Source organism: Blautia schinkii (assembly GCF_013304825.1).
In the GTDB taxonomy this organism is placed as follows: Bacteria; Bacillota; Clostridia; order Lachnospirales; family Lachnospiraceae; genus Blautia_A; species Blautia_A schinkii_B.
Window position 1 is genome coordinate 57,672 of the sequence record NZ_JAAWUO010000016.1, and the last position, 50,253, is coordinate 107,924.

43 protein-coding genes and 6 tRNA genes (1 of these 49 cut by a window edge) are annotated in these 50,253 nt (G+C 43.5%); 12 read left to right on the top strand and 37 right to left on the bottom strand.

Translation table 11 applies throughout. From position 1 onward, the window contains the following. The 4 genes from HFM85_RS12570 to HFM85_RS12585 all read right to left on the bottom strand — a co-directional run. Positions 1 to 276, bottom strand: the start of a protein-coding gene (locus tag HFM85_RS12570; RefSeq protein ID WP_173738507.1) for a PolC-type DNA polymerase III. 4,215 nt of this gene lie to the left of the window's left edge; only the first 276 of its 4,491 coding nucleotides appear in the window; it begins with the start codon at positions 274 to 276; the stop codon falls past the left edge of the window. Continuing rightward, positions 276 to 1,340: a flavodoxin-dependent (E)-4-hydroxy-3-methylbut-2-enyl-diphosphate synthase gene (gene ispG, locus HFM85_RS12575; protein ID WP_173738508.1), complete on the bottom strand. Its 1,065-nt coding sequence runs from the start codon at positions 1,338 to 1,340 to the stop codon at positions 276 to 278. The genes HFM85_RS12570 and ispG overlap by 1 nt, the downstream gene beginning before the upstream one ends. Before the next feature lie 85 nt (positions 1,341 to 1,425). Further along, entirely contained in the window at positions 1,426 to 2,574 is a 1,149-nt protein-coding gene (locus HFM85_RS12580; protein WP_173738509.1) for a toxic anion resistance protein, read from the bottom strand. Positions 2,575 to 2,686: 112 nt separating this feature from the next. Next, the gene (locus tag HFM85_RS12585) at positions 2,687 to 3,922 is read right to left on the bottom strand and encodes a 5-bromo-4-chloroindolyl phosphate hydrolysis family protein (RefSeq protein ID WP_173738510.1); all 1,236 of its coding nucleotides are present in this window, start codon (positions 3,920 to 3,922) and stop codon (positions 2,687 to 2,689) included. Positions 3,923 to 4,078: 156 nt separating this feature from the next. Between HFM85_RS12585 and HFM85_RS12590 the strand changes: the two genes are divergently transcribed. Then, the gene (locus HFM85_RS12590; protein ID WP_330594900.1) at positions 4,079 to 5,110 is read left to right on the top strand and encodes a branched-chain amino acid aminotransferase; all 1,032 of its coding nucleotides are present in this window, start codon (positions 4,079 to 4,081) and stop codon (positions 5,108 to 5,110) included. Positions 5,111 to 5,340: 230 nt separating this feature from the next. Here HFM85_RS12590 and HFM85_RS12595 read toward each other — a convergent pair whose 3' ends face one another. Both HFM85_RS12595 and thyA read right to left on the bottom strand, forming a co-directional pair. Continuing rightward, on the bottom strand, positions 5,341 to 5,835 hold the full coding sequence (locus HFM85_RS12595; protein WP_173738512.1) for a dihydrofolate reductase: 495 nt from the start codon (positions 5,833 to 5,835) through the stop codon (positions 5,341 to 5,343). A 35-nt stretch (positions 5,836 to 5,870) separates the two neighbouring features. Further along, positions 5,871 to 6,719, bottom strand: a complete 849-nt coding sequence (thyA, locus tag HFM85_RS12600) for a thymidylate synthase (RefSeq protein WP_119239555.1) — start codon at positions 6,717 to 6,719, stop codon at positions 5,871 to 5,873. Between the two features lie 181 nt (positions 6,720 to 6,900). Between thyA and HFM85_RS12605 the strand changes: the two genes are divergently transcribed. Continuing rightward, the gene (locus HFM85_RS12605; RefSeq protein WP_330596717.1) at positions 6,901 to 7,452 is read left to right on the top strand and encodes a VanZ family protein; all 552 of its coding nucleotides are present in this window, start codon (positions 6,901 to 6,903) and stop codon (positions 7,450 to 7,452) included. 161 nt (positions 7,453 to 7,613) lie between these two features. Here HFM85_RS12605 and HFM85_RS12610 read toward each other — a convergent pair whose 3' ends face one another. The 3 genes from HFM85_RS12610 to HFM85_RS12620 form a co-directional block, all read right to left on the bottom strand. Next, a complete protein-coding gene (locus tag HFM85_RS12610) occupies positions 7,614 to 8,036 on the bottom strand; it encodes a hypothetical protein (protein ID WP_173738513.1) in 423 nt (140 codons plus the stop codon). A 37-nt stretch (positions 8,037 to 8,073) separates the two neighbouring features. After that, a complete protein-coding gene (gene malQ / locus HFM85_RS12615) occupies positions 8,074 to 9,612 on the bottom strand; it encodes a 4-alpha-glucanotransferase (protein ID WP_173738514.1) in 1,539 nt (512 codons plus the stop codon). Between the two features lie 97 nt (positions 9,613 to 9,709). Beyond that, positions 9,710 to 10,648 (bottom strand): alpha/beta fold hydrolase, encoded by a 939-nt coding sequence (locus HFM85_RS12620; RefSeq protein ID WP_173738515.1) that lies wholly within the window; start codon positions 10,646 to 10,648, stop codon positions 9,710 to 9,712. A gap of 158 nt (positions 10,649 to 10,806) precedes the next feature. On the opposite strand from HFM85_RS12620, the gene HFM85_RS12625 reads away from it, so the two are divergent. Together HFM85_RS12625 and HFM85_RS12630 are read left to right on the top strand one after the other, a co-directional pair. Continuing rightward, a complete protein-coding gene (locus tag HFM85_RS12625) occupies positions 10,807 to 11,970 on the top strand; it encodes a DUF5067 domain-containing protein (protein ID WP_243873888.1) in 1,164 nt (387 codons plus the stop codon). Positions 11,971 to 12,152: 182 nt separating this feature from the next. After that, a complete protein-coding gene (locus tag HFM85_RS12630) occupies positions 12,153 to 12,368 on the top strand; it encodes a DUF378 domain-containing protein (RefSeq protein WP_173738516.1) in 216 nt (71 codons plus the stop codon). 156 nt (positions 12,369 to 12,524) lie between these two features. Here the strand turns inward: HFM85_RS12630 and HFM85_RS12635 are convergent. From HFM85_RS12635 to epsC, 5 genes are all read right to left on the bottom strand, one after another. Then, positions 12,525 to 12,597: transfer RNA gene (locus HFM85_RS12635), tRNA-Gly, on the bottom strand. A 3-nt stretch (positions 12,598 to 12,600) separates the two neighbouring features. Beyond that, positions 12,601 to 12,671: transfer RNA gene (locus HFM85_RS12640), tRNA-Gly, on the bottom strand. 35 nt (positions 12,672 to 12,706) lie between these two features. Next, positions 12,707 to 12,779: transfer RNA gene (locus HFM85_RS12645), tRNA-Gly, on the bottom strand. A gap of 3 nt (positions 12,780 to 12,782) precedes the next feature. Beyond that, positions 12,783 to 12,853, bottom strand: a tRNA-Gly gene (locus HFM85_RS12650). Positions 12,854 to 12,978: 125 nt separating this feature from the next. Next, positions 12,979 to 13,899, bottom strand: coding sequence for a serine O-acetyltransferase EpsC (epsC, locus tag HFM85_RS12655; RefSeq protein ID WP_173738517.1), 921 nt, complete (start codon positions 13,897 to 13,899; stop codon positions 12,979 to 12,981). A 184-nt stretch (positions 13,900 to 14,083) separates the two neighbouring features. On the opposite strand from epsC, the gene HFM85_RS12660 reads away from it, so the two are divergent. Further along, positions 14,084 to 14,171, top strand: a tRNA-Ser gene (locus HFM85_RS12660). A gap of 131 nt (positions 14,172 to 14,302) precedes the next feature. After that, positions 14,303 to 14,373: transfer RNA gene (locus HFM85_RS12665), tRNA-Trp, on the top strand. Positions 14,374 to 14,589: 216 nt separating this feature from the next. Here the strand turns inward: HFM85_RS12665 and HFM85_RS12670 are convergent. The 4 genes from HFM85_RS12670 to HFM85_RS12685 are packed head-to-tail and all read right to left on the bottom strand — an operon-like array spanning position 14,590 to position 18,587. Beyond that, positions 14,590 to 15,009: a cytidine deaminase gene (locus HFM85_RS12670; protein WP_173738518.1), complete on the bottom strand. Its 420-nt coding sequence runs from the start codon at positions 15,007 to 15,009 to the stop codon at positions 14,590 to 14,592. A gap of 36 nt (positions 15,010 to 15,045) precedes the next feature. Further along, positions 15,046 to 15,837 carry a uridine phosphorylase gene (gene udp / locus HFM85_RS12675; protein WP_119239586.1) on the bottom strand — a complete coding sequence of 264 codons (792 nt, stop codon included), beginning with the start codon at positions 15,835 to 15,837 and terminating at the stop codon, positions 15,046 to 15,048. A gap of 33 nt (positions 15,838 to 15,870) precedes the next feature. Continuing rightward, a complete protein-coding gene (locus HFM85_RS12680; protein ID WP_173738519.1) occupies positions 15,871 to 16,161 on the bottom strand; it encodes a PF20097 family protein in 291 nt (96 codons plus the stop codon). Positions 16,162 to 16,175: 14 nt separating this feature from the next. Further along, a complete protein-coding gene (locus tag HFM85_RS12685; protein ID WP_173738520.1) occupies positions 16,176 to 18,587 on the bottom strand; it encodes a response regulator in 2,412 nt (803 codons plus the stop codon). 354 nt (positions 18,588 to 18,941) lie between these two features. Between HFM85_RS12685 and HFM85_RS12690 the strand changes: the two genes are divergently transcribed. Beyond that, entirely contained in the window at positions 18,942 to 20,126 is a 1,185-nt protein-coding gene (locus tag HFM85_RS12690; RefSeq protein WP_173738521.1) for an SAM-dependent methyltransferase, read from the top strand. Between the two features lie 117 nt (positions 20,127 to 20,243). Here the strand turns inward: HFM85_RS12690 and HFM85_RS12695 are convergent, their stop codons facing one another. The 5 genes from HFM85_RS12695 to HFM85_RS12715 form a co-directional block, all read right to left on the bottom strand. Further along, the gene (locus HFM85_RS12695; RefSeq protein ID WP_173738522.1) at positions 20,244 to 20,825 is read right to left on the bottom strand and encodes an NUDIX hydrolase; all 582 of its coding nucleotides are present in this window, start codon (positions 20,823 to 20,825) and stop codon (positions 20,244 to 20,246) included. 101 nt (positions 20,826 to 20,926) lie between these two features. Then, positions 20,927 to 21,898: a D-2-hydroxyacid dehydrogenase gene (locus HFM85_RS12700; RefSeq protein ID WP_173738523.1), complete on the bottom strand. Its 972-nt coding sequence runs from the start codon at positions 21,896 to 21,898 to the stop codon at positions 20,927 to 20,929. 72 nt (positions 21,899 to 21,970) lie between these two features. Further along, the gene (locus tag HFM85_RS12705; RefSeq protein ID WP_173738524.1) at positions 21,971 to 23,116 is read right to left on the bottom strand and encodes an ABC transporter permease; all 1,146 of its coding nucleotides are present in this window, start codon (positions 23,114 to 23,116) and stop codon (positions 21,971 to 21,973) included. Continuing rightward, a complete protein-coding gene (locus tag HFM85_RS12710) occupies positions 23,103 to 24,227 on the bottom strand; it encodes an ABC transporter permease (protein ID WP_173738525.1) in 1,125 nt (374 codons plus the stop codon). The genes HFM85_RS12705 and HFM85_RS12710 overlap by 14 nt, the downstream gene beginning before the upstream one ends. 12 nt (positions 24,228 to 24,239) lie before the next feature. Beyond that, entirely contained in the window at positions 24,240 to 25,169 is a 930-nt protein-coding gene (locus HFM85_RS12715; protein ID WP_173738543.1) for an ABC transporter ATP-binding protein, read from the bottom strand. 264 nt (positions 25,170 to 25,433) lie between these two features. Between HFM85_RS12715 and HFM85_RS12720 the strand changes: the two genes are divergently transcribed. The 3 genes from HFM85_RS12720 (at position 25,434) to HFM85_RS12730 (ending at position 28,429) form a co-directional block, all read left to right on the top strand. Continuing rightward, the gene (locus HFM85_RS12720; RefSeq protein ID WP_173738526.1) at positions 25,434 to 26,615 is read left to right on the top strand and encodes a histidine kinase; all 1,182 of its coding nucleotides are present in this window, start codon (positions 25,434 to 25,436) and stop codon (positions 26,613 to 26,615) included. Between the two features lie 63 nt (positions 26,616 to 26,678). Then, the gene (locus HFM85_RS12725; RefSeq protein WP_173738527.1) at positions 26,679 to 27,299 is read left to right on the top strand and encodes a response regulator; all 621 of its coding nucleotides are present in this window, start codon (positions 26,679 to 26,681) and stop codon (positions 27,297 to 27,299) included. Positions 27,300 to 27,310: 11 nt separating this feature from the next. Next, complete coding sequence (locus tag HFM85_RS12730; RefSeq protein WP_173738528.1) at positions 27,311 to 28,429, top strand: RluA family pseudouridine synthase; 1,119 nt, start codon at positions 27,311 to 27,313, stop codon at positions 28,427 to 28,429. Here HFM85_RS12730 and HFM85_RS12735 read toward each other — a convergent pair. From HFM85_RS12735 to HFM85_RS12750, 4 genes are all read right to left on the bottom strand, one after another. Then, positions 28,411 to 29,817 carry an MATE family efflux transporter gene (locus HFM85_RS12735; protein WP_173738529.1) on the bottom strand — a complete coding sequence of 469 codons (1,407 nt, stop codon included), beginning with the start codon at positions 29,815 to 29,817 and terminating at the stop codon, positions 28,411 to 28,413. The genes HFM85_RS12730 and HFM85_RS12735 overlap by 19 nt on opposite strands. A gap of 174 nt (positions 29,818 to 29,991) precedes the next feature. Beyond that, the gene (locus tag HFM85_RS12740; protein ID WP_173738530.1) at positions 29,992 to 31,638 is read right to left on the bottom strand and encodes a glycoside hydrolase family 43 protein; all 1,647 of its coding nucleotides are present in this window, start codon (positions 31,636 to 31,638) and stop codon (positions 29,992 to 29,994) included. Position 31,639: 1 nt separating this feature from the next. Then, on the bottom strand, positions 31,640 to 32,818 hold the full coding sequence (locus HFM85_RS12745) for a glycoside hydrolase family 5 protein (RefSeq protein WP_173738531.1): 1,179 nt from the start codon (positions 32,816 to 32,818) through the stop codon (positions 31,640 to 31,642). Positions 32,819 to 32,836: 18 nt separating this feature from the next. After that, complete coding sequence (locus HFM85_RS12750; RefSeq protein ID WP_118064654.1) at positions 32,837 to 34,207, bottom strand: MFS transporter; 1,371 nt, start codon at positions 34,205 to 34,207, stop codon at positions 32,837 to 32,839. 148 nt (positions 34,208 to 34,355) lie between these two features. On the opposite strand from HFM85_RS12750, the gene HFM85_RS12755 reads away from it, so the two are divergent. Then, positions 34,356 to 35,204, top strand: coding sequence for an AraC family transcriptional regulator (locus HFM85_RS12755; protein ID WP_173738532.1), 849 nt, complete (start codon positions 34,356 to 34,358; stop codon positions 35,202 to 35,204). Between the two features lie 60 nt (positions 35,205 to 35,264). Here the strand turns inward: HFM85_RS12755 and HFM85_RS12760 are convergent, their stop codons facing one another. The 6 genes from HFM85_RS12760 to HFM85_RS12785 form a co-directional block, all read right to left on the bottom strand. After that, complete coding sequence (locus HFM85_RS12760; RefSeq protein WP_118071937.1) at positions 35,265 to 36,665, bottom strand: glycoside hydrolase family 1 protein; 1,401 nt, start codon at positions 36,663 to 36,665, stop codon at positions 35,265 to 35,267. A 46-nt stretch (positions 36,666 to 36,711) separates the two neighbouring features. Next, entirely contained in the window at positions 36,712 to 38,658 is a 1,947-nt protein-coding gene (locus HFM85_RS12765) for an oxidoreductase (protein ID WP_173738533.1), read from the bottom strand. Positions 38,659 to 38,670: 12 nt separating this feature from the next. Next, a complete protein-coding gene (locus HFM85_RS12770) occupies positions 38,671 to 39,660 on the bottom strand; it encodes an ROK family protein (RefSeq protein ID WP_118170769.1) in 990 nt (329 codons plus the stop codon). After that, on the bottom strand, positions 39,657 to 40,526 hold the full coding sequence (locus HFM85_RS12775) for an MBL fold metallo-hydrolase (RefSeq protein ID WP_118071934.1): 870 nt from the start codon (positions 40,524 to 40,526) through the stop codon (positions 39,657 to 39,659). Before HFM85_RS12775 ends, HFM85_RS12770 begins: the two co-directional genes overlap by 4 nt. A gap of 1 nt (position 40,527) precedes the next feature. Further along, positions 40,528 to 43,326 (bottom strand): alpha-L-rhamnosidase, encoded by a 2,799-nt coding sequence (locus HFM85_RS12780; protein WP_173738534.1) that lies wholly within the window; start codon positions 43,324 to 43,326, stop codon positions 40,528 to 40,530. Positions 43,327 to 43,457: 131 nt separating this feature from the next. Continuing rightward, the gene (locus tag HFM85_RS12785; RefSeq protein ID WP_173738535.1) at positions 43,458 to 44,879 is read right to left on the bottom strand and encodes an MFS transporter; all 1,422 of its coding nucleotides are present in this window, start codon (positions 44,877 to 44,879) and stop codon (positions 43,458 to 43,460) included. A 281-nt stretch (positions 44,880 to 45,160) separates the two neighbouring features. On the opposite strand from HFM85_RS12785, the gene HFM85_RS12790 reads away from it, so the two are divergent. Then, complete coding sequence (locus HFM85_RS12790; protein ID WP_173738536.1) at positions 45,161 to 46,222, top strand: AraC family transcriptional regulator; 1,062 nt, start codon at positions 45,161 to 45,163, stop codon at positions 46,220 to 46,222. On the opposite strand, the gene HFM85_RS12795 is transcribed toward HFM85_RS12790, so the two are convergent. The 4 genes from HFM85_RS12795 to HFM85_RS12810 all read right to left on the bottom strand — a co-directional run bounded on the left by HFM85_RS12795 (position 46,197) and on the right by HFM85_RS12810 (position 49,793). Then, a complete protein-coding gene (locus HFM85_RS12795; protein WP_118170771.1) occupies positions 46,197 to 47,093 on the bottom strand; it encodes a DMT family transporter in 897 nt (298 codons plus the stop codon). The two genes, HFM85_RS12790 and HFM85_RS12795, sit on opposite strands and share 26 nt — an antisense overlap. Positions 47,094 to 47,112: 19 nt before the next feature. After that, positions 47,113 to 48,396, bottom strand: a complete 1,284-nt coding sequence (locus HFM85_RS12800) for a cytidylate kinase family protein (protein ID WP_173738537.1) — start codon at positions 48,394 to 48,396, stop codon at positions 47,113 to 47,115. 93 nt (positions 48,397 to 48,489) lie between these two features. Beyond that, the gene (locus HFM85_RS12805; RefSeq protein WP_118170774.1) at positions 48,490 to 48,912 is read right to left on the bottom strand and encodes a MarR family winged helix-turn-helix transcriptional regulator; all 423 of its coding nucleotides are present in this window, start codon (positions 48,910 to 48,912) and stop codon (positions 48,490 to 48,492) included. Between the two features lie 269 nt (positions 48,913 to 49,181). Next, positions 49,182 to 49,793 carry an ECF transporter S component gene (locus tag HFM85_RS12810; protein WP_173738538.1) on the bottom strand — a complete coding sequence of 204 codons (612 nt, stop codon included), beginning with the start codon at positions 49,791 to 49,793 and terminating at the stop codon, positions 49,182 to 49,184. Positions 49,794 to 50,253 lie beyond the last annotated feature (460 nt).

The window sequence follows — 50,253 nt, forward strand, 5'->3', positions numbered from 1 at the left end:
CTCCAGGAAATTCTCTGGCGTATACTGCTCGGAAAGATGAAATTTTTCCACAACTGTAACAGTCATTGGGATTCCCGGAAAACACTGTCTCTCGATTTCATCCTCCAGGGCAAAAATATTCTTCTTATGGATCCATCTGCTGCTCTCAATATAAACCCTCAGATGTGTCCTTCCCGGATTCATGGAAACTTTTGTCACAAACACCATGTCCAGAAGTTCTTCCAGTTCTTTCTTTACTTTCAGATGAGGAAATACATCAAAAAAATCCTTCTCCATTATGACTCCTGTTCATTCCAGGAAAGAAGCTCTTCCCGAAGTGTGTTCAGAAGTTCACTCTCCGGCACTTTCTTTACTACTTCTCCATGTTTGATCAGCAGGCCGACTCCATCACCTCCTGCGATTCCGAGATCAGCTTCTTTCGCCTCTCCCGGGCCATTTACCACACAGCCCATAACTGCAACTTTGATATCAAGAGGAATATCCTGCACCATAGTCTCAACCTGATTTGCAAGGCCGATCAGATCGATCTTGGTTCTTCCGCAGGTCGGACAGGAAACAACCTCCACGCCGCCTTTACGAAGTCCCAGTGTCTTAAGGATACGTCTGGCAGATTTTACTTCTTCCAACGGCGCACCTGTCAGGGAAACGCGGATGGTATCACCGATTCCCTGATACAGGATAATCCCAAGTCCAATGGCTGATTTAATATTCCCGGAATACAGAGTTCCTGCCTCTGTGATTCCTACATGAAGAGGATACTGTGTCTGTTTTGCGATCAGTTCGTGAGCTTTCGCACACATAAGGACATCGGAAGACTTGATGCTGATCACAAGATTGTCATATCCCATCTCTTCGATGATGTGTACCTTGTCAAGGGCACTCTCCACAAGTCCTTCTGCTGTAACACCGTGATATTTCTCCACCAGTTCTTTCTCAAGAGAACCACTGTTTACTCCTACACGGATAGGAATATTTCGCTCTTTTGCAGTATCCACCACTGCCTTGATCCGTTCTTTTGAACCGATGTTTCCCGGATTGATACGGATCTTGTCTGCGCCGTTTTCCATGGCTGCAATCGCAAGTCTGTAATCAAAATGAATATCTGCAACAAGCGGAATATGGATCTGTTTCTTGATCTGAGATAAAGCCTTCGCAGCTTCCATAGTAGGAACTGCACAGCGGATAATATCACAGCCTGCTTTTTCCAGGGAAAGTATCTGCGCAACGGTTGCCTCCACATCTTCAGTTTTTGTATTGGTCATGGACTGGATCAGAACCGGGTTGCCTCCTCCAATGACACGATTTCCGATTTTTATTACTTTTGTATGATCTCTGTACATAAAAAATCTCCTCTATTAATCTTGAAAGGCAGGTGTTTCTGAACGCCCTGCCTTTCTTTTCCATATAATTATCAGCAATATTTTTTCAGTGCCGGATCTCCAGCAGTTTTGATTTCAGTTCATTCTCCATCCGTCTCATATCTGCCTCTGCAGCCTGGCGTTTCACCCTGCCTTCCTGTTGGATTTTCATCACATCATCCAGAGTCTGGATCAGCTGCTGATTGGTCTGCCTGAGAGTCTCAATATCCACGATTCCTCTCTCTGCTTCTCTGGCTGTTTCCACAGATGCAAGATGAAGAGTTTCCGCATTCTTCTTTAAGAGTTCATTGGTAAGGTCTGTAACCTGACGCTGTGCCTGAGCTGCTTCTGTGGAATGGGCAATTCCAAGTGCCAGAACCATCTGGCTCTTCCAGAGCGGAATGGTGTTCACGATGGTTGTCTGGATCTTCTCGATCATTGTTGTATCATTATTCTGGATCATACGGATCTGCGGTGCAGTCTGCATGGAAATCGTTCTGGTAAGTTCCAGATCATGAAGCTTTTTTTCAAATCTGCCGCATTTATTCTCCAGATCACTGGCAGCCTGTGCATCCTCCGGAAGACCGCTTGTGGCTGCTTTCTGCTGAAGCTCACGAAGCTGTGCGTCGCGGACTGCCTGAAGTTTCTTTTTGCCCGCAAGGATATACATAGAAAGCTCTTTAAAGTATGCCAGGTTCTGGTCATACATCTTATCCAGAACTGCCGAATCCTTCATCAGACGCATCTGATGCTGTTCCAGTGTCTCCGTGATCTTCGCCACATTTCCTTCTGCCTTGGTATAACGGTTCTTCAGTGTATCCACCCTGGCTGTCTGCTTCTTAAAAAAGCCAAACAAACCTTTCTCCTCGGCAGCATCAAAATCCTTCAGTTCCCCTACAACATTTGCCAGAAGATCTCCCACTTCCCCAAGATCCTGTGTCCGTACATTCTCAAGTGCAGCATCCGAAAAATCTGCCATCTTCTTCTGGGTTCCTGCTCCAAACTGCAGGATCTGGTTCGTATTCTCAATATCGATCTTTGCAGCAAAATCATCCACCATCTTCTGCTCCTGTGGGGAAAGCACCGGTTCCTCGATTGCCGGCTCTTCTGTTTTCTCAGGTTCTTTCGCTGTGACTTCATCTTTCTCATCTGTGAGATCCGGTTCCAGTGTCAGTACCGGAGCTTCTGCTTCAAAATCTTTAAATTCTTCTCCCATAAGCTCTCCTAAATCATTTATCCATACATAACAGTTCAAACTCAGGATAGCACTTCTGCCATCCTGATCACTCTGTTTTTGTTTCCGCCCGGCTTCCTGCCATCAATGGCATTTATTTCTGTGCAGCTTCCTGTTTCATCTTTTCAAAATCATCTTCCGTCAGGCCTTCCTGTGCAAGAACTGTATGTAACACAGAAATATCTGCTGATACATCCCAGGCTGTATCACGGAAAATAGAATCAAGAAGTTTCTCGAATGCAATATTCAACGTATCGATCGTATCCTCGATCTCACGCTTGGAGGCTGAAATATTCTCACCCTGGATTGGCTGCCTGTCCATGTCCTCATAAGCATCCAGAAGCTTCACAGTCATCGGCAGATAATAATCCATCAGTTTCCTGAGGTCCGGGATCACCTCCGGATGCTCTCCGGCACGCTCAAATATCTTCTGAACGATCAGTTCCATTCTGGATATCTTCGCGGAGATCTCTTCTCCAGGGATCGCGTCGTTGCTCTCTCTGATCTTCACCAGGAATTCATTCCCTTTCTTCAGAACGTCCTGTGCTTCCGGACTCATATTCTCTTCAAGCTGCACCTTCGGATCTGCTTCCTGTTTTCTGATTTCCAGCTGCTTCTGTGTTTCCTGGTATTGCTGATATGTCTCATTGCTGGTGATCAGACAGGTCTCCTGGGCATCCACATGGCCTTCCAGAAACCATCCTTTGGCGATCATACGGCTGATATCTTTTTTTACATATTTTTCCGGTTTTCCTACTGCCAGGGCAAGCTTCCGGAAATTACAATATGTATGATCTCCCAGTTCCTTAATATATTTCTGAAAACGTCCCAGTCTTCCAAGCCGTTTCGTTCCGGCCCCAAGAAGTACTCCACCTCCTGCTGCACCTGTGCACATCACTCCAAGCACACCTGCTGCAAGTGCTCCACTGTGGCCAAGTCCCATCCAGATCAGAAGCACCATGGCACCAAGTCCCATTCCGCTTAAAAGAATACCTCCGGAAACCGCCATCATCATGCCCTTCAGATTCTCGCCTGTTGTCTTGCCGTAAAGAAGCTCTGTCTGTTTCTTCGCAGCTTGTTCCCTGGCCTTCTTATTCCGTCCGTAATAAGGATTCTGATAAGTGTAGCTGTTCTTCCTGTAGTTCGGGTCATTGGCCGGATCAAATACGGAATTCATAGCATTTTTCAATGCTTCGCTTCCTGAATCGATTGCCTTGTTCACAGTCTGATTAATGGTACGGCTCAGCTCATGATAGCTGTTGGAATTTACCGCATTATCTACAATGTCCTGAATCTTTTTTCCAAGATCCTCAAATTCATGATTGTCCATTTTTTCCTCCAGTCCATAGATATTTTTATTATAGCGAACTCCTGTAAAAATTACAAGAGAATGCAAAAAAGGAATAAAAAATTCAATTTTGCCTATTGAAGTTAGTACGTAAAAGTTTTACAATGGTAAAAAGTAAAAATTCTCAAACGGAGGAATATCGTCATGGAAAAAAAGAACATTGACTGGTCCAGCATCGGATTCAGCTACATGCCAACCGACTACAGATATGTATCTAATTTTAAAGATGGAAAATGGGATGAGGGTACTTTAAGCACAGATCCTAACATCGTACTTAATGAGTGTGCTGGTGTACTTCAGTATTCACAGAGCGTATTCGAAGGACTGAAAGCTTACACAACAGAAGACGGACGTATTGTTACATTCCGTCCTGACCTGAACGCAGAGCGTATTGCTGCTTCTGCTGCAAGACTTGAAATGCCGGTATTCCCGAAAGAGAGATTTATCGACGCTGTTAACCAGGTAGTTAAGGCTAATGCTGCATGGGTTCCTCCATACGGCTCAGGTGCAACACTTTACCTTCGCCCTTACATGTTTGGTTCCAACGCTGTAATCGGCGTTAAACCGGCTGATGAATATCAGTTCCGTATCCTTACAACACCGGTCGGCCCGTACTTCAAAGGCGGCGCAAAACCGATCACGATCCGTGTCAGCGACTTTGACCGTGCTGCACCTTGCGGAACAGGTAACATCAAGGCCGGCCTTAACTACGCAATGAGCCTTCATGCAATCGTAGATGCTCACAAACAGGGCTTTGACGAGAACATGTACCTTGATCCTAAGACTCGTACTAAAGTTGAGGAGACAGGCGGAGCGAACTTCATCTTTGTAACAAAAGACGGCAAGGTTGTAACACCGAAATCTGACAGCATCCTTCCTTCCATCACACGTCGTTCCCTGATCTACGTTGCAAAAGAGTACCTTGGTCTGGAAGCTGAGGAACGTGAGGTCTACTTCGATGAAGTTAAAGATTTCGCAGAGTGCGGTCTTTGCGGTACTGCTGCTGTTATCTCTCCAGTCGGAAAGATCAACGACCATGGCAAAGAGATCTGCTTCCCAAGCGGAATGGAAAAGATGGGACCGGTTATTCAGAAACTGTACGGCACACTGACAGGCATCCAGATGGGACGCATCGAAGCTCCGGAGGGATGGATCCACGTAATCGAGTAATCGTACTTTTTTTAATCAGATAGTACTTTTAAGACAGGCTGTTTATATCAGATAAGCAGCCTGTTTTTTCAGTTACTGTATCAGAATTTCATCTTTATATTCACAAAATGCACCACAGTCTGATATTAATATACCGACTCCAAAAGTCTGACCTAAACTCTAACGCTTGGAAGTCATCTCATAATATCCACTCCGCGGTGCATTTCTCTTTGATATTGATTCACTCAATATTATTTATTCTTTCTCTCGTATTTCACAAATGCATACTCCAGATCAAAATATGTCTGCTCATCACTCTCTGCTGTGATCTCCCACTCAGGATCCTCGTCCAGATTCGGGAAATGTGCATCTGCCTCATATGCAAAATCAATCTTTGTCACATGAGCTACATCACAGTACGGAAGCATCTGTTTATAAATGCTGTCTCCGCCGATGCAGTATACATTCTCAGACGGATATTTCTCCACTTCTTTCAGAGCTTCCTCAATACTGTGCACGACCACTGCACCTTTTACCTGATAATCTTTATTTCCTGTGATAACAATATTTGTTCTGTTCTTAAGCGGAAGTCCGTTTGGGAAAGATTCCAGTGTCTTTCTTCCCATAACAACCACCTTGCCTGTAGTCTCCTCGCGGAACATTTTCATATCTGCAGGGATGCTGACCAGAAGCTGATTATTTCTTCCGATTCCCCAGTTCTTATCTGCTGCAACAATAATATTCATATCTGATTCCTTTCTTGTGTCCAATATTGTTTTATTTATACCGCGATGGGAATATTTTTGATTTGCGGCCAGGTCTCATAGTTCTCCACGATCAGATCATCCGTTGTAAACTTGTAGAAATCTTTTACATCCGGGTTCAGCTTAACTGTTGGTGCAGGATATGGTTTCCTTGAGATCAGCTCCTTGATCACCGGGATATGTCTGTCATAAATATGGCAGTCAGCGATCACGTGGACAAGCTCTCCGGCCTCCATATCACAGGCCTGGGCAATCATCATAAGAAGCAGGGAATACTGACATACATTCCAGTTATTGGCAGCCAGGATATCCTGGGATCTCTGATTCAGCACTGCATTCAGAACCAGTTTGTCTTTATCCGGTTCTTTGGTAACATTGAAAGTCATGGAATATGCACAAGGATAAAGATTCATCTCATGAAGATCCTGATGTACATAAATATTAGTCATGATCCTTCTGCTGTACGGATTGTTCTTAAGGTCAAAAAGCACACGGTCAACCTGATCCATCATTCCCTCTTTATACTGATGCTTCACACCCAGCTGATAACCGTAGGCTTTTCCGATGGAACCGTTCTCATCGGCCCAGCTGTCCCAAATATGGCTGTGAAGATCATGGATATTGTTGGATTTCTGCTGCCAGATCCATAAGATCTCATCCATGGCACTCTTTAAAGCTGTTCTTCTTAAAGTCAGTGCCGGAAATTCTTTACGCAGGTCATAGCGGTTCACAACCCCAAATCTCTTAATGGTATAAGCCGGAGTTCCATCCTCCCATACAGGGCGCACCTTCTCTCCTTCTGTGCTGGTTCCGTTCTCTATTACATCTTTACACATGTTAATAAATATATTATCTGCAAGACTCATTGATCCTTCCTCCCTTATTTTGCTTTTATCTTTCGGATATTTAGTTTTTCCACGTTTAAAATACCCCTGGAATTTGGTTTCTATTCTAACACAATTCTTCCATTAATGTCTACATGGCTGTGCAAGAACCGGCAATTTGTGAAATAATCGGTTTTCTTCTTTCCTCTGGACATTTTCCGGCATGAGTGCTATATTAAGAGCCATGAAAGTACTGATTACATTATTAAAACCATTTTCTTTTGCACCTGCGATCCTGATGATGTGCGTGATCTATTCCTTTTCCGCACAGACCGGAGAAGTTTCCGGAGCTTTAAGCTATAAAATCAGCTACCAGATCGTAGAAACGAAAAACGAAATACTTGCCACTGGCAAAAGCCCTGATCAGCTCTCTCAGGAGGCTTCCGGCATCGAGTTTTATGTCCGTAAGGCAGCTCATATGACAGAATACTGTCTTCTTGCCATCTCCATTTCCTTCCCGCTCTACGTTTACGGAGTCCGGGGAATCTGGCTGATGCTCCTGGCAGGAATAGTATGCGTGGGATTTGCAGGTCTGGATGAATATCATCAGTCCTTTGTAAATGCCCGCGGACCATCTGTAAGGGATGTGGGTATTGACAGCTGCGGTGCGCTGATCGGGATTTTGCTGGTACAGGCATTCTGCTGGTCCACCCTTCACACTCCTGGTGGTAAAAAATCCCGAAAGAAACGACGAAAATCAAGAAAACGCAAATAAACAAAAGCCGGAAGATCCAGGCAGAGAACATTTCAATAATTCTCTGCCAGATGTTCCGGCTTTCTATATTGTTGCTATATCGTATTTGTGCAGATCCTGCACGCATTCTATTCCGCTACATACTCACGGACGAAATCGTTTTACCTTTCCCATTCCTTATATTACTCCGCAGAACTGTTATCAGCTTTCCCACTTGTCTCTTCTGCCTCACTCTCCTCCGCATCATCCAGATTCTCGGCCAGATGCGCTCTCTCTGAGATAGACATTTTCTTTTTGGCATTTTCCTCGATCATTTTTCTTGCTGCTGTTTCCTGCTCAGATGCTTTCTCTGCACCTGCTTTAGCCAGATTGCGGACAGCTTTAACAAGAAGCACAGCTCCGATCACAATAAAAATGCCGCCTGCTGCCAGAAATCCTTTGCTTGCATCATCCGTTCCTTTAATGATTCCTTCACACAGGCGATATCCTGTATACACAAGATAACCGCCTGCAAAGATCCACAGAAGACTTCTTCTTGCAGGAGACTCTTCCTGTACAGGATTCTCTTTCTGTGTTTCATTATTTTCATTTTTGGTTTCTTCCATGTTGTATTATATCCTTTCTGCAAAACGGACCGCTTCATTACATTTTTTCCACGCCAGCTTTATCTCCCGCTTCTTTTTGCGCCGGTTCCTCTTTTACAATTCTTCCATAAAGCTTCGTCATCTTATATATCTTCTCAATCGTTTTATCCGTAAGCTGGCCTTTCTTCATTCTCCACTTCCAGTTATCTCCGAGTGTAGACGGCTCATTGATCCTTGCTTCATTTCCCAGGCAAAGATAATCCTGCACCGGAACCACGCATCGATCCGCCACACTCGCCATTGCTGCACGGATCATGCTCCACACAGCTGCAGTCTCATGCCTGCCCTCGCAGCCGACATACGCTTTCGCAAAATTCCTGTCATGCTGGCTTAAATTCCGGAACCATCCTCTTGTTGTCTCATTATCATGCGTTCCGGTGTAAACAATGCAGTTTCTCTCATATCTGTGCGTCAGATACGGGCTATCCTCATTCTCATCAAAAGCAAACTGAAGAACCTTCATACCTGGAAATCCGGATTCCTCCACCAGTTCGATCACACTGTCTGTAAGAAGTCCAAGATCCTCCGCGATCACATTCAGCTTGCCGAGATTTTTCTCCAAAGTCCGGAAAAGCTCAATTCCCGGTCCTTTTTCCCAATGGCCAAACTCTGCTGTTTTATCTCCATAAGGAATGGAATAATACTCATCAAACCCTCGGAAATGGTCAATACGTACCACGTCATAAAGCTTCATGCAGTTAGCCATACGAAGTGTCCACCACGCATAACCTGTCTTTTTATGGTAATCCCAGTCATAAAGCGGATTTCCCCAGAGCTGTCCTGTAGCAGAAAAAGCATCCGGTGGGCATCCGGCAACACCTACCGGCAGATTTTCTTCATTAAACTGAAAAAGCTCCGGCTGCGCCCAGGCATCTGCGCTGTCAAAAGCAACATAGATCGGCACATCCCCGATGATCTCCACACCTTTATCGTTGGCATAAGCCTTCAGCTCTGTCCACTGCTTAAAGAACCAGAACTGCTGGAAACGATAAAATGCCACTTCCCTGGAAAGTTTTTTCCCAGCTTCATCAAGTGCTGCCTGATCTCTGTTCTTTAATTCTGCCGGCCACTCAATCCAGCTGATGCCGCTGAGACTGTCCTTGATGGCCATATACAGGCTGTAATCCTCAAGCCATGCTGCATTCTCTTTAACAAACTTCTGATATTCTGCATCTGCCTCACAATTTGATTTCTCAAACGCTTTTCTCAGAAGAACAAATCTGGACTTGTATATCTTTTCATAATCCACATAGCTCTCATTACTGCCCCAGTCACAGGCCTCACATTCGCTTTCCTCAAGATATCCTGCCTTTACAAAAGCTTCCAGATCAATAAAATACGGATTTCCCGCAAATGTGGAAAAAGACTGATATGGTGAATCTCCATATCCGGTAGGTCCAAGAGGCAGGATCTGCCAGTATCTCTGTCCTGCTCTCACCAGCTGGTCTACAAATTCATAAGCTTCCGCAGAAAAACAGCCGATTCCAAATCTGGACGGAAGGCTGGATACCGGAAGCAAAATTCCGCTTGCTCTCATAACAAGAATCCTCCTGTATTCATCTCAGTAGTCGCGCCCTCGCACAGATGTCTGCAGGAGCACTCTTTTGTTATTATAGCATCCTGTTTCAAAACCTTCAAAGTTCTTTTTTGTGGATATATATAAATATATCACGATATACTCGTTTCCGATCTGCCTCATTCAAAATCTCATGGCGCATTCCCGGATATAATTTTCCCCGGACATCCTGATATCCGGCTTGACGCATAGCACGGACTGCTTTCGCAAAATGACGCACATTTCCCATGCAAGGATCATCTGCTCCGCTGATAAACAGCACCGGCATCTTCGGTTTCGTACAGTTCCAGTGTTTCACATCGTAAGCTCTTTTCATCAGGTCAAAAAGTGCTAGGTACGCATCATCACTGAATGTAAATCCGCAATACTCAGAATCCGAGTAATCCTGAACTACCTGCGGATCTGAACAGATCCAGGAAAAACGGTTCTTTTCTTTCCGGAACCGAAGTGCATACGTTCCAAAAGACATCGCCTCTATAAGACCTGCACTGTGTTTTGGTCCAAAAACAGCCTTCTCTGCTTTTGCCAGGGCAACACCAACCGGACGTAGCGCATTGTAGCTTGGAGATCCGCATACAATCAGCATATCCATACAATTATCATGATGGGCTGCATAAGCACGGACTGCCAGGGATCCCATACTGTGTCCGAATAAAATCAGCGGAATCTCCGGAAAATGATCCCGTATCAGGCTATTCACAGTGTGGATATCCTGAAGCATGGCATCTGCGCCACCGCCGTACATATAGCCCAGGTCTTCTTTATCCCGCACACTTTTGCCATGTCCTCTGTGATCATGAATCACACTTACATATTTATGTTCCGCCATATATTCCATAAACGGAAGATATCGTTCCTTATACTCACTCATTCCATGAACGATCTGAATGATTCCCCGGTATTTCTCATCACGTCCAAGCTCCGGCACCAATGCCAGACAGGAAATTACCAGTCCGTCCGCTTTTGACGGAAACGAATACTGAATCGTTCTTGCCATTATATTCCACCTCTTCTTTCCTGCCGCTCCCCGCAGCATTTCCTGACCTGTTTTTATATCACAAAGTATATCATAACACAGGGGGTTTCTCAAACAGTAAACCTATGTTATAATCGTTACCGTAATATAACAACCACGACGGATATTAAGGAGGAATAATGAATACAGATAATAACGATTTTTACGATGATGATCTTTCCAGGTCATTGATCAACAACGATTTCGAAGACAATTCCCCTCGCAGAAAGAAAAAGAGCAAAAAGCCTCTCATCATCTGCCTGGTCATTCTTCTGATTGCGGCAGTTGCCGGCGGAGTCGCCTGGTACCTGAACGAGCGTCATAAACCGGTAGAAGCTACAGAGAAATTTCTCACAGGTATGCAGAATATGGACTTTACAACTATGGAGAATCTTCTCCAGAGCCATGATCTCAGCGCCCTGGATGATGCAGATATCCGGGATTCCGCATACACAGATTTCTTCACCACAATTAATAAGAAGATGACCTACAAGATCACCAAAAACAAATTTGACATCCAGAACGGAACTGCAAAAGTAACCGTTCACATGAAATATATTGACGGAACCAACATCTACGCAGCTACCATTCAGGAATACACCCGGAAAGTTGCAGTTGCAGCCTACGCTGGAAAGACCATGACCCAGGATGATATCCAGGAAATGCTCGCTTCTCTCCTTACTGAAAATGCTTCTACAGCAGATGAGAAATACAGTGATATCGACATCACCTATCCGCTTATCAAGATTGGTGATGAATGGAAGATCGTTTCCCTGGATGATACAACTGTCAAAGTTATGTGCGCGAACTTCAAAAATGTAAAAGATGAGATTTCTTCCCAGCTTAATGATGACAGTTCCGACAGCAGCTCCGATGCTTCCGCTGATTCCACAGAACCTTCTGATACTTCTGATTCTGCACAGACTGCTGGTTCATCTATTGATATCACAACAGACAAGTTTTCTGTCCGTTTCAAACAGTTTGCAGTATCCAAAGACTACGGTGGAAATTCATGTCTGATGATCTACTATGATTACACAAACTCCGGTGATTCCCAGTCCAGTGCATTCGTGGATTTTACTTTGCAGGCATCCCAGAACGGCGAGTCTCTTGAAGGAACTTATCCGGAAGCCAATGACACAGCAGTAGACAACTACATGAACACCATTGACCCAGGCAAAACAGTCACTGTCTGCCAGGTATTTCTTCTGAAAGACACCACCAGCGATGTCACCCTTCAGGGAAAAGAAACTCTCAATGTAAGCGGTGGCCAGACAACATCTCAGGTGCTTAAATTGCAGTAACGTGCCAAACGGATAAAATCATCCGCAGGACTTTCTCAATTCGTTCAAACAATAAAACGGAAATTTCCAGCTCATGTTTTAACATGAATACCAGAAATTTCCGTTTTCTTTTTTCTCTATGATACATATTTTTCCCGCTTCCGCGAAAAACTATCTCCTGTATAACGAAAGGATGGTGACTTATGGCAAATAAATTTTTACAGTATTTTGCACTGACGATTGCCGTGATCGGTGCGGTAAACTGGGGCCTGATCGGATTTTTTAATTTCAATCTGGTAGCTTTCCTGTTCGGAAGCATGAGCTGGCTTTCCCGGATCGTCTATGGTCTGGTAGGCTTATGCGGTCTTTATCTTCTGACCTTCTATACACTTATAGATCAGGAACAGGTAAGTGAATAATTTTCATTCCTGTTCCTGACAGACAGTTCTCTCCGTCTGCGGCAGAATTTCCGGGGACTCTGTCCCTTTCACTCTGCCGCAGCACGGATTTGCCTGATCTGCTGCAGATTTTCCCGGCAATAAAAAAGAACTCTGACCATCCTCAGAGTTCCAAAGAGCGATAGACGGGGCTCGAACCCGCGGTCTCGACCTTGGCAAGGTCGCGCGTTACCAACTACGCCACTATCGCACAAGCGGGTGATGGGAATCGAACCCACGTATCCAGCTTGGAAGGCTGGTGTTCTACCATTGAACTACACCCGCAGTTATGAAATTATAAAGCTTCATCTTCCGATGAGAGCGATAGACGGGGCTCGAACCCGCGGTCTCGACCTTGGCAAGGTCGCGCGTTACCAACTACGCCACTATCGCATAAGCGGGTGATGGGAATCGAACCCACGTATCCAGCTTGGAAGGCTGGTGTTCTACCATTGAACTACACCCGCGCATCGTCGCTTCGGTGATTACCGATCGCTTGACCGCTGCAACGATGATTAGTATATAGCATGCTGTTTTATTTGTCAACAGTTTTTTTGAATTTTTTTAATTTTTTTATTTATTTGATTTGTTATCAATAATCCCATACATTTGTAGCAGAAACCTGAGTCTTCGGTTTCTTAATCACAAGCTCCGGACTCTTGGCACTGACCTTTGTATTTGCAGGGATAGATTCTGTAATAAAAGTATTACCACCGATAATGGTACTCTCTCCCACAACAGTTTCTCCGCCAAGTACTGTGGAATTAGAATAAACTGTCACATTATCACAAATTGTCGGATGACGCTTCACATTGGCAAGCTGCTGCCCCATTCTTGTAGAAAGAGCTCCGAGAGTTACGCCCTGATACAGCTTCACATTGTTTCCGATTTCTGTTGTCTCACCAATAACCACACCTGTACCATGATCAATAAAGAAATACTCCCCAATGGTTGCACCTGGGTTAATATCAATTCCTGTGCGTCCATGTGCATACTCAGACATTACTCGTGGGATAAACGGAATATTTTCTTTATAAAGGATATGCGCCAGACGATACACATAGATTGCAAACAATCCAGGATAGGAAAAAATGATTTCTTCCTTACTCTTGGCTGCCGGGTCTCCGTCAAATCCTGCCTGCACATCTGTCAGAAGCAGTCTCTGAACTTCCGGAAGCTGTTCAAAAAATCCACAGGCAGTTCTGTCTGCATGCGCCTCTGCCTCTTCCGGCTCTTCTCCATGATAAAGAAGCGCGATCTCGATCTGGTTCTTCAATCTGTCATAAATATCATTCAGTCTGTGTCCCACATAATACTCCGGAAATACGGTAGCACTGGTATCCGTACTGAAATATCCCGGAAATACAATAGATTTCAGATCTCTTACTATATCGATGATGACCGAACGGTTCGGCAGACGTCTGCCGCTTTTCGGCATAAAAAGTTCTTCAGAAGCATAATTCTCAGTAAGACCCTTCGCCGCTCTGAGAATCGCTGATTTCTTATCGCTCATAATTCCCTCCATTTCTGCACATCCACTTCTGTCTGTACACTTTATCTCATTATCATATTATAGTCTGGAAGATTCGTCAATAATACAAAAAAGAAAAGTTTTAAAAAAGATTGACCTTTCTCCGGATACCTTATATAATAATAAAGGTTTTCACGAAAGCTGCTGGAAAGCTTTGAAAGCATCCGGAGATGTACCCAAGTGGCTGAAGGGTCCGCACTCGAAATGCGGTAGGCCGGGCAACCGGTGCGAGGGTTCAAATCCCTCCATCTCCGTTTACTGCCGTTTTTTCACCAGTTAAAAATATGGTGGTATTTATATTTTGTATAAAAAAGCACTCTCATCTCTTGACAATTGTATGTTTTATATGTATAATTGCAACAGTGATGAAAACACAATTGAATATAGGGGATTGGTCAAATGGTATGATAGGGGTCTCCAAAACCTTTGGTGGGAGTTCGATTCTCTCATCCCCTGCTATTAAGAGCGCTGAAAAGTCTTAATCAAAGATTTTCAGCGTTTTTTGTTTTTCCATAAAGTTTAAAGGAAACCCATATTGAGACTGTATAAAGAAAAAGTGACCGCCCGGCCTGTAATATCATCGTCTGGGTGATCACTTTTCAATATTTTACTCCGCACTGCATTCATATCGTGAAAATTTCTGCATGTATCCACCTGCACTTATCACTTCAGTTACTCCAGATTATCCGGTCCAAATCCAATTGGCAAAAGTTCCTTTAGCGCAAAGATATCATATTTTTCTCTGCTGACTGCCAGTATGATCTGAAAGGTTTCCGGATCACAGAACTCCATCATAACCTGTCTGCATACTCCACAGGGTGCTGCATATTCTGTAGGAACACCATCCTTGCCGCCAACGATACAGATTGCCTGAAAGTCTCTCACGCCTTCACTGACTGCTTTGAAAAAAGCAGTTCTTTCCGCACAGTTCGTTGGAGTATAGGCAGCATTTTCTATATTGCACCCGGTATAATAAGTGCCGTTTTGGGAAAGAAGTGCCGCTCCTACATGAAAATGTGAATATGGCGCATAGGAATAGTCCATCTGTCTGATCGCCAGATCGATCATTTCTTCAATCTGTTTCTTTTCCATGATTTTCCCACCTTTCCTGAATCAGGCATGTATACGTTACTCTTCTTTTTTCTGTGCCTGATCTGCACGGATCAGTTCACGGATTGCCTGTACTGCAACCTGGATTGCTTTATCGGTATCATGTACCACAGGATTATCCAGGCCCAGCTTCTCTCTTTCCTGATTTGCAAGCACCAGGAAACAGGCACCTACTCTCACTTTCAAATAATTTGCCACCACAAAAAGAGCAGCTGATTCCATCTCCGAAGCAAGACAGCCGAGGCGTTTCCATGCTTCCCATTTATTCATCAGTTCATAGCTGACCGGTTTTGTTTCCGGCTCATGCTGACCATAAAAGGCATCCTTAGACTGTACCACACCTGTGTGAAATTCACATTCTTCTTTTTTTGCCCCTTCCACAAGTGCATTGATCACTTCCAGATTTGCCACTGCCGGAAATTCAATAGGTGCATACTCTTTGCTGGTGCCTTCCATACGGATCGCGCCCGTTGCAACAACAATATCACCGCTCTTTACCTCCGGCTGCATCCCACCGCAGGTTCCGATCCTCACAAAAGTATCTGCACCACATTGATAAAGCTCTTCCATTGCAATAGACGCCGACGGCCCTCCGATTCCGGTAGAAGTCACACTTACCTTTACTCCATCCAGTGTTCCGGTGTACGTTACATACTCACGGTTATCTGCCACAAAAACCGGATCATCAAAATACTGCGCAATTTTTTTACAACGCTTCGGGTCTCCCGGCAGGATAACGTAACGTCCGACTTCACCTTTCGCCACCTGAATATGATACTGTCTGCCTGCGTCTTCTGAATAATTTTTCATGTTGTTCCCCCCATTTCCATATCTGTTTTTCTTTCATTCATAAGATATGATGATCTTCTTGCAATACTCACATCGCCAAGCACTGATCCGATCGCCATATATCATTTTTGACAGACCTTTCTCTGTATTTAACCGCATGGATTCACCTTTTGATCTCCATTCCATTCCCGAATTGAAAGAATGGATCTGTCCCTCACACATTTTTCTTCCGCAGTATGGACATTTCACCTTGATTTCTTCTTCATCCGTGCTCTCGTTCAGCATTTGCGCATCGTAACGGTGTACAACCTGATCATCCTCTGCGTCAATTGAATTTACTCCCATGTTTTTCTCCTTCATTATATTTTTCTCTGGCATTCCTTAAATGCCGCCATAAGCTTTTTCTCTTCAAGCGGTTTGGTCAGATGCTGGTTCATTCCGGAAATACGGCTGTTGATCATATCCTCAGCCAGAGCATTTGCACTCATAGCTATGATTGGAATCGTTCCCGCATCGATCCGTTTCATGGAACGAATCTTTCTTGCTGCATCCCATCCATTCATATTTGGCATCATAATATCCATAAAAACTGCATCATAATACCCTGGTGCAGATTCCTCAAATTTTTTGACCGCTTCCATACCGTCAGCAGCACACTCTACATGAACACCTTTATTTTCCAGCATAAATTTTACAATTTCCATGTTCAGCTCATTGTCTTCTGCGACCAAAGCACGTTTTCCCTCTAAAGATATCTCCTCATGACTTTCTGCCTTTGCAAGCTTTTCCGGATTTCCAATCTTAAACGAAAGTGTGACACGCACAGTAGTTCCGATACCCTTCCGGCTTTTTATCTCGATTGTTCCACCCAGACTCTCCGCCATTTTTTCTGATATTGCAAGACCCAGACCAGTTCCTTCATATTTCGATCTGCTGGTTATATTTTCCTGTGAAAACATTTCACAGGCATGAGGAATAAACTCCTGGCTCATGCCGATTCCATTGTCCGAGCATTCAAACTCATATACTATATTCTCATCATCTGCTGATTTTTCTTTACACCAAACATGTACACTGCCGCCTGGCTCAGTAAACTTCACTGCATTATCGCTAACTGCATCCAGGATCTTTTTCAGATAAACAGGATTTCCCTTCAGGCATATATGTCTTAAATCAGATTTTTTCCAGTCTACCACATAATCAACATCTTTTTCTTCTGCCTGGACCTGTTTATCCGTATTAGCCTTATTTAACAGTTCTGCCAGGTCAAATGTCAGCTCCTTTTCTGAAAAATCACCGCTTTCCAGCTTGTTCATCTCCAGAATATCGCTCACGATCGAAACAAGATATTTTGAGGATTTCATGATCTGATCTCTGCATTTCTGCTGGACTTCCATATCTTCCGGATAACAGTTTGCCAGATCGAGCATACCCATGATCCCGTTCACTGGTGTTCGGATATCATGGCTCATATTGGACAGAAACCTAGATTTCAGAGCTGCATCCTTCCTTGCTTCTGCCACCTGATATATAAGATTCTGCTCTTTTTTCTTCACATCGCTGATACTTCGGATCGCACAAAGTACATGGGTCAGCTGTCCGTTCTCATCTCTTTTCTTTTCAATAAAGCGAAGTTTATGCCAGTTTCCATCCTTCATCTGGTATTCCATCGCAATGGTCTCTTCGTTTTTCATTCGTTCTGCCAGTGTACTCATATCTGTAAATTTAAAAAAAGCATCCTGATATTCCTCAGCTACAAACTGTCTGCACAGTTTTTCATTATTAACCGATAAAATACCTGCTTTTATATATTTCAGATTTTTCACATCTCTGTTTGATATTTCTTCAAACCAGTCTTCCTGGATATCAATCCTTGAAATATAATGATAGGTCTTGGCAATGGCATCTATGATCTCATTATTCAGCCTTGTTTTTTCCAGTGCTTCTGCCAATTTTTGCTGGATTGCTTTTTCCTTATAAAGAATACTGCCAACATTACGATACCCTAAAAAAATAGTAAATGTTTCATCATCAACTTTTCCTTTTGCAGCATAAGCTTCATAATAGCTGTTGTGTCCATCTTCCGAAATGCTCTGATAATGATATGTAATTTTCTCTGTATAGCGAAGTCTTTTTTTCATGTTCCTGCATAAATGCCAGTCAAGAAATTCTGCCTTGTCTTTCTCCGAAATAAAGGTATCTGCATATACTTTGGAATATTCATCAAAACTGTTAAATATCCCCGACGTCTTATCAGCAAGCTTCTTTGCATTGGTATTTGAGACAAGTCTTAAGATTTCGTATTTTCCGGAATTGAGTTCTATACGATACAGCGAAACATATTCCGGAAATAATTTTTTTACGATGTAATTCTCATCTGGCATCGGATCATTTATTTCTGTATTCTTATTCTCCGCTTTTTCAGACTCATAGATCATACCTGAACAGAAACCCGTTTTTCCAACTGGTGCAATGACCACATGATAGTTTTTTTCTTTTCGCACGTCTGTCTCACTGGACCGGTTCTCATATGCCGCTTCATAACAGACATGCAGCCATTTATTATCTGCCTCCGGAAACAAACTCTGAAATGAATGGTCCAGTATTTCCTCCAGGCTGTGATCTTTTATATCTGCAAAAGCCTGATTACAGTAACGGTAGATCCAATCCACTGGCTGTCCCTTATCGTCCAGCACAAGTTCCAGCACGCAATATCCTACAGGACTGTAGTCAAAAATACTCAGGTTAAACTGTTCTTTATATGAAGGCATAGCATTAACACCCCCTTTTACTGTCAGAATCTGCTGATAGCCACCCTCCGCATACCATCTTTTTTGTCAGAAGATATCCTGACTTTTCCTGTATTATACCATCTCATGAATTGCAGGAAAAGAATATTTTGGCAGAAGCTTCTTTCATAATGAGTTTTTTTCATCAGCCAGAAATATATCCTGGCAATCGAATCTCGATTCCATTCTTTTCGCAAAAACAGAACATACCGCCGTTTACCGACAGTTTCTCTGATTTTCCGGTTATCTTTATACATATTTTTGTTCAATTATCCCCTTGACGTAAAGCTATCTCCAGGGTGTATCATTATCCTGTGTTAAAGGAGGTATACTATCATGTTTAAGACATTAGAAGAAAAGACTGAAGAGAAAGCAATGGTGCAGTTCCTTGAACGCTTTACAGATTATCCATTTCTGGTAAAGTTCAAGAATTCCGAATATCTGATCGGAGAGGGTGAACCTACATTTACAGTTAATTTCAAAAAAGCAATTCCTATCGCAGATCTGATGAAAAGTACTTCTCTCGCACTGGGAGAAGCTTACATGCGTGGTGATCTGGATATCGAGGGAAATCTTTATGAAGCTCTTGATCATTTTCTTGGACAGATGGGTAAATTTTCCACCAACGAATCTGCCCTGAAAAAAATTATGTTCAGCTCTACATCCAAAAAGAACCAGGAAAAAGAAGTAACCAGTCACTATGATATCGGAAATGATTTCTATAAATTATGGCTGGACGAAACCATGAGTTATTCCTGTGGCTATTTCATTCATGAAGATGATACTCTGTATCAGGCACAGGTAAACAAAGTAGATTACATTCTTAAGAAATTACATCTTGAAGAGGGCATGTCCCTTCTGGATATCGGTTGCGGATGGGGATTTCTGCTCATCGAAGCTGCCAGAAAATATAAGATTCACGGCACAGGCATCACATTAAGCCATGAACAATATGCTGAATTCCAGAAACGTATCAAGGATCAGGGACTGGAAGATTATCTTACAGTAGAACTGATGGATTACCGTGACCTGCCGAAATCCGGTTATCAGTTTGACCGTGTTGTCAGCGTTGGTATGCTGGAGCATGTTGGCCGTGACAATTATCAGCTCTTCCTTGACTGCGTAGAAAAAATCCTCAAACCAGGTGGATTATTCCTGCTTCACTTTATCAGTGCCCTGAAAGAACATCCTGGCGATCCATGGGTTAAAAAATATATTTTCCCAGGTGGAACTGTTCCAAGCCTCCGTGAGATCCTGACTCATATGGCTGAAGATAATTTCCACACTCTGGATATTGAAAATCTCCGCCTGCATTACAATAAGACATTACTTCACTGGGAAAAGAATTTCCGCGACAATATCGAAAAAGAAAAGACCATGTTTGATGAAAACTTCCTGCGTATGTGGGATCTTTACCTTTCTGCATGTGCAGCAACCTTCCACAACGGAATCATTGATCTTCATCAGATCCTTATGACAAAAGGAATTAATAACAATCTGCCAATGACCCGCTGGTATTAATTGTTTCATCAATTTTCATAAAAAATATCGTACAGAACCTTCTCTGATAAAATTCAGAAAAAGTATTTCTGTACGATATTTTTGTTTCTGTTCCAATATCCGGAATTTCTTGCCCATCTATGCATAATCCCCGATCAATAATTTTCTGATAAGCTTGGTATAAACATTCTTCACAAACCACGGTTCTGTTGATTTCTTTAATGCTTCTTCCGGTGAAAACCAGGCTACGCCACTGTTTTCATCTGCTTTTATGGAAACAGTCTCTTCTGAATCTGCCTCAAGGAGATATGTTATATTAAAGTGCAGATGGCTGGATACATATTTTCCTTTTTTCACATGCCCGTCTACAGTCAGGGATTCCATGGAAAAAATCTCTTCTGACACAGGATGAACATTACTAATCCCTGCTTCTTCTTTTACTTCTCTGACAGCAACGGACAATAAATCAGTCTCTCCATCTGCATGTCCTCCAAGCCAGGACCAGGAATTGTATATGTTGTGATATACCATAAGGACTTTAGTCCGGTCTTTGTTTACTACCCAGGCAGAAGCCGTCATATGAGCTACTGCATTCTCTCTGGAAAAAGCATTCTCATTGTTTCTGATCCAGTCCAGGATCAGGATTTTATCTTTTTCTTCCTGCTCATTATTGGGCTTGTATTTTTCTATCTGACCGATCAGTTTCTGGCGTGTTATCATTATGCACTCTGCCTCTTTCTTAAATATCCTCCAATGTATTTTTATTAACAAACACATTGTATTTTATCATCATATCCAATGCTTGTAACTATCTTTTTTATTTAATACCCATCCTTTAACCGGACAATATTTTTTAATTCTTTTCCATTCAGATATCGTTCCAGATTTTCCATGCAGATGTTCCAGATCATATCCTGAACTTCAGCGTTTCCGCCGAAGCTCGGGCCTGCAATGTGTGGGGTAATGAGGACGTTTTCCATATTCCAAAGAAGTGATGTCTCCGGCAATGGTTCTGTCTCAAATACATCCAGGATCACTCCTTTTAAGTGGCCTTCTTCCAGTACTTTGAGCAGAGCTTCTGTTTGAATGAGACTTCCTCTTCCCACATTAACCAGAATTGCAGCTTTTTTCATGGAATGCAGCCGTTCGTAATTCAGAAGGCCTTTTGTTTCCGGCGTTCCCGGGAGACAGCCGATCACAATGTCTGCTTTCTGAAGCTGCTGATCCAGAGCTGTCAGATCATATACCTCATCAAACTCTTTCATCTGCTGCGAATGCCCCGGGACTGCAGTTCTTTTTATTCCAGTCACATGAGTTTCAAATGCTTTCATTCTGTGGGCAATGTTTCTTCCAATATCCCCGGTTCCCAGGATAAGGATATTTTTTCCATATATAGTTTCTGATGATTTATTCTGTACCCAGAGGTGTTTCTGTTTGTTTTTCCAGTAATTCGGAAGTCCACGGTACAGCGTAATGATATTCCCGATCACATATTCTGATATGATCTTTCCAAAAGCGCCGGAAGCATTGGTTAATGTAACTCCTGTCGGGAATGCTTTCATTTTTGTATATTTATCCACACCGGCCCAGGTCAGCTGGAGCCAGCGAAGATTTTCCGCTTTCTGAAGTTCTGATTCTCCCGGTTCTCCGATCATTACTTCTGCTGCCACGATCGCATCCTCAGTTTCTTTGCCCTGAAATGTAAATTCACATTGAGCTCCGAATTTCGTTACAAACTGATTTCGGATCTCTGCATCGCATTGTGGTTTTATTAAAACTTGTATTTTCTTCATGTTTTTTCTCCGCAAATCATCTTTATCAGCTATATCCTACCATAATTAATAGCCATCTGCTATTATTTTCTGTTATTTCTGCCGCTGATACCTGGTCACTGCCAGGATCATGCAGACAAAAACTACCGCGAACATAGCTTCCAGTCCAATGCCTTTCCAAACCGATGCAGCTGCCTCACCTGAGAGGCGGCTGTAACTTCCAAGAGTCTCATTTACAGTTTCATACCAGTACACCGGAAGAAACTGAGACACCTTCAGGACGTTTCTGTCCATAACATTCATAGGAACAAACACACCACACAGGAAGCACATTCCAAGAGACAGGATATTTGCGATCCCGCTTAACATGTTGCTGTTTTTTACAAAAAGACCGATCAGATAGGAAAGTGAAAGTGCCACTGCCATCATCACCAGAGTGTTCAGTACATAATATCCGAAATTTTCTGAACTGAGAAATTTTTTTCCATACATAAGGATAGCTCCTGCCATACCGATTCCCCATAATCCCCCACCCATCACAAACATGGCCAAAAGCCCTTCCAGACTCTGTCGTCTTGCTGAAACCGCTGATGCCTGCATTCTCTTTGGTATATCGTCTTTTTTGAAAGCCATCAGCACATATCCCATTACATAGCAGAGTAATGCAAGAAACAGATATGGAATATATCGGAAATAATAGAGCCATCCGGACGTACCACTGTTTTCATCTGTATCCAGCATTGTGACTTCTCCTCTTTTTTCATCCAGGAGCGCAGCTGCCGCTTCCTTCCGGGAAAAACCGGCTTCCAGATATGTCCGCATTGTATTCAGACAGCTCTCAAGCTGCTGATCCACATAATATGCCGAATAAGATCCGGGCACCTTTGTCACGGAAATACTTTCTCCGTTTACCATACAGCTCTCATAAAAATTCTCAGGGATCACCACGATGTACTCTACATTTCTGTAAAAAAGCTCCTCCTGAAGCTTCTCCCTGTCATCCTCCAGCATTGTCACGTGATGCGTGCCTTCAAGCCATTTTACCAGTCCTTCTGCAAGTGGCCCGTTATCTTTATCCACCACTCCGATCTTTATTTTTTCGCTTTCATAGCTGGTATAAGTTTCCTTACCGGCCGCTGCCTGAAGTGCCATTGTCACTCCGAAAAAAATCCCCAGATACAGAAGGATCAGCCCTGTATTTTTTTTCATGATTCTCATATAGCCTTTAAATACTGTCATAACGTTCCCTCCTGACCATGAAAAAGGATGCCAGCACCAGCACCACGCACATTACCGCCAGTGTGATCAGATTTCTATAATATCTGGTCATATCATCATATACATTGATACAGTAAAATGCATCTGAGATCAGTGATGCAGGATTGATCCGGTTCACAAACGGAAAACTTTTTTCCACGATATCCTTCATATTTCCGTTCATCAATCCTGCGAGGAAACTGCTTACCATGGAAATTCCCAGTATGATCCCGATCTTGGCACCTTCCTGCATTTTTCCAAAACTCCCAACGAACATTCCCATAGATACGCCGATAAGACTTCCGAAGAAAGATATCACCAGCATTTTCCCCATCTGCCCCTGAAAATCCAGTTTGAGAACATATCGGAGATACAGGAGCAGAATGATCACATCCACATAGCCCAGGGCAAAAGATGTCAGCTGATCTGTAAGAATCAGCTTCAGTTTGTGAGTCGGCGTCACGCATCGTCTGGCTGCCAGCGGTGTGATATTGGCCTGGATCCCGATAGCGGAGCCAAAGCCGATAAAGCATCCATACAGACAAGCCATGGCGATCAGTGCGTAAAAGAACTGCACATTTCCGTCAATGGTCCGGCCCCCAAGAGACACCTCCTTTACCAGACTGTCAGCGCTTAACAGGTTTGTTATGGTTTCTATGTCCATCTCCGGATTTTTTTTCATGATGTTGGTGATGGTCGTCCTGGTATTTTCGCAGCTGTCAAGAACTGTCTGGAGGATACTCTCTTCTATTCCGGTTCCTGCTACTGTAAGGGAAGGTTCTTTTCCCACATAATAAATCCCTTCTACTTTTTTATCCTGCAGTGCTTCCAGAGCTTCTTTTTCTGACATCTCTTCCCGCTTTAAAAGATCCGGATTGCTTTCTCCCACCTGTTCCAGATAAGTCAGGAAAAACGTATCCGCTGTATCTTCTTTTACCACTGCCACCGGAACCGTCTGAAAATCTGCCTCATTGATATTTCCGAATGCAAAATAGAAAAAGGTTCCAAGCACAAGTGGAAAAACCAGTGGCCAGAATACAATGTTAAAATTCCGGATTTTGGAAAGAAAACTGTATTTCAGTAAATGCAACATCTCTCATCCCTCCTAATCTCTCAGCTGTTTTCCGGTGATCTCCAGGAATACATCATTCAGTGTAGGCAGCTCAGAAAAGACTCTTCCAAAAGAAATATCCTGGCTCTGCAGATAATTAAGCAGCCGGATCAGGTTATGCTTTGCATCTGTACAGCGCACAGTCAGCACCTGTTTTTCATACCGGACATCAAAAACATGTTCCAGCGTACGGATATCCTGAAGATTTTTTTCCTCCAGAACAATAGCTTCCACAGTAACAGTCTCGCCTGTTTTGATCATCTGTTTCAATTCTTCTTTTGTTCCCTGAGCGATGACTCTTCCGTGATCCATAATGGCGATCCTGGTACAGATCTGCTCCACCTCTTCCATGTAATGGGATGTGTAGATAATTGTGGAACCCTGCTGGTTCAGTGTCTGGATTCCTTCCAGGATCTTGTTTCTGCTCTGTGGGTCTACTGCTACGGTTGGCTCATCCATGATGATCAGCCTTGGTTTGTGGGCGATCCCGCAGGCAATGTTCAATCTGCGCAAAAGACCTCCGGAAAGCTTCTTCGGATACATTTTGCGGAAATCTTCAAGACCTGTAAATTCAATGGCATCCTCCACCAGCTCTTTTCTCCGTTTCTTGTCTCTTATGTAAAGACCACAGAAATAATCGATATTTTCCAGCACTGTCAGCTCATCAAAAACTGCTACATTCTGAAGCACGATTCCGATCTGTTCCTTGATCTTATAGCTGTCCGGTTTCATCTCTTCACCGAAAATCTTTACTTCACCTCTGTCATATTTCAGAAGTGACAAAAGGCAGCTGATGGCCGTTGTCTTTCCTGAACCGTTGGGGCCAAGCAGTCCGAATATCTCACCCTCCCGGATATCCAGCTCCAGATGATTCAGTGCGGTAAGATTGCCATATCGTTTTACCAGATTTTCTATGTGGACCATACTCTTTGACATATGTTTGCCTCCCTTTTCCTGTCCGTTAAACAGATCTTTCCTGTTTTACTGCAGAAATTCATATTTCTTCTATGATGTCATTATATCCTTTTCTTCTGTCTGCTCCAAGTGTCGGATGTCATTATCTGCGAATGACAAATGTCATGTCTTTTGTAAGAGCACAGATTTTTCTTTGCAGGGAAGGAACCGGTATATTATAATAAAGGCACGTTGATTTCAGAAATAATTCTGAGAAAGGAGGGTTTATTTTTTATGCGTTATTTCACAGATTCCATCCTATTGCTTTTATACAGTACTTTAACATTTTTTTATGTGCCTGCAGATCAGGCTCTTGTGTTCGCCTTCCTTTTTGCAGTGATCCTCGGCTGCGTTACTTATCTGTGCAGGGCATGTAAAACAGAATCCAATTCACACTATTTTCTATCTTTGTTGAAATGCTCCGGAAATATCATTCCTGTTCTTGCAGGAAGTTATGTGATCTTTGGATTATGTTCCCTGTGGTTTTCGGATCTTCTTCTGTTTTTCCCGCTGCTTCTGTATCAGACTTTATCTTCCGGACTTTTTCTGCTGGCAGCAGCTGAACTTCCATTCTGGGGATTTCTGGTTTTTCAGATCAACGACTTTCCGGCAGTTCTTTGTATACTTGGGATTTTGGGTTTCGTCCTTTCATTTTTTCTCTGGCTCTATGCCGGAAAATATCAGGCTCTTTACCAGGATTTTCATCAGATCCGGGATGACAGTGAGGAACATACGCTTCTTCTTTCTGAAAAAAACAAGGCACTTCTGGAAAAACAGGATTACGAGATCTATGCTGCTACATTGCGAGAGCGAAACAGAATTGCCAGAGAGATCCATGATAATGTGGGACATGTGCTTTCCCGTTCTATCCTTATGACTGCTGCCTGCAAAACCATAAATAAAGATGAAGCTCTTGCTCCTCTTCTGGAAAATCTGGAAGCTTCCCTGAATGATGCCATGAACAGCATCCGTTCCAGTGTCCATGATTTTCACGATGATGCGGTGGATCTGGAAGATGCCATAAAAGGACTTGTAAAGGATTTCACCTTCTGTCCGATAGCCCTTACTTATGATATGTCCAGGCAGGTTCCAAGGGAGGTGAAATACAGTCTGATCAGTATTACAAAAGAAGGCCTTTCCAATGTGATGCGGCATAGTAATGCAGATTCCGTGAATATTCTTCTGCGTGAGCATCCTGCACTTTATCAGCTGTGCATTGAGGATAATGGAACATCGGGAAATGAAATTCCGGATATTCAAACTGAATCAGACAGTGATAAGATGAATAATATTTCCGATGGTATGGGACTGTCCAATATCCGGGACCGTGTAAAGTCACTGGGTGGTACGGTCCAGATTACGCAGGAGAAGGGGTTTCGGATCTTTGTAACGATCCCGAAATCTGTTTCTAATTGAAGCAGTCTGTTTTTTCTACTCTGTAATTTAATTTTTTTCAACTCATAAACAGGAGATTTTGACATGAAAATTATAATCATAGACGATGATTGCCTGGTTGCAGGTGCATTAAAAACCATTCTTGAGGCAAACCCGGATATCAAAGTGACTGCCACCGGCTCTGATGGTGAAGAAGCCTGTGCTCTGTACAGAGAGTATCTTCCGGATATTCTTCTGATGGATATCCGTATGAAAGGAATGGATGGACTGGAAGCTTCCAGAAAGATCCTGGGTGAATTTCCGGAGGCAAAGATTCTTCTTCTGACTACTTTTTCCGATGATGAATATATTGTAAAAGCCCTCCGCCTTGGCACAAAGGGATATCTTCTGAAGCAGGATTATACCAGCATTTTTCCGGCTTTGCAGGCAGTCTATTCCGGACAGACTGTATTCGGCACGGAGATCATGTCCAAGATCCCGGAGCTTCTGCAGTCTTCCGGTGGATTTGATTATACTTCCCGGGATATCAATGAACGGGAACTGGATATCATCCGGCTGATCGCCAACGGATACAGCAATAAGGAGATTGCCGCAGAACTTTTTCTCAGTGAGGGAACTGTACGGAATTATCTCAGTTCCATTCTGGATAAACTGCAGCTGAGGGATCGGACACAGGTTGCTGTGTTTTATTATCAACATAAATAAGGAGAACTATAATGAACCGCTATCTTACTATCCATATCCCGGAAACAGCTGTTCCGATGCCTGTCTCCCGCTTTCTTCACACTCAGGCCGGTCTTACAAAAAAGCAGATCAGCCAGGCAAAGTTCCGCCCCGGTGGTATCAAAAAAAACGGCCAGCAATGCCGGGTAACGGAAACAGCTTATCCCGGAGATCAGATCATGGTATGCCTGGAAACAGATGATGTGGATTCTGCACAGCTGGAATCTGCGACTTTCACTGTCAATTCAGACCATCACAAGTTCTGTTTCCATCATTCTACAGACTCAACCTTTTGTTCCTATTCTACTTCTGATGCCTGCTGTTTATCAGCTTCACCTTCTCATTTTTTTCCTGAACTGGAAATCCTCTACGAAGACCAGGACATTCTTGCCATAAACAAACCGGCCGGAATAGTCACACACCCTTCTGGTTCTCACTACAGTGACAGTCTATCCAACCAGGTAGCTTCCTATTTCCGTTCCAAAGGAGAGCCTACCAAAGTCCGTTCTATCGGGCGATTGGATAAGGAAACCTCCGGTATCCTGCTCTTTGCCAAGAACCAGACTGCTGCCGCCAGATTGCAGAACCAGCGTGAAGAGGGGATTTCAGAGAAAACCTATCTGGCTGCGGTTTCCGGTCCCATGCCTGTGGATACAGATGGAACTTTTCACAGGATCACTGTTCCCCTTGCGCCGGACCCGGATAACCGCCTGAAAATGATCATATCTACGGATGGCACGCTTCCCGAAAGTAAACATGCGGAAACTTTTTATTCTGTTCTGAAATCAACCGGCTCCGATACAGCAGCTCCGGTCTCCCTTGTAATGCTCCGTCTGAAAACCGGCCGCACCCATCAGATCCGTGTGCACATGGCATCTCTCGGGCATCCTCTTCTGGGCGATTCCCTGTACTGTTTATCGGATATGTCGAATCATTTTTCCCGGGCTGCACTCCACGCATGGAAGCTTAACTTTCAACTGCCATTTCCAATTGACGAAGCTGCTTCCGACACCCCGTCTTCCATGCTTCATAACAAAAATGCAAAAAAAGAAATCTCCCTGGAAGCACCCCTCCCGGAAGATTTCAAAAAATTCTATGAAACGATATTCTGAAGCCATACGCCTTTTTTTACAAGGATAAATCCAATGACACATTTCATCATATCCGCAGCCTGGACCATTGCATAGATTGCAAGTACAGGCAGACCTGTAAACCGGCTTAAGGTAAATGCGATCGTCACACTTACCACCCAGATAAACACACTGTCAAACAGAAATGTAACGATGGTCTTTCCGCCGGAACGCAAGGTAAAATACGTTGCATGCAGGAATGCATTCTGTGGCATGAAAAATGCTGTGATCATAATAAAATATTTCGCCAGAGTACGTGCCTCAGCATTGGTATTGTAAAGCTGTGGAAATAACGGTGCCATCACAAACATCACGGCTGCCACGCAGGTACAGCAGAACACAGAGAATGCGATCATCTTGTTGTCCGTATCTCTGGCTTCCTTCATCTTACCTGCTCCCAGAAGCTGTCCTACAACAATGGCTACCGAATCTCCAAGTGCGATAAATACGATATTGAATACATTGTTGATGGTATTGGAAATATTTAATCCCGCAACCACGTTCAGTCCACGGACTGAATAGCATTGTGTCAGCATGGCCACTCCGGCTGCCCATAATGTCTCATTCAGAAGCAGAGGGGTTCCCTTAATAAGGATCTTCTTTGTCAGATTCGCCGGAACCTTTAATGTTGAATACAGCCCCTGTGCAAAAATATTTTTTTCAGTATGCTTATGTGTCCAGCTCAGGACAATGCAGGCTTCCACATATCTGGAAAGCACTGTGGCAACAGCAGCACCCCTTACTCCCATTTCCGGGAATCCGAATTTGCCATAGATCAGAAGATAATTAAATATCAGATTGATCAGCACTGCCACGATCCCTGCCTTCATGGGAAGTACAGTCTCACCACATTCACGTAAGGTACTTGCATAAACCTGTACCATCATAAATGGCGGAAGTCCCAGAAGCATGATCCATAAATACTGTTTTCCATAAATAAGAGTATCCCTGATCTCCTGTGCGGTTCCGTCCCCTTTTAAATACATGCTGATCAGTGAATCCCCTGCTGTCAGAAACAGTACAATGGTGATCGCTGTCAGTATCACTGCCATCCACAGTTTATAACGAAGTGTCTGGCGGACACCCTCATGATCCTTCTGTCCAAAATACTGTGCTGTAAAAATTCCTGCTCCGGACACCCCGCCGAAAATGCATAGATTATATACAAAGATCAGCTGATTGACGATTGCCGCTCCGGACATCTGTTCTGTACCGATACGACCGATCATAATATTGTCCAGAAGACTGACAAAATTCGTGATCCCGTTCTGAACCATGATCGGTACCGCAATAGACAGGACCATCAGATAAAATCTTTTATCTCCTACAAACTTCCGGAAAAAAGGAGTCTTCTCCTTCACCTTCTCCATAAATCCTTCCCCCTTGTTTTTCGTTTTCCTTCATCCAAAATTTTCCCCAAAAAGAAGACTGCCACCCGAAACAGTCTTCCTTTTCGTAAGCGTTGTAGCTAATACATTACTACAAAGCTCTTCCTTTTTCAATAGTCTTAATAACGATAAATCGCCGTTTTTTTTTGTATCTTTTTACTCCACCATGTGACTCTCATCTGCAATATATTCAAAGAAGTCAAAGTCTGCACATTTTTTGTGGAGAACGCGGTCTGCACAGGTGATCCCAACCATTGTTCCTGTAAATTCTCCGTACTTGCAGTATTCATCAGAAAATCTTGTGGTATCAAAGATACGTCCGATCTTTTCATAAGTTTCTCCGTCATAGCTCCACTCGAACCAGGATTTTCTTCCCTCTATATAAAGTCTCAGATAAACCGGTTTATCTTCTACCGGAATTCTGGTATTCAGAAACTCTGTTTTTTCTCCGTTTTCCAGATGGATGATGGACAGCGCACTCTGTCCCAGGGTTTCACTGTAATATTTACGGAGATTGATGTAATTCATGTTGTCGTAATACAGGATCAGACCTGCGCTGTGCTGATGTACTTCCGGTGTGAATTCCATCTTTGTGGTGATCCGCGCATAGACGCTTGTGAGCTTTCTGGCCAGGATACTTACCTTGTTGAGAGAGGTTCTGGATTCCTGTCCACGAAGACGCACATAGCCTTTTCTTGCTTTCACATCTGCAAAACGCTGAGGCATGATCCTTGGAGAATAATAAAAGTTTCCAAGTTCATCCCCATCAAAATCATCAAAGTCCGGAGTTTTTTCCACTGGGTATTCCGGAAGGGAAGTTTCCGGCACTTCAATTTTCGCCAGATTGCTTCCATCTGCCATGCGGAGCCAGTTATCTTCGGTCCACATCATTTTCTGAATGGCCGTCTCTCTTCCAAGTGTACAGCGAAGTTCCGGTACAAAAGGTCTGGAGCAGAGATGGACCAGATAAACTTCTCCTGTGGGAAGTTCCACATAGCTTCCATGACCGGATTTCTGAAGTACAGTGTCCGGATTATAGTACTTTGGTTTCAGATGGTCTGGATCCTGGCGCTCGTAGGATTCTCCCGGAACGCTGGTAACGATGGGATTCTTCGGGTCTTTTTCATATGGGCCCCAGACATTTTTGGAACGTCCCATCGTAACGCAGTGGTTATATCCGGTGCCTCCCTCTGCACACATGATGTAGTAATACTCGCCTCGTTTTGTGAGATGCGGTGCCTCGATGCAGCCTCTGTCTGTGCCACCTCTCCAGACCCGCTTCGGATAACCGATGATCTCTTTTTTCTCAGGAGAATATTCTACCATACAGATAGCACCTGGCTTCTCATAGCCTTCTCTTGTTTCCCACTCCAGGGATACCACGTATTTTTTGCCATTGGTGTCATGGAAAAGTGACGCATCAAAACCGGAGGAATGAAGGTAAACCGGCTCGCTCCACGGTCCACGGATATCTTTTGCACAGATCAGGAAATTGTCCACGTCAAAATATCTGGCGTTCATGGAATTCATTACTCCATAAACAACGTAGAACATATCCTCTTCCTCGCAGTAGGTCAGGCAGGGTGCCCAGATTCCTTTTGCACTTGGAAGTTTCTTGAGATCTACTTTTTCATCGTCTGTAATTACGTGTGTGTACAGTTCCCAGTTTTTCAGGTCTCTGGAATGGTAGACCGGGATTCCCGGAAACCATTCAAATGTGGAAACTGCCATATAGTAATCGTCGCCCTTTCTGCAGATACAAGGGTCCGGATTGAAGCCCGGAAGTATTGGGTTTACGATCATTTTATTTTCCTCCTTTATCAGCCGGAAACCAGCCAAAATCATAACATCTTCCCAGATCCCAGCTGTCCCATCCGATCCAGCCGGGAGTATTTACCGTATCAGTCAGAAGCTTGTAGCTCCAGTAATAATAACCGCTGCCTTTCTCCCAGAGTTCCAGCTGTGCCTTTGCAAGGGCTTCATAGATTTCTTTTTTCTTCTCCGGTGAAAAGCTTTCCTGCCGGCTCCCTTCCACTCCGTTGAGCACGCTCTGGCCGCCTTTTGTGTCACAGCCGCAGGCAAGGGAATTGAACAGACACCACTCGCCGCAGATCACCGGGAAATATTTTTCCATCTCTGTGATCTGTGGTTCCAGTTCTTCTCTGATATATTTCAGATAGCCTTCAATAGTCTGGCTGCATCCTCTGGCCTCCGCAACCATGAGATACTGATGGGTATCCAGGATCACATTGGAATATTTCTCTTCCTGCATGAAATCTTTCCATTCCATCAGTTCAAATCCATCGTGGATCACAACGTACTTATCTTTTGGCATATAGGCACTGATGCGGTCATAGGCATCCAGATAAAACTGTCGCAGGAATTTCATTGTGATCGGCGCGGAGCCTTTTGCCATCTCCGGGTCTGCCGGTGCGTAACGGTTCTGGATATCCATGGTCTCCCACATGTTTTCTGTGATGGGCTCATTTAAAGGCTGGATTCCAAACAGGCCTTTTCTGTTTCCATATCTCTTTGCAAGACGTTCCAGAACGCTTAATGCAAACTCTACTTCATCAGGATTCTGTGCCCATTTGCACACACCGCTGATGCCTCCGTTGTCAAAACCGTTCTGGCTTAAGGGTACTGTATGAAGATCAATGAGAATGGTAAGTCCGTATTTTTCCGCCCAGTTAAAGGCCTTATCCAGTTCTTCGATGCAGCCGATAAATGGTTTCCGGTCGCCGAAGATAAAGTATGGCACCGGAATCCGGACAGACTCCATTCCCATGCTTTTTATGGTTACAAAATCACGCTCTGTAATGTATTCTGAACGATGGATCTTTATTCTTGCCTCATATGCCTCCGGGGAAAGCTGTGTGGGAAGATAATATTCATCCTCTGCGGTGGTTCCCTCAAATAATGCCGGACTCATCCATTTTTCCAGCACCAGCCAGTTTCCAAGATTAACGCCTTTGATGTTCACTCTCTCTGATCTCCTTTTCTATTTCTGTGCACGTGCCTTCAGATCTGCGATGATTCCATCGAATTCTTTATCCAGATGATAGAATTTCATGATCACAAGGCCGCAGGCATAAACAAGGATCGGAATCCATACGAAGCATACTTTGATGGACGTCAGTGCAGATTCTGTCTGTACTGCTGCTGTTCCAACATATCCGCCGATCTCAAGGATCAGACCAAGAAGTGCGGAACCGATTCCGTTACCGATCTTGTATCCGAAACTGCAGGCACTGTTTACAAGTCCCTCTGTACGACAGCCTGTTTTCCACTCACCATAATCAATGGTATCGGAAACCATAGCCCACATGGTAGCACCGCCGCAGGCATTACCGATTCCACGGATCACACTGGAAACCACGATGATCGCCATGGAACCGCCGGAAAAATTCAGTACCAGCATTCCCACAATATCCAGAACAAGACCAAGTGCAAATACATTTCTTTTTCCGAATTTTTTTACCAGCATGGCAATGAAGAACATGCCGCAAATCTGTACGATGTTAAAGATTCCGTTGATGGTACTTACCAGATTTTTATCGCCCAGAATATCTTTTGCATAGTATACCGTTGCTCCTCCGTTGACAGAATACATCAGGAAGAAAAGGGCAAGCATTCCTGTCATCATGATCCAGTATTTGTTCTTAAAAAGTGCTTTGATTCCTGTTACAAACGGTACATCTTCTGTCTGTACTTCACCTTCATTTTCTGCTGCCCGTACACGCTCTTTTGTTCCAAAGAAGGTACATAAAAATGCGGCGATCGCTACGAAACCGAATACTACGAATGTTTTTGTCCATGCTGCTGCATTGTTTCCGAAATATTCTACAAGCGGAAGTGTGAAGGTATTGATGGTCAGTGTTCCGGCTGTTGCCAGAAGATTACGGAAAATACTTAAAACAGATCTCTCATAGGGATCCTGTGTCATCAGCGCATTCAGTGCGGAATATGGCACGTTGATGGCTGTGTAGATCACTGTGGAAACAAGGTTGTATGTAATGAATACATATACAAGTTTCGGCGTGGAAGCCCAGGATGCAGGAACAGAAAACAGAAGAATTCCAGACACTGCAAAGGGAATACACATACGTAAGATCCAAGGCCTTGCTTTACCATATTTTGATCTTGTTCTGTCTACGATCACACCCATGATGATATCACTGACACCGTCAAAGATTCTGGAGACCATCATAATGGTTCCAACTGCCATTGCGCTTACATTCGCATAGTCTGTGTAGTAAAACAGAAGGAATGCAGACATCGCCGTGTAGATGATGTTACAGCCAAAATCACCACATCCATAAGAAAAACGCTCAAATATTTTTCCAAAGGTCAATTTACTCTTTTGATTCATATTTTTTTACCTCTCCCTGTTTTTTCTTTTGCTTTTCCATGGCCATGGAGCTTTGTTTTATGGTATTATACTATCATAATGATTCTGCACAGATTAGGTCAGAAAAGCTCTAATATATAGGTCGATATTCTCTTTTTAAGGAGGTTATATGGATAAAAACGGAATTTCCTATGAGATCATAGATTACTCAGGTATCACAAATGTCAAATTTTATACGTCCACAGATAATGGAAGCTACATTCCTTTCCACTGGCACCGGGCTGTTGAGATCATTTATATACAGGAGGGCGAACTGGATGTTATCGTGGAATCTTCCAGTCATACCCTCCACCCCGGAGATTGTATCCTGATCAATGCCAACATCATCCATTCCACAAAATGTACCGTTCCAAATAAAGCTATCGTTCTTCAGATTCCGCTGGATTTTATGGAAAAATATATTCCCAATGTCCAGCAGCTGGTATTTTTCTGGGACTATCAGACCAAAGATCCTGTTAAAAAGACAAAGATTGAAATGCTGAAAACCTCCCTGGAACAACTGCAGATCATTGATGATATCCGGCCGGATGGATTTATCCTGCGCTTTAACAGCCTGATCTTTGAACTTCTGTTCCAGCTGTACCACAATTTCCGTGTAAAAGTTTTTCAAAGTGATTTTAGCCAGCAGAAAAAAGATCTGGATCGGCTGAACCTTGTACTGAATTATATTTCTGAAAATTATAAGAGGCCCATTTCCCTGGATGAGATCGCAGGTGTCGCTTATCTCCAGACCGGATATTTCTGTCGTTTTTTTAAGAAAAAGATGGGGGTTACGTTTCTGGAATATCAGAATGAATACAGACTTTCTTTCATTTACAAAGATCTGATCAACACAAAAGACCCCGTGCATGTGATCCTGGAACGCCACGGCTTCACCAATTATAAGCTGTTCCGCCGGATGTTCCAGGAACACTTCGGGTGCACACCTACGAAGGTACGGGAGAATATGAAGAAATAAATTTTCTTAAATATCAAAACTTCCGGGAGCTGGACAACATACTCCCGGAAGTTTTATTATCTATAGTTCCTGTCCATTGGTCTCAATCACATGCTTATACCAGTAGAAACTCTTTTTCTTATAACGCTTCATAGTTCCGCTTCCGTCATCGTTGCGGTCCACGTAGATGAATCCGTAACGTTTGCGAAGCTCTGCCGTGGATGCGCTGACAAGGTCGATGCATCCCCAGGTGGTGTATCCCATCAGATCCACGCCATCCATGACAGCCTCTTCCATCTGGCGGATGTGATCTCTGAGATAAGCGATGCGGTAATCGTCTTCTACGGTCATCTCGCCATCTGCACCCTGAATCAGCTGATCAAACGCACCAAGACCATTCTCCACGATAAACAGTGGTTTCTGGTAGCGGTTCCAGAGTGTGTTCAGAATATAGCGAAGTCCCTTCGGATCGATCTGCCAGCCCCAGTCGCTGGCTTTCAGATACGGGTTTGGCACACCGCCCAGAAGATTTCCCTCTCCCCGGACATTTTTTTCCGGATCTGCTGTGGCACAGACACTGACATAATAACTGAAGGAAACAAAGTCTACGGTGTTTTTCAGGATTTCCATATCCTCATCCGTCACAGAAATGCTGATGCCGTTTTCCCGCATATAACGTTTCGCATATCCCGGATAGCAGCCGCGGACATGGACATCTGCGAACATCATGTTCTTGTGATCCTGTTCCATGGCAGCAAGAACATCCGAGGGATCAGGTGTCAGCGGATATACCGGCATACTTAAGATCATACAGCCGATCTTGAAATCCGGATTGATCTCATGACCGATCTTGGTCGCCCAGGCGCTGGCTACAAGCTCATGGTGAACTGCCTGGTAAAGATCACTCTGGGAAAGTTTTTCTTTCGGCGTATTGATCCCGCCGCTCATAAATGGAGATTCCAGGATGGAGTTGATCTCATTAAATGTGAGCCAGTATTTTACCTTATCTTTATAACGGTTGAAAACTGTAGTCACATACCGTTTATAAAATCCAATGAGATCACGGTTTACCCAGCCGTCATAATGCTCTGCAAGATAAAGCGGAGTCTCATAATGAGATAAGGTTACCAGGGGCTCGATCCCGTATTTTCTGCACTCGTCAAACAGATCATCATAGAACTTAAGGCCTGCCTCATTGGGAGTTTCCTCATCCCCCTTCGGGAATATCCTGCTCCAGGCAATGGAAGTACGGAATACCTTAAATCCCATCTCTGCAAACAGCTTGATATCTTCTTTGTAATGGTGGTAAAAATCAATTCCTACCAGCTTCATATTGTCTTCTGTGGGTGCTTCCGTCCTCGGGCCTTTGATCCCGTGAGGAAGGACATCCTGGATGGAAAGTCCTTTGCCGTCCTCGTTGTATGCACCTTCACACTGATTGGCAGCTACTGCGCCGCCCCATAAAAAATTCTTGGGAAACATTTTTTCTGTCCTTTCTCATATAAATCGGATATCTCTCTGCCGGATATCAGATATCCAGCGCTGCGTGATAGCCCCAGTATACTGCATTGGTGATGGTGGAAACTCTGCTTGCATCACCGATCACCGCCACATATGGCGCGCAGTCACGAAGCTCATCCACAATGTCGGTTCTGGATCTCTGGCCCAGGGCACAGATGATGGTGCTTCCGGGAACCAGAACCTTTTTGCCCTCTTTATCCTCACACCATACACCTTCTTCGGTTACCTCAAGGCCCTTGTATCCTGTGTAAACTTCCGCGTATTTGTCGATTTCTTTCAGAAGAAGTGGTCTGTGTCTTACATTGGCATCCGGTGCGAGAACATCTCTCATCTCCACAATGCGGACTTTCTTCCCTTCCATTCCAAGGTGGATGGCACACTCACATCCTGCAAGGCCGCCGCCAAAGACAACTACCTCATCTCCTACTTTTTCTTTCTCTTTATAGTAGTTATTTACGATCACCACATTGTCGCCGTTCAGTCCCGGGATCGGAGGTACCAGCGGTCTGGAACCAGCCGCGATGATCAGTGCATCTGCGTTTTCTTTTTCCGCATACTCTTTTGTCACCGGTGTGGATGTACGGATCTCCACGCCTGCTTTTCTTGCAAGAAGCTCGTAAGTTCCTGCAAGCTCGTACATCTCATGCTTAAATGGCAGGGCCTGCTCGCTTTTCAGGATTCCGCCCAGAGTATCCTCTTTTTCACAGAGAATGACCTGATGGCCTCTTCTTGCCGCTGTATAAGCTGCGTACAGACCTCCCGGGCCGCCGCCTGCTACCAGGACTTTTTTCTTAGCAGGTGCAGGCTGTACTTCATCCCCTTCCATCTCACGTCCGATCAGCGGATTGACGGTACATCTTCTTGTGGAAGTTGCCGCTCTTTCTGCCATGCAGGTAAAACATCTTAAGCACTTAACGATCTCCTCGTCTCTGTTTTCCATGACTTTTCTTGGAAGGAAGGGATCTGCAAGAAGTGCTCTTGCCATGTAAACGATATCGGCTTTTCCCTCTGCAATGATCTGCTCCATCTGTGCAGGATCGTTCAGGCCACCGATGGTTGCAACCGGAATGGCCACATGTTTCTTGATCTCAGCCGCAAGGTAAACATTGCAACCGTGGTCTTTAAACATGGACGGATGGGTGTCACCGAACCCTCTCTGATAAGTTCCTGCGGAAACGTGAAGAAGATCAATATATGGCTCCAGAACTTTTGCAATCTCCACACCGTCTTCCAGTGTGTAGCCGCCTTCAAAAAGTTCAGAACCGCTCATACGGAACTCGATGGGGAATCCAGGTCCCACACCTTCACGCACTGCCTTCAGAACTTCTACTGCAAAACGGCAACGGTTTTCAGGGCTTCCGCCATACTCATCGGTACGTTTGTTAAAATACGGAGAAAGGAACTGGTTGATCAGCCAGCCATGTCCGCCGTGTACCATGATCATCTCAAAGCCTGCCCTTTTTGCCAGGGACGCGGTCTCTTTATAGGAAGCTACGATCTCGTCGATCAGCTCTTTTGTGAGGGCTTTTACCTCCACGCCATCTGGACGGACGGTATCAGACGGGCCCCACTGGTTCATGGATTTCTGTCTGGATTTATCTGTCATATAAGTTCCTGCATACATTCCGGAATGAGAAAGTTCAATACTCGGTATGGCTCCGTGACGACGGATGGCGTCTGCAGTATAAGTTGCGGATGCCAGGGAATTCAGGATGGATGTGTCCAGATGATAGGCATGGGAGCCATCGGTTTTCGGATGTACCATACACTCGCTGACTGTTACGGCACCTGCACCGCCTTTTCCTCTCAGTTCATAAAAAGCTGTAGATTTCGGGCCGATACATCCGTCGTTTGTAATATCTGTTCCGCCCATCGGAGCAGAAAACATACGGTTTCGAAATGTTACACGGCCAATCTGGATCGGTTTGCATAAGTTTGGATATTTTCGGATCATAATTACCTCCCGTTATTCTGTAAGGAGGGCTCTCAAATATTCGCCCTCTCTTCGGTTTTCAAGTAATTCCATGAGTTCATTTACTTTTTCAAGACTGATCTTTTTCTCTCTTGCTTTCATGTGTACATAGACGGCACCGATCAGGTTTGCGTCATTGTAAAAACGGCAGCTTGTCACCTCCGGGACCGGAAGCGTCCAGGGATACATGCCGTTGATCTTTAAAAGCTCTTCACGGATCAGCTGGAGAAGCAAAGGCTGTTCACTGATCCCGCCGCCTACTGCGATCTTTTCCGGATCAAACATGTACTGACAGTTGTGGATATGGATGGCCAGTTTTTTTGCATGATTCCGGATTCCTGCCAGAGCTTTTTCATTTCCCTGGTTCGCAAGGGAGAACGCTTTTTCTCCGTTTAACTCTTCTACAGGAATGCCGGTTTCCTCTGATACGCTTTTAAGCAGTGCCTGGGCACCGGCTGTCTCTGCAAGGCTGTTAGACATTTTGTAGTCATCCTTACTATCTGTGATCACATAGCTGAATTCCCCTGCCATGAAATTTTTTCCACTTACTACTTCGCGGTTAACGATCACAGCACCACCTACTGCAGTTCCGCAGACAACAACGATGGCATTCTGGCAGTCCTTTAAAGAGCCCTGCCAGATCTCAGCCAGCGCTGCACATTTGGCATCGTTTTCTACTGTCACCGGAATCCCTGTTTTTTTCTCCAGGATCTCCACGATATTTACATTGCTGATGCAGAAAAGGCTTCCACCAGTATACATAAAACCCCTTTTGGAATCAATGATCCCCGGCATGCTTAAGGCAATTCCCTCGATCTCATACTGCCCTTTGATCCTGTCACAGATTTCTGTCAGAGACTGGATAAATATTTCCAGAGAATCCTGTTTTGTAGGGGTTTTGTCTTTTTCCAGGATGGAACAGTTTTCTGTGATCACTGCATATTTGATAAATGTTCCTCCTATATCGATCGCCAGATAATTCATGGTGTCACCTCTTTTTTGCGGATTTTTTCTTTGCTGTAGATGATATTGCCTTCGCCGCCGTCCAGACGGTTGAAATATTCATTGGCCTTTTTTGCAACAAAGGCCTGCTGCCCCATAAAGTTAAATGGAACATCATCTGCCTGATCCTTCATGATCGTATCACAGACTTCGATCACACTGCGAATCATATCTTTGGAAGCCCAGATCACATGATGACAGAGACAGGTTGTGTCAAAACGTCCCTCCAGTCTGTTCTGGATCTGGATCAGATTTTCCCTGTACTCTTCCACAGTAAGGGAATTTTTATCAAAAAGGAAGGTAGCATTGTTGCAGGCATCTCCAAGGATCAGGATCTTTTCTTCCGGGATCAGCATGACCATGGTTCCCGGAGTGTGCCCCGGGAGGGCATAAGTTTCCACGGAAATCCCTCCCAGGTCAAATCTGTCACCATCTTTCAGATCTTTAAATGTCATCGGTGCAGGCGGCAGAAATGTCTCTTCCAGTCCTTCCGGCATCTGGCCGCCAAGTCCTGCCAGTACATATCCTTTTCTGTTTTCTATGGAATTCATTCCCAGATAAATTTCGGTATCCGCATGGTTCATGTAGATCTCACATTCAGGCTTTCCATCATTCCCGGTGAATTCCGGTGCTCCCATTGCATGATCGATGTGGCCATGGGTAAGCAGCACTGTAAGTGGTTTTTCCGTAAGTCTTTCCACAAAATCCCGAAGGTTTCCTGCTCCCACACAGGTATCGATCAGCAGGGAGCGTTCCGATCCATTTACCAGATACATGATCTCTCCTGTGAAGCTTATTATCGCTGTGATTCTGTCGTTTACTTTTTCTGCTCTGTAAAAATCCGCCATTTTATTCTTCCTCCATATCAAGAAGCTTGGATAACTCTGTTCGGAGATTATCTACGATTTCTCTGGTAAATCCCATATAAAACAGTTTTTCCAGGCTCTGGATGCTCTCATAAAAATAATCCTGATTTCCGGTAGAAAGAAAATACATCAGCATTGGAGATACTCTCTCGATCACTTTCATTGCCTCCGGATCATGCATCATATCCTTAAACATGGTTTTGTTGTTATAACGCTGACGAAGATCTTCTGTGGGACGATATTCATAATGATAGCTTCCAGCTTCCACTTCCATAACTTCGCCCTCATAAAACGGCAGACCGATCACTGCACTGCATCCAAATGGAACCTGGATATCTACTGTTACCTTCCCGTTCTTCAGGATTTCCCAGTCTACCTTATATTCTCCATAAGCAGAATCATAGGTCATATGCATATATTTCAGCTTTCCGTTCATCAAAGGAGTGATCAGCGCTTTCTTAAATCCAGGCTCCAGTGCCTTTAAGCCTGCTACATCTCTGTAAAGATATTCCACAACAGAGCCATAAGAATAATGGTTCAGGGAGTTCATCATCGTACCGCTTAAATGCCCGTCATCCAGAACGGAATTCCATCTTTCCCAGATTGTTGTTGCTCCAAGATTGATGCAGTGCATCCATCCCGGATAATCTTCCTGAAGAAGGAAATAAAAAGCGTCTTCCTCGAATCCGTTTTCGGCGAGAACCCTGCAAAGGATCGGTGCCCCTGTAAATCCGCCCTTTAATTTGTAGCAGTCTTTGTAAAATCTTGCTTTCAGTCCTGCCACAACAGCTTCTTTTTCTCTGTAGATCCCGGAATATAAAGCTACAATATATCCAGTCTGGGAATCAATTGCCAGACGTCCCGTTTCTGTAAAATATTCCCGGATGATCGCTTCTCTGATCTTCTGATAGAGACCATCATAATATTTTTTATCCTCATGATATCCTAGGATTTTTGCTGCTTTTGCAGTCTTCTGCACAGACATTGCATAGTAGTTGGAGCCAATATAATAGGCATCTGTTCCACCTTCCATGCTCTGCTCGGTTCTTCCGTCAAGTGCAAGCCAGTCACCCAGCTGATTTCCGAAATCATAAAGATATTTCTGTCCTCTTGCCTGGTCTTCCCTGGTGATCTTATCCACCCAGTCCTTCATCATCGGATAACTGGATCTCAGCATTTCTGTATTTCCTGAATGTTCATAAACCACCATTGGAAGGAATGTGGCAATGTCTCCCCATACACTGGAAAAGATCGGTCCGTTTGGATCAAGTACCGGAATCACTCCCGGAAGGATTCCATCGTATTTTACCTGCTCATTTCGAAGGTCGTGGATGAATTTCTGATAAAAAGCTGCAGTGTCCATATTAAAACTTGCTGTTCCGGCAAATACCTGAGCATCCCCGGTCCAGCCAAGTCTTTCATCCCTCTGCGGGCAATCTGTAGGAAAGTCCACAAAATTTGATTTCTGTCCCCACAGTGCATTCAGGAACAGTCTGTTCACTCCCTTATGGCCGGTTTCCATATATCCGGTCCTGTCCATCTTTGAATAAACTGCTTTTCCTGTAAATTCTTCTGCTTTTACTTCTCCCGGCCATCCTGTCACACGCACATAACGGAATCCAAAATATGTAAAGGAAGGACGTACCAGCTCTTCCCTGCCATCGGATACATATACAAACTGAGATTTTGCAGCACGGTAATTTTCGTTATAAAAATTGCCATCCTGAAGGATCTCGCCATGGTCAAATATAAGTTTGCTTCCTTTTGGGAGATGATTCCAGAAGGTCACATATCCGGCAAAATTCTGTCCGAAATCCAGGACTGTTTCCCCTGCCGGTGTATGGATCACTTCTTTTACCGGCATATCTTCCATTTCCATTACAGGAAGGCTGTATCTGGAAACCAGTTTTCCTTCTGCCTCTGTAAGAACTGCCTGTTTCGCCGGATTTTCTTTTTCTTCCCATAACAGATGGTTGATGATCTCGCCGTCATAAATTCCATCGTCTTCCACATCAGAGCCAATATAATTCCAGGTTTCATCTGTTCCGATCACCTGGATTTCCCCATCTTCATAGATCAGACGAAGCTCCGCGATCAGCTTAAAGGTATCACCAAAATTATTGCTCTGGCTGTTCAGTCCAAATTTTCCTTTGTACCAGCCATTTCCCAGCGATACAGCCAACTGGTTTTCTGCTGTTTCCTGCATTTCTGTATGGTTATCGATATTTTTGATATTTTCCATGACATCAAATGTAAGATACTGTTCTTCATCGTGATAATTGCTGTAATAAGGAGTCAGAACTTCCTCCCCGATTTTTTTTCCATTTAATTTTGCCTCAAAAAGTCCAAGACCGCAAATATAAAGTCTGGCTGAAGCAGGTTTTTTCTTTACTTCAAAATTCTTTATAAAGAGAGGGTGAAAGGTATCTTCTTTTTTTGTTGTGATCCATTTTCCCATCCATGGATCATCCATCTTTCCGGTTTCAAAATATGCAGGCTTGGAAACAGCAGTCTCTCCCTCATCGCTGGTAACGGTTACTCTTACATAATATCTTGTATATGCACTCTGCTCAAATTCCAGTTTTTCCGCCGCACTGTTAAGATTCTTTCCCTCTTTTGTCCAGAGAAGCTCTGAAAAATCTTCTGTCAAAGCTATCTCTATTTTTACATTCTGCTGTCTTCTGGCTGATGTCTCACGAACTTTCCACGATACACATACGGTTTCAAAATCAAATCCCACAGGATTTTCCATACCGTTGATTCTTACATTTACAACTTTCATATATCTCTCCTCTTACTTTGGAATATCTGCGATCACAACTTCAGAAACGCCTCCAAATACTAGAATAGTTATCTAATTTCCGGAGGCGCAAGCAGTTTTCTCTGCTTTTCTCAGTTATTCATTTATCAGCTTTATTCAGCTGCTTCCATTTTCTTTAAATCTCTCTCGCAATGATACAGGATTACCATCAGTACAAAGATAGCGATCACCATGATAAATGGCAGCCAGTTGTACAGGAAGTTAATTGCTGTGGAAACACTTTCCGGCTGTGCGATACCCTGTGCATCCAGAGATCCGTCATAGCCTGCTCCGTTGAGAACCCAGCCAAATACAGCTGTTCCAAGTCCGAGACCGATCTTCTGTGCTGCAGAAACACCGGCATTTCCAAGACCAACGGTATCAATTCCTGTTTTCTTTGTTCCGTATGTAATGGTATCTGCAACCATTCCAAGTGCCATACCGCCGGCCATACCAACACCGCAGCCTTTCAGTACGTTGCAGATGATCATCACGATCGTACTGGAACCGCCAAGAACAGCGAATCCGAGGAATCCAAGTCCCATAACTACCATTCCTGCTTCATAAACAGCTGTTTTTCCAAACTTTTTCATAAATGCAGGTGTTACAAACATAACTGCAAACTGTGCAATGGAAATAGAGTTGGATACCCAGCTGTACTGTCCCATATCATAGAGAACATACTGACAGTAATATACATTTCCCATTGCGTACATGATAATTACGAAAAATACTACAAAACTTGCAACTGTTACGATCACCCAGTATTTGTTCTTAAAAAGTGCTTTTACAGTTTCCCATGTGCCTGCTTCTCTTCCAGCACTTGCAGATTTCTGAGTATCTTCCTCTGCGCTTTCAGCAGAATGTACTCTCTCTTTTGTTGAGAAAACACTGAAAATTGTAATTACGATCATTGCGATGCAGTAGATCAGCATTGTGATCGTAAATGCTCTCTGTGTATAAATGTTTTCTGTACTGCTTGTAAAGATTCCAAGTAAGGTAACAAATGTTGAGTTTACAACTACATTTCCAAGTGTCTGAAAAATCTGCTGGATGTTTCCAAGGAATCCTCTCTCATAAGGATTTGCTGTCATCAGTGAGATCATGGAATAATACGGTACCAGCATTCCGGTAAGGCATACAGCATTTACAATGTTATACATCAGGAAAATATATACATACTGTGCCATTTCCGGAAAATTCTGTGGTACAAAAAACAACAGCATGGTGGTGATTCCAAATGGAATACACATTCGTAACAGCCAAGAACGGCCTTTTCCGAGTTTTGATTTTGTACGGTCCACCATACGTCCTACGATCACATCTGAGATTCCGTCAAAAACCTTTGATATTGCAAAAATTGTTGCAATGATACCTGCATTCAGTCCTACTGTGCTGGTAAAATAAATGGTCAGGAAAGAACCGATGATACCATTGATCATATTAAAGGCAAATCCGCCTGTTCCGTAACCGATACGTTCGCTCCATGCCAGGCTGGCATTTGGATCGTTGTGTTTACTTGCCAAACTAAACATATCTCTTTCTCCTTTTCCCTTTTCATCTAATGGGTTTTCTGCATCTTCTGTATTTTTCTGTTTTTATGAAATTACTTTTATTTATCACCTTCTGTCATTCTTGTGTTTTCCTGTTGATAGTGATATTATCAGAAATAAGCGAACAGGATAACGTCTTTAAACGACATATGATTTATCCTTTTCGGACATATACGTTTTTCCTGTTGAAGCTCGTTGACAGACTAAGCGGACTTTCATAATCCGCAGAGAATTTTCCTGATTCAATTAATTTAGGTGATTTTATGAATGAATACAAACATTTAACAGAAATGATTCCTGAAATGGAACCTGACGAAATATTTTATAAACGGATTTTTCTGGAATATCCGGCTGCACATCTGGACCAGGCACATACCGTCGAGGAAATAGAAAAACTCTGCCCGGAGGCATCTTCCCATGCAGCCGCCGGCTTTACTTACCATCCTGGAAACGCTCTGGATGAAACTATTTTTCCTTCCGATGAGGATACGATCATTTTCCGTCATAACCGGTATGCTCCTGCTTTTTTGCATTCGCACACTTTTTTTGAGATGATCTATGTGCTTCGTGGAACCTGTGAAAACATATTTACCTCCCATACTATTTCCATGCGATCCGGTGATATCTGCATTGTGGCTCCTTCGATCATCCATGCATTAAGTGCTTTCAGCGATGACTGTGTGATCTACAATTTCCTGATAAAAAGCCAGACCTTTGAAGCTGTATTCTTAAATTCCCTTCCAAAATACGGTACTTTACATGACTTTTTCAGCCGGGCACTTTATTCCCCCGGATCTCAGTTTTATCTGTATTTTAAATCTGGAAAAGATCCGCAGCTTGTGAATTTATTTAAAAAAATCCTGAAAGAATATCAGACCCAGAAGCGCTATACCTCCTCCATGATAAATGCGTTACTGGAAATCTTTTTTATCTGTCTTCTCAGAAATCATGAAAAAAACATGATCGTCCCCAACCCGGCCGGAAAGAAGCAGGAAAAAAATATTATTTTTATACTGAAATATATCGAACTACATTATGCAACCCTTACGCTCCCGGAATTATCTGCGTTTTTTAATTACAGCGAACGACAATTAACACGGATCCTGAAAAACTATACAGGAAAAACCTTTTCCACTCTTATCCAGGATATCCGGCTTTCCAGAGCAGCCGAATTATTAAAACAGCCGACCCTTCCGGTAACTACTGTTATGGAAGAAATCGGCTACTCCAACATTACACATTTTTATAAAATATTTGAAAAAAGGTTTCATATGACACCAGCAGAATACAGAAGCAGTATCAGTCCGGACTCTTCTTTGCTGTAACCTTTTTTGAAGCTGTTTTCATATTGTAGATAAATGTTCCAAACGATGCCAGAATGATCAGCGCATATCCGGTAAAGCTGTATTTATCCGGCACTTCTCCAAACAGGAAAAATCCCAGCAGCGTTGCAAAGATAATCTGTGAATAATCAAAAATGGAAATTTTTCCCGCAGGTGCATACGTGTATGCCGCTGTGATCGTAAACTGTCCGCCTGCCGCAAATAATCCTGCCATCATAAGTATTGCAAACTGTTTCACCGTCATTGGTGTGAAATGAAATACCATCCACGGAATCACAGACAAACATGAAAAAACAGAAAAGTAAAATACAATGATCGGGCCTTTCACTCCATGGGTTCCAAGTACACGTACCATTGTATATGCAATTCCAGCGCCCAGTCCACCACAGACTCCGATCAGTGCAGACATAAATTCCGCATTATGAAATCCCGGTTTTACAACAAACAGACATCCCACAAATGCCAGGGCCACACATACTGCCTGCGTCGGGCTGATTTTTTCTTTTAACAGAAGAAAAGAAAAAATGATCGCAAAAAAGGGAGACAGTTTATTCAGGATTGAAGCGTCCGCTACCAGCAGATGATCGATCGCATAAAAGTTACACAGGATTCCCATGGTTCCACATACACAGCGTAAGATCAGCGGCCCCCAGTATTTTTTATTAACCTTCGGCAATGTATGATCTTTACATAAAATGACCGCCGCAAACACTGCCGCAACCAGATTCCGGAAGAAGCTTTTTTCCACAGATGGAAGATTTCCGGCCAGACGGACACTTACATTCATACATGCAAAGAAAAATGCTGACAGGATGATCATTATCATACCTTTTATATAATTTTCCTGTTTCATTTTATTTATTCCTGCCTTTTTATAATTTCATTGCGCTACGGATGCAGCTCTCAATATACGCTTCTCCCAGATCTGTATTCAGGCTGAGATCAAAGTTTCCTGCTGCGCCCCACATGCGGCGAGTATAGTAACGGTAGTTGTCTGCGCGGAGTTTTTCGTTTTTCTGGACAACAGCTCTGGCTTCTTTCTCAGAGATGTTCTGTCTCTGTGCTACTCTTTTGATTCTGCTTTCAAGAGGTGCAGAGAAGAATACCTTCAGGCAGTTTGCGGAATTTCTGAGGACGTAATCTGCACAGCGGCCTACGATCACGCAGTTGCCTTTTTTTGCCAGATTACGGACAACCTGTGATTCCGCCTCGAAAATTTTGTCCTTTGGTGCTTCATCCTGCATATCTGTGTTCAGGTACATCTGATTGACCAGATCATAGAGAAGACTGTTTGTCATGATCTCCTCATTTTTCTTAATAAATTCCGGCGTGTAGCCTGTGGTTCCTGCTGTCATCTGAATGATCTCTGCATCATAGAAATCGTATCCCAGCTTTTCTGCAAGTGCCTTGCCCATATCGTGGCCACCACTTCCAAACTGTCTTCCAATGGCAATGACATTTTTTCCATAAGTTCCTGTTGTCTGCTCGTTTGCTTCGCTCTCGTTTTCTGCTGATGCTGTTTCCGGGAAGATCATATCTTTCAGGAATGCAAGTTTTTTTCCGATAAGTCGTGCGATAAATCCAACCAGAAGGGCTGCAATAACTGTACCTTCTCTTACCCCGTCCAGTCTTCCTGCAAATACAAAGGAAAGTACTGCAGCGATCACTGCCATGGATACATCAAAACAGATCTTGGTTGTTCCGAAGTTTGTTTTCCATGTGAGGACAATGGCACGGACAAAGGATTCTCCCGGAAGCATGACAACGTCCGCCAGGACCTCCATATAAACGCCTGCGCCAAGGATCATACACCCGATGAGCAGATATACGATTTTCATGATATATACTTCCGGATTGACCCAGGAAAAAAGGATCATGGTAAGATCGATAAAATATCCGAAAATGATGGATACCGGGATCTGAAGGATGTGCTCCAGTTTAAAATTCTTCCGCAGAATGATCAGCTGCAGGATGATCAGTAAGATACTGAAAAAGATGGTAAAGTTTCCAAGTGTGAATGGAAAGTTCAGGCTTAACACATAGGGAATTGATGAGATTGGTGAGGTTCCCAGGTTTGCCTTGGTAATCAGACTGACTCCCAGGGAGTTTACAAATAGTCCCACCAGAAATATTAAGTATCGTTTTAGTTTCTCCATTATTTTTGTCTCCTCCTCATTGTACAGATTTTCGCCGGATAATTATGTCTATGCTGCCATTATCCGGTTATTGTAAAGCGGATATCCGCCTGTTTACTTTATCTCAGCAAGATTCCTGTATATCCTGAGAAATATCTCCATAAATACTTTCTGTTCTTCTTCTGAAACATTGTTTAATGCTGTTTCTTCAATCTTTTCAAAAGTCTCTTCTACCAGCTTCTGATTTTTCTTTCCGGATTCTGTCATAAAAATATGAAAGGTACGGCGGTTTCCGTTAAGCATTTTTCTCTCGAGCAGTCCTTTTTCTTCCATTCGATTTAAAATAGAAGTTAAAGATCCTGCCTCGATCAGACATCCTGCCGCAATTTCCTTCTGACTGGCGCCATCGTGATCTTTCAGATAATCCAGAACCTTTGGCTGTCCCAGGGTAAGGCCGGTATCCTTTAACTGTTCCATCAGCTTTTTCTGGACCATCATGTGGTTTGCCATGGATAGATAGTGAAAAGAATCGTTCATATATCTTTCTCCCTTTTTAATAGTTATAATTCAAACATTTAGAATTATAACTATATTAATTACGTATGTCAATATTATTTTTAAAATATATTGGAATTCTGTACAAAAAAGAGAGCTGTTTTTATTTCAATCTGCACAAAATACAGGGAAAATCACAGGGACAAACGTATAAATAAAATGATTATCTGTCCGCATAAAAAAACAGCGAAATGGATATTCGCTTCCATTTCACTGTTTAATGTTATTTCTGTTAATATGTTTGTGTTGTTTTATGCAACCTGATTCTTGTTGTTAGTAATGGTGATCAGATGGCTCTTGATCAGTACCGGACGTACTGCGTTGTAAATGATCGCTACCAGGATCACGGATACAACTGCATTGATGAATGTTGCTGCCGCACTCATTTTTGCAAGTGCCTGTGCCAGCTCCTGTGGCTGTCCCAGGATGTACTGTTTGTAGAAGTAGCCTACGATAGGATCAGCAATTACGTTGAATGCAAGTCCTGCGATAGATGCGATCACACTCCATTTGAAAACATATTTCTTATCTGTGCTCTCATTGATCTTTGCAACCTTGTGTGCTACAAGGCCTACGATCAGGCCAATACAGAATTTCAGTACAAAGGTTTTCGGTGCTCCTGTGATATAAACAGGATCCATGATGTCCGCGATTCCCATTCCGATAGCTCCGGCAAGTCCGCCGTATATGCCACCCAGAAGCAGTGCTGCAAGTACGCAGAAAGCATTTCCGATATGAATGGATGTTGCATCTCCGCCCGGCACCGGAATCTTAATCTGCAGGAATGTGAAGGTTACATAGCATAAAGCTGCTAATAACGCAGTTTCTGCAAGTTTGACTACTGTGTTGTTCTGTGTGTTCATAATAATTCCCCTCTCGTCTTTTGTTATTACTTTAGTGTGTGATTGGTTTAATGTGCGAATGTAATAACACGTGTGTTATAGTACTGCTGATTTGGTTATTTTACAAGGGGCAATTTTAATATTTTTTCAGGGGACAGTTTGTTGGATTTAAGCACAAAAAAAGTGGCTGTTTAAGCCACTTTCCACGATTGTATATTCAAAACTACATACATGCTTTGTTGATGGTCAATCATTTTGTTGAATCAATTTTAACCTGCGTACCGATACTTCAGCGGTAGTCATCTCACGACTCCGTCGTTCGATGCCATTTGCTTCGCAAATGTTCAGGAATCATCATGAATGCCTCTCCACAAGCAAGCTTGTTCCGATTCATTCCCGCTGTTTCCTGCCCGCTTCCTCGGCTTTTTGGTCAAGCCCTCACCCGATTAGTAACAGTCAGCTCCATGTGTTACCACACTTC

Bases quoted from the DNA above. Each gene is read 5' to 3' on its own strand.
- ispG (WP_173738508.1), bottom strand. From the start codon at position 1,340: ATGTACAGAGATCATACAAAAGTAATAAAAATCGGAAATCGTGTCATT.
- HFM85_RS12580 (WP_173738509.1), bottom strand. From the start codon at position 2,574: ATGGGAGAAGAATTTAAAGATTTTGAAGCAGAAGCTCCGGTACTGACA.
- HFM85_RS12585 (WP_173738510.1), bottom strand. From the start codon at position 3,922: ATGGACAATCATGAATTTGAGGATCTTGGAAAAAAGATTCAGGACATT.
- HFM85_RS12595 (WP_173738512.1), bottom strand. From the start codon at position 5,835: ATGAATATTATTGTTGCAGCAGATAAGAACTGGGGAATCGGAAGAAAT.
- thyA (WP_119239555.1), bottom strand. From the start codon at position 6,719: ATGAGTCTTGCAGATAATATATTTATTAACATGTGTAAAGATGTAATA.
- HFM85_RS12605 (WP_330596717.1), top strand. From the start codon at position 6,901: ATGAGTGCTATATTAAGAGCCATGAAAGTACTGATTACATTATTAAAA.
- HFM85_RS12610 (WP_173738513.1), bottom strand. From the start codon at position 8,036: ATGGAAGAAACCAAAAATGAAAATAATGAAACACAGAAAGAGAATCCT.
- malQ (WP_173738514.1), bottom strand. From the start codon at position 9,612: ATGAGAGCAAGCGGAATTTTGCTTCCGGTATCCAGCCTTCCGTCCAGA.
- HFM85_RS12620 (WP_173738515.1), bottom strand. From the start codon at position 10,648: ATGGCAAGAACGATTCAGTATTCGTTTCCGTCAAAAGCGGACGGACTG.
- HFM85_RS12625 (WP_243873888.1), top strand. From the start codon at position 10,807: ATGAATACAGATAATAACGATTTTTACGATGATGATCTTTCCAGGTCA.
- HFM85_RS12630 (WP_173738516.1), top strand. From the start codon at position 12,153: ATGGCAAATAAATTTTTACAGTATTTTGCACTGACGATTGCCGTGATC.
- epsC (WP_173738517.1), bottom strand. From the start codon at position 13,899: ATGAGCGATAAGAAATCAGCGATTCTCAGAGCGGCGAAGGGTCTTACT.
- HFM85_RS12670 (WP_173738518.1), bottom strand. From the start codon at position 15,009: ATGGAAAAGAAACAGATTGAAGAAATGATCGATCTGGCGATCAGACAG.
- udp (WP_119239586.1), bottom strand. From the start codon at position 15,837: ATGAAAAATTATTCAGAAGACGCAGGCAGACAGTATCATATTCAGGTG.
- HFM85_RS12680 (WP_173738519.1), bottom strand. From the start codon at position 16,161: ATGGGAGTAAATTCAATTGACGCAGAGGATGATCAGGTTGTACACCGT.
- HFM85_RS12685 (WP_173738520.1), bottom strand. From the start codon at position 18,587: ATGCCTTCATATAAAGAACAGTTTAACCTGAGTATTTTTGACTACAGT.
- HFM85_RS12690 (WP_173738521.1), top strand. From the start codon at position 18,942: ATGTTTAAGACATTAGAAGAAAAGACTGAAGAGAAAGCAATGGTGCAG.
- HFM85_RS12695 (WP_173738522.1), bottom strand. From the start codon at position 20,825: ATGATAACACGCCAGAAACTGATCGGTCAGATAGAAAAATACAAGCCC.
- HFM85_RS12700 (WP_173738523.1), bottom strand. From the start codon at position 21,898: ATGAAGAAAATACAAGTTTTAATAAAACCACAATGCGATGCAGAGATC.
- HFM85_RS12705 (WP_173738524.1), bottom strand. From the start codon at position 23,116: ATGACAGTATTTAAAGGCTATATGAGAATCATGAAAAAAAATACAGGG.
- HFM85_RS12710 (WP_173738525.1), bottom strand. From the start codon at position 24,227: ATGTTGCATTTACTGAAATACAGTTTTCTTTCCAAAATCCGGAATTTT.
- HFM85_RS12715 (WP_173738543.1), bottom strand. From the start codon at position 25,169: ATGGTCCACATAGAAAATCTGGTAAAACGATATGGCAATCTTACCGCA.
- HFM85_RS12720 (WP_173738526.1), top strand. From the start codon at position 25,434: ATGCGTTATTTCACAGATTCCATCCTATTGCTTTTATACAGTACTTTA.
- HFM85_RS12725 (WP_173738527.1), top strand. From the start codon at position 26,679: ATGAAAATTATAATCATAGACGATGATTGCCTGGTTGCAGGTGCATTA.
- HFM85_RS12730 (WP_173738528.1), top strand. From the start codon at position 27,311: ATGAACCGCTATCTTACTATCCATATCCCGGAAACAGCTGTTCCGATG.
- HFM85_RS12735 (WP_173738529.1), bottom strand. From the start codon at position 29,817: ATGGAGAAGGTGAAGGAGAAGACTCCTTTTTTCCGGAAGTTTGTAGGA.
- HFM85_RS12740 (WP_173738530.1), bottom strand. From the start codon at position 31,638: ATGATCGTAAACCCAATACTTCCGGGCTTCAATCCGGACCCTTGTATC.
- HFM85_RS12750 (WP_118064654.1), bottom strand. From the start codon at position 34,207: ATGAATCAAAAGAGTAAATTGACCTTTGGAAAAATATTTGAGCGTTTT.
- HFM85_RS12755 (WP_173738532.1), top strand. From the start codon at position 34,356: ATGGATAAAAACGGAATTTCCTATGAGATCATAGATTACTCAGGTATC.
- HFM85_RS12760 (WP_118071937.1), bottom strand. From the start codon at position 36,665: ATGTTTCCCAAGAATTTTTTATGGGGCGGCGCAGTAGCTGCCAATCAG.
- HFM85_RS12765 (WP_173738533.1), bottom strand. From the start codon at position 38,658: ATGATCCGAAAATATCCAAACTTATGCAAACCGATCCAGATTGGCCGT.
- HFM85_RS12770 (WP_118170769.1), bottom strand. From the start codon at position 39,660: ATGAATTATCTGGCGATCGATATAGGAGGAACATTTATCAAATATGCA.
- HFM85_RS12775 (WP_118071934.1), bottom strand. From the start codon at position 40,526: ATGGCGGATTTTTACAGAGCAGAAAAAGTAAACGACAGAATCACAGCG.
- HFM85_RS12780 (WP_173738534.1), bottom strand. From the start codon at position 43,326: ATGAAAGTTGTAAATGTAAGAATCAACGGTATGGAAAATCCTGTGGGA.
- HFM85_RS12785 (WP_173738535.1), bottom strand. From the start codon at position 44,879: ATGTTTAGTTTGGCAAGTAAACACAACGATCCAAATGCCAGCCTGGCA.
- HFM85_RS12790 (WP_173738536.1), top strand. From the start codon at position 45,161: ATGAATGAATACAAACATTTAACAGAAATGATTCCTGAAATGGAACCT.
- HFM85_RS12795 (WP_118170771.1), bottom strand. From the start codon at position 47,093: ATGAAACAGGAAAATTATATAAAAGGTATGATAATGATCATCCTGTCA.
- HFM85_RS12800 (WP_173738537.1), bottom strand. From the start codon at position 48,396: ATGGAGAAACTAAAACGATACTTAATATTTCTGGTGGGACTATTTGTA.
- HFM85_RS12805 (WP_118170774.1), bottom strand. From the start codon at position 48,912: ATGAACGATTCTTTTCACTATCTATCCATGGCAAACCACATGATGGTC.
- HFM85_RS12810 (WP_173738538.1), bottom strand. From the start codon at position 49,793: ATGAACACACAGAACAACACAGTAGTCAAACTTGCAGAAACTGCGTTA.